Origin of the sequence: Grimontia indica, assembly GCF_000333895.2 — a bacterium.
GTDB lineage: Bacteria > Pseudomonadota > Gammaproteobacteria > Enterobacterales > Vibrionaceae > Enterovibrio > Enterovibrio indicus.
Genome location: NZ_ANFM02000042.1, coordinates 1 through 57671, shown reverse-complemented (window position 1 = coordinate 57671; position 57671 = coordinate 1). Strand labels below are relative to the sequence as shown.

Sequence of the window (57671 nt, the reverse complement as noted above, 5' to 3'; positions counted from 1 at the left end):
TTGTTATGAGCTGAAATGACTGCTACCAAAGTCATGTGCAAGACTCATTCACTGGCCAATGGCTTTCCCATACAGATCGATCTCTCCAAACCCACATACTTACCATAAGACTCGATTTCTTCGAAGCCGTTACGTCGATAAAACTCTACAGCCTTTTGATTCACCCTGCGCGTGGAAAGAACTGCATACTGATAACCTTTGTTTGCAGCAAGCTTTTCGAGCTCTCGCAGTAGAAAAACACCAGCACCTGAACAGTTTGAATACATGCGCTTTAGCTCGCAGGTTTGGTCTGAATGAAATCGAAACACACCACATGCGACAGCCTCGTTACCGAAGTACACCACGATACAACCATCACAGCTCAAATCGAAATCATCGGCAACGAACGAGCTTTCGCCGGAATCACCCGTGACATTGCCCAGCGAAACATTGAGTTCGTCGATAAGCGAAGTGAAATCTTTATGGTTAGGTGTCAAAGATTGGCTTTTGAATTTCATAGATCTGGTCATATTGATATCGAGGGTGAGCAGCGGTCGGTCAAAGGTTCAACCCATAAAGTAAAGGGACGCGATGTCCCTTGCTCTATCTGTTCTTGTTTTTTAAGACCGACTTAATCATTTTTCCGAAGTTCTTGTCTTTCGTTCTCTTTTCAGAGTAAGACATTTGATTAAATTCGGATTCTCTTTTCATCTTGAGGTAGTTCTTATACCGCTGTTCAGATAACTCACCCGTTTCGATGGCTTTCAGAATGGCACAGCCTTTTTCATTCGTATGCGAGCAGTTTTTGAATTTACAGTTAAGCGATAGCGCTAAGATTTCTGAAAAGGTTTCATCTAATCCCTCATCCAGCGACATGCTGCCGAGCTCGCGCATCCCGGGGGTATCAATGATCAACGCGCCACTCTCTAACTGGACTAACTGACGACTGGTTGTGGTGTGGCGGCCTTTGCTTTGTATTTTGCTCACCTCTTGGGTTTCGAACTCTTCACTGCCTAAGAGTTTGTTGAGCAGTGTTGTCTTCCCAACCCCTGATGAGCCCAACAAGCAATAAGTGCGTCCGAACTTCAACAGCTCAAGAATCGAATCCATGTTTTCCTGATTAAGACTACTAAATTCAATCACCGTTGCATGAGGAGCAATACTCAGCACCTGCGACTTAATGTCCTCAATCTCTTCTGTTGATAGAAGGTCACTTTTACTGAGCAGAACCACAGGCTCAATATTGCTCTCATTCACCATCACCAAATATCGCTCCAACCTTCGCAAATTGAAGTTTTCATTCAATGACTGGACAATAAAAGCAGTGTCAATGTTTGCAGCGATAAGCTGAACGTCGATTTGTTTTCCCGGAGCTTTTCGTTTCAGGAGTGTTTTTCGTGGAAAGACGCCATAAATAATGGCGTGTGAATCCTCGTCGTAAAAATCTGCATAGACCCAATCGCCCGTGGTCGGCAAATCGTTTGAGGACTCTGCACCGTAAAGCAGGTTTCCCGACAGTTCAGAAAAGACCTCCTCCCCGCCTTTTGTCACTGTGTAGCTGTTTTTATGCACGGAGACGACACGAGCAATACCATGGTTGGCTGCTTTGCTCTCGTCAATCCGGCTCTCGAACCAATGGCTAAATCCGATGCTTTCCAGCTTATTCGTCATTCTATTTCTCAGTTTTTATTGTACCTAACCGCACTATATTCAACGAATACGCTTTGTATTTCCATGACCAGATGTAAGAGGTGGCTACGTTTTTTGCACGATCAAATAGGTGTGTAACTCTGGGTATTGGTCATACTCCAAGTGTCTGATAATACAACCGAGTTCTATGAACAGATTTAAGAAACCATTGGTGCCAAGTGATGAGTAGTAGACTTCAGGCCCCATAAAATCATCTTTGTGGGCTCCTGGCTCTTCTGTACCACCGAACGAAAAAATGAATACCCCACCCTCATTGAGACGCTCGACGATCTTGGTCATAACCTGCTTTTGTTCAGACAAAGGAATATGCCAAATGCTGTCCCACGCGGTGATAAAGTCATACTTCTCGGAGGTTACGTATTCACAGATATCACCTTGAATGAAGTGAATCTCCGGATGTTTCTCTCTCGCAATCTTGAGCATCTCACTAGAAACATCCAAACCAGAAGGCGTAAACCCTTCGCTCACCAGCAGATCCATAAACCGGCCTGTGCAGCCACAACCAATATCCAACGCATTGCCCCGATGCTTTGCAAAGCTCATCGCTTTCTTATGCTGGGCAATACCATTGGTCATGTTGAAGCCCTCATCTGTCCAGAGATGAGTGATTTGATCGTAGGCTTTTCCTATCTGTTCAGGGTTCATGTTTATCTCTCGTTATGCATTGGGCTTCTCTTAAGCGCCTATCCTTTTAGCGCTTAATGCTTTGATGCGACAAACGCCCTGTACCAACTGCCCGTCACCACAAATTTAGGAAAGGTATAAAGTTGCTCAAGCAAGATTCTCGACATCGCATTTTTAAAGCTTGTAAATGGCTCTGCCGGGTTTGCCTCTTTGCTGTGTCCTAACCCCTGCAAACCGAATGAAACTGCCATCAAGAACACTGACATCAGCACAGCTATCAAATCAAGACTAAGTAGTGAAAACACAAAAGACGCAAACCCAGCGATAAAGCAGGGAACAAAGATGATATGGATAAGAAGGTTTTTCTTCGATTGATGAAATGTTGAATAGCCTTTCCATTGCCATTCAATGAGTTCTTTAAGGGGCATGTGTCCTCCGCGATTGATGCGTTTGCCTATCTAAAGGTGAAACTATAAACACGCAAATTTAATTGATGTTAGCGCTTCCTACCTGACAGATATTGCGCCCTTATGAGGTTTAAAATGCTATGGTCCCGCAAAAGACACGCGAGACAATTCACAACGCTTTATTGTGCTCGGATATGAAAGACGTGTTGAGCTTTGCTGCAACGAAACCCAATCGCTTCGTAGAACCCATGGGACTCACTTCTCTGCGCATTGCAGCGGACACGGATTTCACCGTCATTTTTATCCAAAGCATATTCGACAAGCGCACGACCTATACCTTGTCCGCGATACAGTGACGATACCACCAAACCGCCAATTTCATGGAAGCCCTCCGATGCCAACCTTTGAGCATAGAAAAGATGCAACCACCCAACAATGGAGCCATCGCATTCGGCAACATAAATATGATCATTAGGCGAAGAGAGAATTGCCAGAAGGTTGAGGAAAGATTGTTCGGGAGAAAGCTCAGCGTAGCCTAAGTGTTTTGATACCTCGCGAATACCATCAGCATCCGATTCCGAAGCAGCTCGAATCATGGTTTCAACCTGACAAAAAACCCGCTGATTTCGGCAGCGGGTTATTGGGATTACTTGAAGCTTTTAATGAGGTCGAGATACCGCACTTCATCGTCAGCGATTTCGCCATCGGCATCAGAAATTTCTTTCGCCAACGTTTTCGCTTTTTCTGCTGCGCCCAACTCAGAGAGCTCTTGCATCAGTTGCGACAGGTAGGCAGAAGCTTCCTCATCTGAACCATCGAGCACGCTGTTAATCTTACCAATGCAGTTACGTTGGAATGATTCCACACTGACAGTCGATTTCCACTCAATGGTTTGCAGAAGCTCATCCATGTATTTTTGCTCGGCCAACGCTACGCGGTTATCAATTTTGTAGAAAAACGTCGCGAGCTCAATGAGTTTTTCACTTGCACTTTGTTCGCTCTCAGCCAGCAATGAAGCCGCTTTACCCTGAAAAACAGCGATAATGTTCATCTTAGTTCTCCTTAACTCATTCTCAGAATCCGATGCGCAGTGGCAATTAAATTAAGTGTCGTTCTGGTTCTATTTCCACCCGCTAACTGGCGTTTACCATAACAAATCTAGTCAACGTGCGGATAGGGAAAGATGCGTGTTCTCCGACACATTATTGAGCAATGAATTTCATTGGGTTAGGTGCTGGTAGTATCGATTTGGCATTCGACAGGGATCGCCCTTTATAAGGCCACACCGACAATCATCCGCACCGCCAGCAGCGACAGTAGAACCTTAATCACTTTTACCACAAGCTCGTTCTTTGCCTTGAGGCGGAGCTTTGTACCCAAATAAGAGCCAATCACCGCACCCGCAACCATAAAACCAATCACAGAAAGTTCGGAAAGTAGTGATGTGGTGATAACAAGATACACGGGTATCTTTGCTAAATGGCTGATGGTCATAAACAGCGAGCTTGTCGCAATGATTTCATCTTTGCAGGCTAATTTTTTGGTTAGGACACTGAGTCCAAGCGGCCCCGTAGCACCAACGACAAGCCCTAAACCGGTCTGGAGAAACCCGATAAGATAAAAACTCTCATATTTACTGATTGCAGATGAAAAGTGCTTACTCCAAAGGTTGAGCAAGATATAAAGCCCAATAGCCAAAGGCACATATTCCATGGAGATATGCGACAAGCCATAGCCAATCACGACCGCGCCAAGAACAGAACCGATGACGAAACCCGGTAGCAAATCCCACCTAACCTTGCTGAGTGAAAACAGCATTCTGGAAGAGTTGCTCGCCAACTGCACAAGCCCATGTATTGGGATAATAAGGCTGGGTGCCAAGAATGAGGGAAGAATGGAAATCAGCAGCATACCACCGCCGAAGCCCACGACCGCAGCAACCATTGAAGTCGCTAAAGCGAGTATTCCTAATAGGATTTCGATACTTGAGCCTCCTGCGCTATGACGTCAGCATAACAGGGGATTATAAGGCGATATGTCTAAGACATGATGGCTTGGATCCCAAACAACGTCATGAAGACATTACGGAAAATCAGGATACCTCATTACGTGTTTTGTATTTCTTTTTCCCCTAAGTACTGCGAAAACCTTAACAGGTAACCATCAGGATCCTGCACCAAAAATTCTCTTTGCCCCGACAAAGACTCGTCCACCTCGTACCATGTCTCTTTTTGCTCTCTAAAGAGCTTGATGTTTGCAGCCTGAATACGTTCATAAACTGGGGAAATATCTGAGAGCTCAATTTGGAAGTTCACTCCCCTGCCTAGTGGAGCACTAAGTTCACCGGTCACCCACGCTTTGTCATGGATTTGCTCCAACATGATTTGAACCAGTTCAAGTTCAAGGTAGACAAAGTCAGGATTTTTCCTTTGGCTTCTAACTTTGAAGCCGAGGATTTCGCAATAGAAATGTAGGGATTTAGCAAAGTCCGATACTGATAGCTCCGGTACCATCGGGTTCCAATATTCTTTCATTTGATTTCTGTATAGGTGATGAGTTTATAAGTGATGACGCTGCGCCCGCCAAGAAACCGGGAGCGCAGCAAGGCATTTACCGATGCACAGTACTTTGTTCAAGCTAATTTCGTGTTTGCTCGAATAACTAAATTTCGTCACAGAACCGCTTAACGACTAACTCCGAACCAACACCCCCCATAACTATGCTATGCGATAAGTTGGTAGCGAATGGCCCTTCCCATATCTCATCCAAGGGCTTCGACTGTAAACTCGTAAGCAATGTTTTAATCAATGCCGCGTGTGACACGACCAGTATCTTTTTACCTTTATGCTCTTGCGAAATTCTCTTAATACAGGCGGTAGACCGAGCTTTTAAGTCATGAAAAGACTCTGCACCTGTCATTCGAAAGCAACCAGGTCGATTCCAGAAATCATAATAGTCCGTTGCAAATTGTTCTTTAACATCACTATGTTTCATGCCTTCCCAAGAGCCCATATTGATCTCTCTTAGCTCATCGGTCTCATAGATTGGGATATCTACGTCATTGACTAAGATCTTTGCTGTGTCAGAAGCCCTCGAACTTGTTGAGCAAAAGACAGCATCAAAGTTTAGGTGCTCTATCTTTTTTCGGGCAGCTACAGCTTGAGCCTTTCCAAGTTCCGTAAGCGGCGAATCTTTGAAGCCCTGCATGCGGCCTTCAATGTTCCATTCAGTTTCACCATGTCTAAAAATATGAATCTCTGTCACGTAAAGTATTCCTTACTTACAGCGCCGGATAACTAGAGGCGAGCAACCGATCAAGTGGCGAGTGACGCCTCACCGAACCAAAATTGATCATCTTAAACACGTAATCCCAATTTGACGCTAAAATTGCCGAGCGTTACGAATCCGCCTGAAGAGTCTATTGTGCAATTTTTTCGCGTAGAAGGTTTAAATTCTGCCAACTTTGTTTAAAGAGCGTTTTGAAATTCGAGGTTGGCTCAAACTCGACGACTACCCACTTAAGCCGATTAAGTTCACTAAGTTGTTCATATACTTCGGGCAACGGAACACTTCCCTGGCCTAGAGCAACAGACTCTGCATTGGCAAAGTCTCTTAAATGTAGGTGTGATACTTTGTCTCTGTGTTCATGAAGAAAGTCATTAATATTTACGTTAGCTAAATGAAGCCAACCAACATCAATACAAAGATCTATATGTTCAAAATAAAGCTCATTTTCAAGTATTAAAAAAGGAGTAGATGTTTCGCCACGGTTTATTAAAAATTCAAAGTCATGATTGTGATATTGAACTTTAATACCTTCTTTGGCATACAGTTCGGCCACACGATTTAATAAACCACATGTAGCCTTGAAATTGCCCAGACTTCTATCGTGCCATCCTAACGGACCAGAAACATACAGGTTTCGGCATTCATGCCGGCTTAAATAGCTTATTAGCTCATCATGTTTTACCAGTTGTTCTGGCGCAACATGCACCCCAACGCAATCTAACCCAAACTGATTAAGCTCTCTCTCGGCTTCTAGAAGGAAAGGTAATTCAACGCCATCATAACCAGTTTCACTTATAAACTTAAGAACGTGTGCCAAGTCACTTTTCAAGACTTTTTCGGGAATGCCGAATAACTGAGCGCCAATGTTCATCTACCCTCCAGTTGCTAGCTGTCTGTTATAAATGGCGAGTGTGGGTTTTGCGTGTCCACTAAATCGGGGGAGGTCCAGAATCACTCTTAAACAGATTGTTATATTTATGTTGCTTGCACTTCAATATCAAAATTAGCTAGTAAGAACTTTGTCTTCACAAAACTTCTATAGCGAGTAAGAACATAGAATCGATAGCAAACAACCGGCTTTTCCCAATCGCCATCTTCGTGAATTTCGTGGCAGTTAAATATACTTGAATGGTGCTTACAATAGTTTTTCAAAGAGTCATAGTCTTCTGATGACAATTCAGATGGAGGATTTTTAAACACTTCAAACAACATATTTTTAGTCGATGACGAGCATTCATCTAAAGCATTTTGGCTAGACGCCAGTTCATCTTGGAGGTGTTGTTCTAAAAATCCCTTGAGGTAAGGATTAAGCCTGTATACAGATTCATATTCGTTAACATCAATACTCTTTCTAATATATCCTGAATCTAAGAGACCATTCAAAATAGCAATTCCTTCTGGATCGTGAGAAAAAGATTGCTGACCTTTTGATAGTTCCTGCAACATAAAAACGGATCTTGGCTCAAAGTGTTGGAAAACTTCAGTAAAGTTACTAAGAAATTTTTCCTTTTTTTCTTGTTCTATTTTTTCCTTATGTGCATTTTCAATTTTTTCTTTAACTATATCAAACGAATACTTCTTCATTATTTTTGCAATAAAGTAAAAAGTTTCCCCGAGAATAGAACCTAGGCCAAAAACAACTATCGAAGTTGAAACACTATTTTCCAATGGCAAAGTTAACCCCATCTTTTCCAACAATCGAGTTAACTCAGGAAATGACATCCAAAGGACACCCATAATCACAAATTTTATTGATGTTTTCACCGATGTTAAAGATGATATCACCTTCAAAAATGCACTTGTTGTTTCCACCACTTTCTCCATCTAAATATAACGTCGCAATAACGGGCGCTTACCAAACCGCCCAAAACTGCTTTAATCCTTTGTATTCACAACACGTTGAAAAGCTACCGCATTGACAAAGCGTCCCTGTTTATAGCCTTGTTAGCCCGACTAGCCCCAACCAACACTTCCCCCAAAGCACGTATGGCTGAATTCTTTTTTAAACTTCTTACCCTCGACATTTATGTAGCTAATTTCAAGGCTGCAATCTACTTTAGCAACTGAAACCCTATACTCTTGGTTAGGATTGTGTACCAAAGTGTCTGGAGCTACGTACTCTAGCAATACTGAGGATGCAAGGTTTGACTCTTTAGAACGTTTCACAATTGTTTCGCCTGACTTAATCAAAGTTCCCACTTCGCCTAAGTTGATTTCATTGTGTATTTCATAAGAAGGGACTACCATGAATGCGGATTTTATAACAATGTCTTTCCCACCAGTATTACTTAAAAACAGAGTTACTTCCTTGTTTGAACCATGGACAATAGTTGCCTCAATATCAGACTTTCTAGATTCAATAAAGTCAAAGGCAAACAATGAAGCAGCTGCAATTATGGAGAGAGATGCTAGAAAGTCAGAAAATGGTCCTAAACCCGCAATTAACTTTTTCTTCAATATTTTATTCCTTTGATTGATATTGGGCTAACGAATGACATGGATTCCCCCTCACGAGGATTTGCCACACTTAGGTGTCGCGTTAAATACCGGAGGTAACCATGTTTTCTATATTCTTTTGTGGCGTTGACCTCGTCAAACACCACTTCTCATTGCACGCGGTTGATGACCGGGGAAAGGTCATCCTTCATAAATCTGTATTACGCGCTAAATTACTGACTAAATTAGCAAATATTCCAGCTATGCGTATAGGCATTAAATCGTGTAGCGATGCGCATTATTGGGCCAGAGCGTTCACCCAATTAGGCCATGATACCCGCATCATGGCGGCTAAGTATGACAGCCCCTACCGCACAAAAGGCAAGAATGACCTTAACGATGCCATTGCTATCTGTGAAGCCGTCCAAAGACCCAATACGCGGTTTGTTCCTGTTAAATCACCTGAACGCCAAGCCATTCTTGCTATTCACCGAATGCGTGAGCATTGGGTTCAGGAGCGGACTGCCCTCATTAATCGTATCCGTGCTTTGCTCGCCGAGTTTGGCATCGTCATTCCAACCGGACGTGCCGCTCTCCATCGCGAGATTCCTCTTATTCTCGAAGCCGCTGAAAACGGCTTACCCGATATCGCCCGTGCTGTCCTGGCGGATTGCTATGAGCACTTACAGACACTGAATCAACGTGTCGAAGACACCGACCAGTGCTTTGAGATGGTAACCAAAGCCAGCCCTAATGCGCAGCGTATCCTCAACGTCCGAGGCGTCGGACCTCAAACCGCCACAGCCAATATTGCTGCCATCGGTAAAGGTGAGCAGTTCCACTCAAGGAGAGACGTCACCGCCTGGCTAGGACTGATCCCGAAACAGTATTCAACAGGCGGTAAACCTCGCCTTGGGCGCATTAGTAAACGGGGCGACAAGTATCTACGAACCTTGTTAGTTCACGGCGCGAGAGCCGTCATAACCAACCTAGGGGAAAAACAGGACAGGCTCAGTGTCTGGGGGAGAAACGTCCTCGAACGACGAGGGATGAACCGAGCCATTGTCGCACTGGCAGCTAAGAACACCCGCATTATCTGGGCGTTGTTACACAACCAAACCGAATATCAAGACTACGCCGCCTGAGTAAGAGGCGGCGCAGGGAAACACACCAACCTGGTCATTGCAGACGCAGCTGATGAGGATAGGTTAAGACCATTTGCAGAGAGCCTGTTAATGCGGCGGGCACGTTGATGCCTTCTAACGCCAATCTGTTTAATAGAAAGGGGCACTGCAACCGCGTAATGTCATCAGGGCAATGACGTAAGTCAGTGAAAGGCCGAATGCAGAGCGGTAGTCCAAAACCCATCTTCAAAAGTCTAGCGGATGTTTGACGAACGGGGGAATCCATGTAGCCGCGTTAAGTAGTGAGCAACGCTTACCACCTAACCTATACCTTTAAACCGTATACACTTAACCCAATTTGGACTCAGAGCGCCAAGCGTTGGGAATCTGCCTTAAACGCTTTGTTAACTAGCTTTTCGTTGGATCCTTTAGGAGGGAAATACGCAATTTCTTCCTCACGTGCCATTATTCTATACCGCTCTGCCAATTCGGGAATTGGGCGATCTTCTGGTACATACTTAGGGTCCAGCGAAGAAGCAAATAGACCTATATCTTTATCGTTTAAATTTCTACAGATGTTACGAACTGAAGTCTTGATTTTACTTAACTCTGTTGCTGTTTCAGAGCCAGACAAATTTGGTTTCGACTCTAGCCTTTCAATTGCAAGTAAGACCCTACGGATTTTATCTGGATCACAATGCTCTTTGGTCTTAGACACAATGTCATGTTCAGAGACTCCATTCTTGACTAACTCGCTAACCACAAGCTCTTTGAACATTTTCGCATCTTTAATTAAATAGTCACAACCTGAACGAAATGAACCATACTGACCAATAGCTAAATAAATTGAACCTATGATGCCCAAATAGACCTTTATACTACCCTCATAAATTCTCACTTTGAGCTTTAGATCATTTCCAAACAGAAGGTCTGCATAGTTTTCAGCAACACGCTTAATATAGAGTTCTGCTTCCCCAACTTCTATCTCATGAAATGGGATATCTAAGTGCAGAGAAATTCCTGCTAGTTTTGCCATAACTTTCCTTGCTAGTTAACGCTGTGATAACGGGCACTTTCCCGCACTTAACCTGACTAAACCTATTATTCACGCTACTTTCTAAACGCTTCGAGATTGGCAAGGTGTCCCGTTCATGACCTTGTTAGCCGCTGATTATTCATACTATCGCGGCTTTGCCGCCAACACCCAACGAACGCGCCATTTTGTGAGTTCAACTGCGGCAGTAAAGACAAAATCACTCGATAAAACCATGCGTATTCAATTCAACTTAGCAAAGATAGTCACATGGTTTTGCATCGAGTTTGGGATTGGGTTTGATGAGATTTTTAGATTTAAACAACCTATTTTCTTAGAGTGTCTGTCCCTGTCTTGACTCAACTTGTAGATCATATATCAATTTATCCATGACGGTTCTTAGATCCATTGCCTCTGCTCTAGTGATGAAATCTGCTTTAAACTTACCTGCATGTATCAAGTTTCTTTTATTTCTAGCGTTATGAATACATTCTGACTCAAAGCTATTTATATATCCTTTATTTTTAGCCATCTCTATTAAATTATAAAAACCACAATCTTTGCCAATTACTGAAATCAACATACCTTCAAATATAGCTGCATTCATTAGTGAATAACAAAGCCATGACTGAGATTCAAACGATGCTTCAGATTCTTGATAGAATTTAGCCAGTCTTGATTTCAGCTCCAAGTTCGTGACTTTTGGAAACAATAACTCATACTCTCGTATACCATGATAATTCACTATCAATTGGATATATGTAACATGCACCGGGTGAAAATAATCGATAAATATACTATCACCATTAATAAAGTAATCTATATCTTGTGTTAATGTTTTATGAGTTCCTTCTTCAAAAAAGCCAAAGATTCTTAGCTCCGAAAACTCAATCGCATATGCTGATAACGTAGGAACGAGTAACTCAGACTTCTTTTTCTCAGAATTTCGCGGAAGTTTCCATGAGCTACCACAATATTTAATATTAAACAATTTTGTTTTCATGCACTGTTCCCAATAATATATCCTTTGCCAAAAGTAACTAATGAACTACTTCTAGGTGCCTAACGTCGGCTTAAGGGGCTAAAAACACACGATTTGAGCAATACAGCCACCTTAAGCATCAAAATTCAAAAAGACTAAAAAATGATCCAGCGTTTTTAGTCCCCTTTAAGCCTTTGTTAGCTTTCACGATTAATGCGATACAAACATGACTCATGTGAACCCAATATTTTGACATTTTGAAGTAGAGCTTCCACGAGCCACTGAACGGCATTTTCCTTACTCGTTAGCTTCCACTGGCCATTCGAACCGTGCATACCTTGGAAAATGTAATAATCATTATTTAGTGTTACGCGAACCTCTCTAGTGCAGTCTCCAACGGCTAGTTCGCTGTATGGCAAGTGAGTAAATGAAACCACAAAAGGGGGATTTTGATTCAAGAACAAGTCTTGGACAAATTGTTCTTCAGTTCCTTTATTTATATCTAACTGCATCTTGTCCTCATTTGAAGCTAACGCCCAATTAAGTTGTGAGCAACGCTACCACTTAACCTGACCTTTTTAACCGTAAACACTAAAATTGACTCAAGCTGAAATTGCCAAGCGTTGCGAATCAGCTTAAATTGTTTGTTATGTTTATAAGTTCCGTTTGTCCCCAAAACCCTTTGCTCGCACATTTTACAGTCCAGCCACGTCGCCTCAACTCTTTGGCAATAAGCCGATTCGATATACCATGCCCAAAAATAGCAACGTCTTTATGCTCTAAGGCTTTAACAATAATAAGGTCTACCGCTGTAATAATACGCTTACGACCGACTTTGTAAGATTCACTATTAGCCGATATTCCTACAAGCCAACACAACCTTGCGATTACTAACCAACTGTTAACTTTCATCGAAAAAGGTAACTTTAACCTAGGAATGTCCATCTCTCTCAAGTCACCTAATATTATATCTGCTCCTTTCCCCAAACAGATTTCAGCAGAGTGGATAGAACGATTCAGGTTACTGGAAAATGAATAGCTACTGTGGAGTTTTTCTTTTAGCTCTTGAGGTGGAAGACTCTCTGGGCAAACAAGTGAACGGTTATAAGCGCGAACCCATTTTGCAAAACCAACAGCAGTTACCCTAGGGTTTGAGCTAGCTATCGGCTTACCATGCCTAACTAATGTAATTCTCACCGAACCTCCTTTTTTGTCCGTAAACATAACGCCAAATTAAGTAGTGAGCAACGCTGCCACCTAACTAAAGCATTGTGCCGTAAACACTAAAGCTGATTCAAACCGAAAATGCCAAGCGTTACGAATCTGCTTAAATTTATTGTTATGTAGTTTTGCAGAAATGTGCCTTCGCCTCTTCTTTTGCACTTCCGTTCAAGTTTTTATAAAACTCTCCACTTTTAAACACCTTACACTGCCGCTCAAAATTGACCATTTTATCGCTACTGCCTATTACTATTACTTTGATTGGCTGAAAACTTACGAAGCAAAGGCACGCTGTTATGAACCACGCTGTTTTTTTGAAGTGTTGAAAACCCATCAATTTGAAGATTGGATTAACTAGCAGCCTAAATGGCCACCAAACCAATACGATCAATATATAGATTAACCAACCGAGGTGTGAGAATGACTGCTCAGGGAACAGCCCCTTAAGCAAAAGATCTCCGTAGCTCTTTACAAATAGCAACCCTAAAAGCAATCCATATAAAGCATAGATACGCAATCCGTGAGCAAATATTTTATAGGAAATATCTTTGTAGTATTTAACATTACCTACCCGTAAACAATACCAAACGGTAAAAACAGAAGATAATGTGGCTGCATATACAATACCATTAGCAATATAGATGCCGACTGTGTGAACTGGGTTAAATACTGAAATTGTCTTGAATACAGCCCAGGACTCTTCAACTAAAGCAAAAAATACACACGCGACTGACAAGAATCCTAATGCATTAAATATATCAACACCAGAATGTTGAAGCTGAGTTGAGCAAGCATAACTATTGTCTAAGATTGGATTTTTGATAAATCCAATCATTCGTTGTCTAAATTCTAGAAAAGGTATTTTATCCAACACTCTTACCAAAATTTGTCGATAATTGTTCATACTCTCCCTGCTACATAACGCCCAATTAAGGGGTGAACAACGCCTCCACCCAAACCTAAAGCATTGTGCCATAAACACTAAATTTGAAGTAAAAGCAAAAATGCCGAGCGTTGTGAATCCCTCTTAAATTGCTTGTTAGGGCTCTTTGTTCAACGCTTGTATCTGCTCCAATTGAATTTTTTCGGACAGTGGTCCTTTCACCAAAGAAGCGCTAATGATCGCCTCTATAATTGCGGCTCTTTTACTTGCGGTCACCAACTGGCTTTGAACTTTTGAAACAACTATTTCGCTTGTATCGTCTCCATTGGAAATGTATTCACGAAGTAAAGATATAGTTTGCCGCAACGCATCAACCGAAGCATAAAAGCGAACTATCTGCTCTGAGTATACTGGTCCAAGAGAGCCTATTGAGTTGGTATAAGCATCATACACTTTTGATTGAGCAAAATTTGTTTGAGACAAAACCTTTCCGATTAGGTTTGGCTTGGCTTCATATTTTGAAAAAACACTCAGATTAGAATCTAGCTGACGTTGGTATACTCGAACCTCTGCTCGAAATGCAGAAAGTATACCCATTATCTCAAGGTTCTTCTGGGCTCGATCCTTCTTCTTATTAATCGAATAAGTAATAAGCTGAACAAGAATGGCACTTAGTAGACCTAAAAATGAACCTAATACAGTAAAAAAAATCTTATTATCAACAACTTCCAATGCATGTTTTCTCAAGTTATATAATCATTGCAATTATCTTCCAAAACTTTTTGGAAGGATAGAGCCCTAACGCCCTGTTAAGGTGTGAGCAACGCAATACTGATGTAACCGCATACTACCTTAAACACTAAACGCAACGCATAGTAAAAATGCCACGCGTTGCGAATCACTCTTAAACAGTTTGTTAGGCGATGCGTCGGAATAGTAATTACAGTACTGACTCTTCGCTAAATTTGAGCCCTAAGCTTTTCTCAACCGATACTCTTAGTTCACTGAAGGACTTATATGCACTCGTAGCCTCACAATTGATTTGACGACCCGTATCTTGTGCATCACATACTAATTTCGTGATAGCTGTGTCATCAGATACCGGTCCATGCACTGAAAATATACCCTTATCTAAATCTTTAACAACGACAAAGAATGTTGTCATATCTCTTTCCTCAATATTGATTATTACTCATATCGCCTAACGCCCTGCTAAGGGGTGAGCAACGCAATACAAAAGCCGCCGCAAACCGCCTTAATCACTAAAATCAACGCATAGTAAAAATGCCACGCGTTGCGAATCCCTCTTGAGCAGTTTGTTAGTTTGCAAACCCAAAACGTTGATTTTACGATATTTTAAACTTTGCAAACAACAAGCATTATGTGCTTTGATGCACTTAAGTCAGGCTTAGTCTCAAAGCAGCTAGTCAATGAAACCACTTGGAACAAACAACGCCACAGAAAACGAACTCACAACACCAAAAAGCGCTTTTGGAAAACCAATTTCACAATGCGGACTTTCAACAAAGTCACTGAAACCACGTGGAACTTGCCACACCAAAGAAAGCGTCATTTCAGCGAGTAGATCGGCTTTTATACCAACAAACTCAACGAGCAGAGTTTCAGCAAAAAAGTTCAACTCAGTTAACCCAAAAGTCTCCGCACCAAAGAACAAATCAACCGTTGAAACAATACCAATTTTGAGTTTACACCACGCTAGTTAACACTGAAATTGAATGCCGACAAGACAATTTCGACTTTAAGCTTTTACCACTAGATCTTGCGATATAGGCGCGTTTTTCCTCTTGCAAACTAACATTGTATTAGATGACAAAATGTCCTGTTTAATCACGACATTTTGTCTTTTAACAACAAGCGCACTGATTCTACCATTGACTAAAATGTTGTTTTCATAAAATTTCTTCCGCCCACACAAAAACAAAATGTAGGAAAAGGACAAAATGTCTTTTTAGTTGCATTCAAGAACTAACAGCCATAACTGTATGTAAAAACAGTATAGGTTGAACAAGAATGAAATCTCCCTTCCTCAGTGCAGTTCAAGAAATGATGTACACAAAGCACTATTCACAAAAAACGGTAAAGGCATATATCTATTGGATTACCGACTTCATACGCCATAACAACATGACACACCCTTCAAAAATGGGAGATCTGGAAGTCGAAAATTATTTGAGCTTCCTTGCGAACCAGAAAAATGTCGCTGCTAATACACAATCCCTCGCTTTAAACGCGTTAGTGTTCCTCTATAGGGATTTTATCAAGACCCCACTTTCGATTTCATTAGACTTTGCATCCAGCAAAAGAAAACAGAAGTTGCCTGTTGTTTTGACACAAAGTGAGGTAAAAACCCTACTTTCTCACTGTCCCGCCAATCATTATCTGCCAGTTGCTCTTATGTATGGGAGTGGGTTGCGTTTAATGGAATGCATGAGGCTGCGTATCAAAGATATCGATTTCGATTATCGATGCATTAGGGTGTTTGACGGTAAAGGTTCAAAGAACCGTATTGTAACCTTAGCGCCAGAATTGATTGCACCACTAAAAGAACAGATAAACATCGTTGAACGTCTGCTGAAACTCGATATTGATAATCCATATTACGAAGGTGTCTGGATGCCAAACCGACTCAGAATCAAATATGCGTCTGAACGTAAAAAGCAACCTTGGCAGTTTTTGTTCCCTTCTTCCAAATTGAGCGTGGATCCAGAAACAGGCGCTATAAGGCGGCACCACTTACACGAAAAGCAACTCCAGCGCTCACTTAGAGATTGCGCAAGAAAAGCAAACATCCAAAAGCACGTAACCCCTCATACTCTTAGACACTCTTTCGCCACTCATCTTTTGCAATCAGGCGCAGATATAAGAACTGTACAATCTCAACTAGGGCATAGTGATGTTCGAACCACACAGATTTATACACATATTCTTCAGAATGGCGCTAACGGAGTGAAAAGTCCCCTATCTTCCATTTAGTCACGCTACCGCCGCTGCGCATTTAGCCCAGTAATCAAACTGAGCGAAATACTAATAAACTGGGCACCCCAATAGAAATTGTGGCAATACTTCTACGATCAACCTCAAGCAATCGGCAAACAAAAACCGCGGCCTAGGCCGCGGTTTTATTGGTTTTCAAGCAGATGCCGTTTGGGCTTAGCCTTCCATTTCGGCGATTTTCACCTTCCAGGTGTCTGGGCCGATTTGGTGGGCATTGTCACCGCGCGAATCGACGGCAACGGTCACTGGCATATCAACGACGTCAAATTCGTAAATCGCTTCCATACCCAAATCTTCAAACGCTACAACACGTGCTTTCTTGATGGCTTTAGCAACAAGGTAAGCAGCGCCGCCAACAGCCATCAGGTATACCGCTTTGTGTTCTTTGATAGATTCAACCGTTGCAGGGCCACGCTCTGCTTTACCAATCATGCCGATAAGACCGGTTTCGCTCAGCATCATGTCAGTGAACTTGTCCATACGGGTTGAAGTGGTTGGGCCTGCAGGGCCAACAGCTTCATCGCCCACTGCATCTACAGGGCCTACGTAGTAGATGAAGCGTCCGTTGAAGTCCACGCCGTCTGGCAGACCTTGACCGCTGTTCAGCATTTCCTGAATACGTTTGTGTGCTGCGTCACGACCGGTCAGGATCTTGCCTGAAAGCAGAACCGTTTCACCTGTCTTCCACTCTTGGATGTCTTCTTTGGTGACTTCATCCAGGTTTGCACGGCGAACGTTTTCGCCGACTTCCCAGGTGACTTCTGGCCACTCTTCCAGTTTTGGCGGCTGAAGGTCAGCTGGGCCTGAACCATCAAGGGTGAAATGAACGTGGCGAGTCGCGGCACAGTTAGGGATCAAGCAAACAGGTTTAGACGCTGCGTGCGTTGGCGCGGTTTTGATTTTCACATCAACTACTGTGGTTAAGCCACCAAGGCCTTGAGCGCCGATACCCAGTTTGTTCACGCGGTTGAAGATATCAAGACGAAGCTCTTCTTCTGCGTTTTCTGGACCACGGTCAATCAGCTCTTGAATGTCGATGTGTTCCATCAGGGATTCTTTTGCCAGCACGGCCGCTTTCTCTGCCGTACCGCCGATACCAATACCCAGCATGCCCGGTGGACACCAGCCTGCGCCCATGGTTGGCAGGGTTTTCTCTACCCATGCCGCTACATCGTCAGATGGGTTGAGCATTACCATCTTGGTTTTGTTTTCAGAACCGCCGCCTTTCGCCGCGATTTGAATTTCTACTTTGTCGCCCGGCACCATGTTGATGTGAACTACCGCTGGAGTGTTGTCTTTGGTGTTCTTACGGGTACCCGCAGGGTCTGCAACCACAGAGGCACGCAGTGGGTTGTCAGGGTTGTTGTATGCGCGGCGTACGCCTTCATCGACCATTTGTTGTACAGTGAGGTCGCTTTCCCACTGAACATCCATGCCGATATTCACGAAGCAGGTCACAATGCCAGTGTCCTGACAGATTGGGCGTTTGCCTTCTGCCGACATGCGGGAGTTGATCAGAATTTGGGCGATGGCGTCTTTAGCCGCTTGGCTTTGCTCTTTTTCGTACGCCTTTTCGAGGGCCTGAACAAAATCGATAGGGTGATAGTAGGAGATGTACTGTAGGGCGTCAGCGACACTGTCGATGACATCTTCCTTACGAATGACAGTCATAGTTGCCTCTTTAATTTTTATGATTCCTTGGCGCTGTTCGCTCACTTATCAATGCGGGCTAAACAGTGCTTCCAGTCGAGCTTTGTATTACGAATAGGTATTACAAAATAGTAGGCCGCTTTCTCTTATTCGGCAGCTTTGCCAGAGAAGCGACCCTCTCGCGTCCTTGATTGGGCGAATGACTTTTCGCCGCTTGATTTTTCACTTTCCAAACTTAGCTTTAAAAGCCACGATTATGATACTCTTACGGCCGATTTAGCGCCAACAGACGCTTCAATGCCGATCACAAAAACACGAAAATGACCGAATCGAGACGAATGCCTATCACTCTGCAGTTTCTTGAGTACTCGCCATCAGCACTCACGTCGCTTTTTTCCCGTATTGAATCCCAATCTTGGGCAATGCTGCTGCAGTCTGCAGCGGAAAAACATCCGGATAACCGCTTTGATATTCTAGTGGCGGACCCCATCGCGACGCTTTGCAGTGAAAACGGCATCAACCGCATTTGGTATCGTGACGGTCGCACCGCATCCAGCGAGACGGATCCGTTCGAAGAGTTGCACGCACTTCAGCTTTCCCTTTTACCCCGCACTGAGCCTATCGCACCTTGGCCATTCCTTGGCGGGGCTTTGGGTTATTTCGCTTATGACCTTGGCCGTCAGGTAGAAACTCTGCCTGAGCTGGCGACCCGCGATATCGACATTCCAGATATGGCTGTGGGTATTTATGACTGGGCAGTGATTGCAGACCATAAAGAGAAAAAGCTTGTGCTGATCCAGCCTGAAGGTGAAAACAGACTGGCATGGCTGGAAGACCATCAGGAAGCAGAAGCCTTAGCATTCTCTTTGAAAGGTGAATGGCAGGCAAACATGACGCCAGAAACCTATGAAGAGAAGTTCGACCGTGTGCAGGCGTATCTCAAGTCGGGTGATTGTTACCAAATCAATCTTGCCCAACGCTTTGAAGCGCCTTATCAGGGTAGCGAGTGGGAAGCCTATCAAAAGCTGGCCAAAACCAATGGTGCGCCCTTCTCCGGTTTTATTCGTTTGGAAGACTCTGCCATTCTTTCTGTCTCTCCAGAGCGTTTCTTGCAGCTTCACGGCAGAGAGATTGAAACCAAGCCAATTAAAGGCACCCGCCCTCGTCACAACGACGCTGCAGTGGATGCGGCAAACATTCATTGCCTGAAGAACGCACAGAAAGATCGCGCCGAAAACCTGATGATTGTTGACCTTCTTCGCAACGATATTGGCCGAGTCGCCTCGCCAGGTTCGGTAAATGTACCTAAACTTTTTGATATTGAGACATTTCCAGCCGTCCATCATATGGTCAGTACCGTAACGGGAACACTTTCTGATAATAAGCACGGTGAAGATTTGCTCCGTGCCTGTTTCCCCGGAGGCTCGATAACCGGCGCTCCTAAAGTACGCGCGATGGAGATCATCGAGGAACTGGAGCCGCATCGACGCAGCATTTACTGTGGCAGCATTGGCTACTTGAGTCGTTGCGGCACCATGGACACCAGCATTACGATTCGTACGCTGGTCTGCCATCAGCAGTACATTTATGCTTGGGCTGGCGGCGGCGTGGTCGCAGACAGTGAGGCGGCTTCGGAGTATCAGGAAACGCTCGACAAGCTCAGTCGGATTCTTCCTGTGCTGTCTTCATAAGAGGCGGTACAGCGCATTCAGAAGTAGGTAAGACGCATGTTAAAAACACCATGGATGGAAAACACCTCGCTACAGCAACCGGCCATTCTGGCGCATCAGACGCGCCAAAGCCCGATGCGTCCCCTATCCCGCCATTGGTTAGTACAACGTTTTAGCCTGAGCCCCAGTTACCATTACGACAAACGCGTGATTCAACGTGCGACCGATGCCATGCGTCGGGAAGGATCACCAGATCTTCGTCCTGCAGCTGTGATGATCGCCCTTGCAGAACGTGATGGCGAACTGCATGTCCTGTTGACCAAACGTGCAACGCACTTGAAACATCACCCAGGCCAAATTAGCTTCCCCGGCGGTAAAGTCGAAGAATCGGACACGGATATCGTCGAAACGGCGATTCGTGAAATGGAAGAAGAGATTGGCGTCACCACTGACAGAGCGCATCTTCTTGGCTGTTTAACGCCACTTCCAACCGTCAGCGGCTACCTTGTTACGCCTGTTATCGCTTTTGTGGATGCCGATTACACACCCGTACTGGATGCCAATGAGGTTCACAGCCTTTTTGAGGTGCCACTCGCTCAATTTTTGAGACGCGATGCCATCACCAAGCAACCTTTCCATGTTCGTGGTAACACCTACCACATCTACGCCATGAGCTATGAAAACCACCTGATCTGGGGTGTTACGGCTCAGATACTTCATGCCCTCAGCCAGCAACTTTCCCTAAACTAATTTTTAATACCTCAACTATTTTTAAGGTCTTTAAACAACGTTTTTAAACCATAAAAAATGTGAATGTAGTGAGATCAAATAAATTCGTCGCACGAAATATTGTTGCCACAAAAATGATCTCCATCACAGTTTACAGTGAAAAAATGTAAACAATACGCATCAGTTCCCGATCTGTTCCGTATTATTTTTGGTGATTAAACGATGCAAACTCAGTCAAGCACGACTTCGAGCGCAGACAAAATGAAGTGGTCTGCTCAAGACACCACCTGGATGCTATCTCTGTTTGGTACAGCGGTAGGTGCAGGTATTCTGTTCCTTCCTATTAACGCTGGTCTGAACGGTTTCTGGCCTCTGGTTGCCCTGGCAATCTTGGTTGGTCCTATGACTTATCTGGCTCACCGTGGCCTTGCACGTTTCGTTCTGTCTTCTAAGAAGCCAGGCAGCGACATCACTGAAGTGGTTGAAGAGCACTTCGGCGCGACTGCGGGTAAACTCATCACTCTGCTTTACTTTTTCGCGATTTACCCGATCGTTCTGATTTACGGCGTTGGTATCACCAACACTGTTGACTCTTTCATGGTTAACCAGCTTGGCATGGAATCTCTGCCACGCGCTGTTCTGTCTATCATCCTTATCATGGGTATGATGTCAGTGATGCTGGCGGGTGAGAAACTGATGCTGAAAGTGACTCAGTTCCTGGTTTACCCTCTGGTTGCCATCCTGCTGTTCATGTCTATCTACCTGATCCCTGATTGGAACATGTCTGCACTGCAGCAAATTCCTACAGCGGGTGATTTCATGACAACCCTGTGGATCTCTATCCCAGTTCTGGTTTTCGCATTCAACCACAGCCCTGCGATCTCTGCGTTCTCTATGGCACAAACTCGCGACTACGGCGACAACGCTGAGCGTAAATCAAACCAAATCCTGTTCCGCACCTCGGGCATGCTGCTTGGTTTCGTCATGCTGTTCGTGTTCTCTTGTGTTCTGAGCCTGACACCTGCTGATCTGGCGGAAGCGAAAGCACAAAACCTGGCGGTTCTGTCTTACCTGGCGAACAAACACGAAAGCCCATTCATCTCTTACCTGGGTCCAGTTGTTGCCTTCGTTGCTATCGTGTCTTCTTTCTTCGGTCACTACATGGGTGCACGTGAAGGTCTGAACGGTATCATCATCAAGCAACTGCGCTCTCGCGGTAAGCAAGTGAACATGAAGAAAATCGATATGTTCACCGTGGCATTCGTTATCATCACCAGCTGGATTGTTGCAACCATCAACCCAAGCATTCTGGGTATGATTGAATCACTGGGTGGCCCTATCATCGCGACCATTCTGTTCATCATGCCGATGTACGCTATCAAGAAAGTACCGTCTATGCAGAAGTACGGCGGTAAGGCGAGCAACATCTTCGTCACTTTCATGGGTATGGTAGCGATTTCAGCGATTATGTACGGTTTCATCGCCTAATAAATCGTGTAGAATGCACAGCCCCAAAAGAGCAAGGATGCTTAAATTCCTTGCTCTTTTTTGCTTTTTTCACTGAGCCACGGAAAGGTAAATACCTAACATTTAAGGTCAGCAAAACCTAGGGTATATCGGCTCAGCAAAATGTCACCTCCACGGATGGATATAAACGAATTAATCCAAATGCCCGTCCACGTAAACCACGGGCATTGACTGAGGTATGACACATGATCAGCGTTTTTGATATCTACAAAATCGGCGTAGGTCCTTCCAGCTCGCACACTGTTGGCCCTATGAAAGCCGGTAAATCATTCATCGACGATCTGACCCGCATGGAGAAACTGCAGGACATCACCAAGATCACTGTGGATGTCTATGGCTCTCTGTCCCTGACCGGTAAAGGTCACCACACTGATGTGGCTATTATCATGGGTCTGGCGGGCAACTCTCCAGAGAACGTTGATATCGACAGCATTCCTGGCTTCATCGCGCGTGTTGAAGAAACCGAACGTCTGCCAGTAGGTATCCAACTTCACACTGTCGACTTCCCACGTGAAGGCGGCATGAACTTCCACACCACTAACCTGCCTCTGCACGAAAATGGCATGACCATCACTGCATGGTCTGGTGAAGAGAAAGCCTACGCCAAGACTTACTACTCTATCGGCGGTGGTTTTATTGTTGATGAAGAGAACTTCGGCAAAGAAGACGAAAATAAAGTCGCTGTTCCTTATGAATTCAACAGCGCGGAAGAACTGCTGAACCATTGTAAAGAGACTGGCCTGTCAATCAGTGCAGTTGTGATGGCAAACATGCGTGCAATGCACACTGAAGATGAAATCGAAACCTACTTCGGTAACGTATGGCGCACCATGCGTGAGTGTTTGGATCGCGGCATGAACAACGAAGGCGTATTGCCTGGTCCACTGCGTGTTCCACGCCGTGCGGCAGCGCTCCGCCAACAGCTTCTGTCTACTGAGAAGTTCTCAAACGACCCAATGGCAGTGGTTGACTGGGTAAACATGTTCGCGTTTGCAGTTAATGAAGAAAACGCAGCTGGCGGCCGTGTTGTAACCGCACCAACTAATGGCGCGTGTGGCATCATCCCAGCGGTTCTGGCGTACTATGACAAGTTCATCCAAACCGTGAGCCCACGTGAATACACCCGTTACTTCGCAGTATCTGGCGCGATTGGTGGCCTGTACAAGCAAAATGCGTCTATCTCTGGTGCTGAAGTAGGTTGTCAGGGTGAAGTTGGTGTTGCCTGTTCAATGGCGGCAGCAGGTCTGGCTGAGCTGATGGGCGGTAGCCCACAGCAGGTATGTATCGCTGCTGAAATCGGCATGGAGCACAACCTGGGTCTGACGTGCGACCCTGTTGCAGGTCAAGTACAGGTTCCTTGTATCGAGCGTAACGGTATTGCTGCCATGAAAGCGATCAACTCTACCCGTATGGCGCTGCGCCGCTCTTCTGAGCCACGCGTGTCTCTGGACAAGGTTATCGAAACCATGCTGGAAACCGGTAAAGACATGAACGCGAAGTACCGCGAAACCTCTCAGGGTGGTCTGGCAATCAAAGTGATTTGCTAATCCCGTTCTGGTGACTGGGGTCATTTGACCTTAAGGTACAAAAAAGAAAACCGCCCAAGTTGGCGGTTTTCTTTATTCACGATTTGCTATTCGAATTTCAAGCCGTTGCAAGCAGGCCCTCCTCGTTCTTCAGTACATGCTTCTCTGCCGCATCAATGGCGCGGTAAAGACGCATTTTCGTCGCACTCAGGCCAAGGCCGAGGACGTTACTGATTTCTTCGAGCGAGAGGTCATGTTCAAAACGCAGCACAAGGATTTCCTGTGCGGTTTTAGCCAATGATTGCACTGAATTTGAAATACCCTGTTCTGAGGTCACAGGACACTTCTCTTCAACGCCAACTTCCTCTTGCAACTCGTCTGAAACGAAACGTTGCGAGTGTGTCGCACGCTTCTTCAAATAGCTTCTGCACTGATTGTCTGCAATTGCATATAACCAGCTTCTGAATGCAGCTTCGCCGCGATAGGCGTGGATGTAGCGGAAACTCCGCACCAAGGTTTCTTGCAACACGTCATCCGCGTCATAAGGACAACCTAACCATGCCATGCATCGACGATGTAATGGTGAAAGGTAGCTCGCGACCAGTTGGTCGAAGTAGTTGCGGGCTAACGGGTGCCCCGCCTGAATCTTAGCTATCTGTTCACGCTCACTGTTTTTAATACAGGTTGAATCCACTGAATGCATGTTAATACCCTCCTGGTATTCGAGTGGTGAACACAACCTAGCCAATGCAAACTGAACAATCAAACAGTGTTTTCTATTCAAAAATGCCTGAATAAACCAACAAATCTGACCAGTTATTCATCACTGTTATTGAACGGCGTTTTATTATCAATCACTTATTGGCACTGATTTAGAACAGCGTTCAATTACCTTAAGAAAGTTGCGACTTTAGAATGTCTCATAAAGTCTCACCCGTGGAACACATTATCAGCTCTGGTCTAAGGTCAGACCTCGGATTTGCATCTCAATTGGGGGGCATTACTGATGCGATAAAGAGGGATAAAAATGATGAGTTCTGGAAGGTCAGGATACAAAAAAGCCCGCATAAAGCGGGCTTCCAAATAGTTGGTAGCTAGCGATTACGCTGCAACTTTCTGCGCGTTTGCTGCTTCTGCTTTCACTGGTTTAGTAATGAAAGATAGAACAACTGCTACAGCCAGCATTGCTGCACAGATGGTGTATGCCATCACGTAATTGCCGGTCATGTCTACTGCGGTTGCAGCAACAACAGGGCCAATGAAACCACTCACACCCCATGCGGTGTAAAGCACGCCGTAGTTACCGCCGTAGTTTTTCAGGCCATAGTAGTCAGCAGTGATAGATGGGAATACTGCCAGCAGTGTGCCGTAACCTACGCCTGCAACAGCCGCACCTACCATCAGAGTGAACTCAGTGTTGTAGGTAGCGAACATCATCATGTTGATGCCTTGCATGATGAACGCCAACATCAGAGTTTTCAGACCACCAATCTTGTCAGATAGGATACCTGCTGCAACACGGCCGCCTGAGTTGAAGATAGACAGAACAACAACCAGGAACGCAACTTGAGTCAGATCAGACTGGTTAATCGCGATAGAAGTGATGTTACCGATCACCATCAGACCCGCAGAAGATGCAAGAGCATACATCAGCCACAGTGAGTAGAACTGTGGAGTCTTAACCATTTCGCGCCAACCCATGTTGTTGTCGCCAGCGCCTGCTTTAGCTACGTAGCCAGCAGGTGCTTCTGGTGTGTAGTCCGCAGGTGGGTTGTTGATGGTGCACGCCAGTGGAACAGCGATAGCCAGAATACCTACACCCAAGATCATGAAGCTTTGCTGAACGCCGTAACCTTCAATCAGCATAGAAGTCAGTGGCGCCAGGTATACCGCTGCCAGACCGAAGCCTGCTGCGATCAGACCGTTAACCATGCCCTTCTTAGATGGGTGGAACCACTTCATTGCCGCTGGAGACAGACACGCGTAGCCGAAGCCGATGCCACAACCGGTGATCACACCGAAGCTCAGCAGTAGAGTCATAGGAGATGAAGCAAAGCTAGATACGATCATGCCAATGCCAACCATGATAGTACCCAGGATCAGAACTTTACGAGGACCCATACGGTCTTGCAGGTTACCCGCCACCAGCAGAGAAAGTGCAAAACAGATGGTTGCAACGGTGTAAGGCATAGATGCATCTGCGTTCGACCAACCCTGCTCTACCAGTGACTGCTTGAATACAGACCACGCGTACAGGATGCCGATACACATATTGATAAAGAAACCGGCTGCTAGTACGCCCGTAGCTTTGTTCAGTTTGTTCATGTTACGACTCAATAAATTCACTAATAAAAGGTGTCGCCGGCATAAGCCCCCTACTGCGCCACCCAACCCAACATCCCCGCGTAACTCATTCACTAAATTGATGAATTAATAGTCAAAACTGCGAAGATATAAATTATTTTTGGCATTCTTCAAATTTGATGAGAATGACAGAAGCGCGCGGAGTCTATCAGGGAATGAGAGCGTGATCACCATCTACTTTTGTTTATCGCGAAAAAAGTTTTTTCTGCGGTGAATTATTACTCAACGGTTGTAACAAAACGTGTGGAAAAATAGAAAGGTACTCACCCCGAGTCCCTTTGCAATCAAGGCTCGGAGCGATAGACATGTATACAATGAAACTTCGATATTCTGATGCCTTGATGACCAAATTAAGGTCACTGACATCTTCTTAGAAAATACTACTTGGTGCTGAACCCTTTGCTTTCGAGAAAGGCTTTCATAAACGGACGCGCTTCTTTGCTGAGAGTCCCGGAAATTTGCTCACTCCAGCTCATCTCTTTGTTGCCGCCAGTGCGGGTTCGGTAATACTCCCGCACCTCGGCGTCATAAGATTCCAAAATTGTCTTATTCATCTCTGAATACTCATCGGTGTGAACGACCAACTCTGATGGCAAGCGAGGTTTCACTTCAGGATCTTGCGCAGGATAGCCAAGACAAAGCCCAAACAATGGAATCACCTGCTCTGGCAGTTTCAGAAGGTTGGCCACTTTATCAGGGTTGTTTCTAAGCCCACCGATATACACGCCACCCAAGCCCAAAGATTCAGCCGCTATCAATGCATTTTGTGCCATCAACGCGCCGTCTACCGCACCAATCAAGGTTTGTTCGGCAAAGCCTACTTGCGCATCCGGCTTGATTTGTAAATGTCGGTTGAAGTCAGCACAGAAAACGAAGAACTCTGCAGCATCTGCAACATAAGCCTGATTGCCAGCGTATTCAGCCAGAAGTTGCCTTTTCTCTTTGTCGATGACTCTAATAATGCTGGTGCATTGAATAAAGCTGGAAGTTGATGCAGCACGTGCACTATCAATGATGGCAATGCGTTGCTCATCCGTGATTGCTTGGTCGGTAAATTTTCTTATCGAGCGGTGAGAGAGAATGGTTTCAATAGCCGGCGTCATTGCTGCTTCCTGTTTGTGCCTTCCTGAATAACACCATTATCAAACTGCCAAGAACCAATTGCAAAGCGGACGCCCTAAAGTGTCCACTGCGTTATGTCTTTTGCTTTTTAGGTTAGGCCGGATCTGAGCTCTCCTCGAGATTCGCAGATTGGCAGACTTGTTGAAGAATATGAATGAGGCGGCTTTCACTTAGCGGCAACGGGTTACCTTTAATCGAACTTGAGCGCAGAGCTGATACTGCTACCTCTTCAAACATGGTGTCGCAAAGACCAAGCTGGGGAAGCGTTTCAAGATCTAACCTTCGCAGGATCCGCTGTACCCACACGATGCCATCACTTGGCTCAGCATTCATTCGCCCAGTCAGAATACAAGCCAACTGGCGGTAGCGGTTTAGCAGGCTGATACGCCCTGCTTCACGTGCTGCAAGAATATTCTCTGCCATGACATAAGGGGCAAGTTGTGCCGTGATTGCTCCATGTGGGGCATCCAACACCGCACCCAGTGCAGCAGCCAAACCATGCGCTGCGCCTAATTTGGCGTTTGACTGCGCCATACCACCTAGCATGGAAGCAAATGCCATATCCGCGCGGGCTTTCGGGTCGTCATCTTCGCAGGCATGAATAATCGCCGGGGCCAGACGGCGTAAACCTTCCTCGCATATCATATCGGTCAACGGGTTCGGCTCACCGCAGACATAGGCTTCCATTAGATGAGTGAATGCATCCATACCGCATCTTGCCGAAAGCGATTTTTCTGTGCCGTAGGTTAACGTCGGGTCGATGATCGCGACATCAGGAATCAGATCGGGACTTCGAATTGCTGCTTTGACGTTCTCTTGGGCAGAAATCATCACTGCATTGCGGGTCACTTCCGAACCCGTCCCGGCTGTGGTTGGTATTGCAATACAAGGCAGTGGCTTGGCAGTGAGTGGCAATGCACGCCCAACGACTTCCACGTAGTCGTAGACACTACCTTGGTTGGGAATGAGTGCTGACAACGCCTTGCCCACATCCATGACGCTGCCACCGCCTATCGCTATCACCATATCAGGTTTGAACAAACGCCCAGCAGCGGCCATTTCTTCCACCATGGCAATGAGGGGTTCGTCGTGCACAGCGAGCCGTTGATAACGAATATTTTGCTGGGAAAGATAAGCGAGTAATGGATCGGCACGTTGGTCATCACGCCCTGTCACAATAAGCGCGCTGTATCCGTAGTTATTGAAGATAGAGAAGGAATTGTTGAGCGCGCCTTCACCAAAAATAATCCGCGTAGCGGTCATAAACTGAAACATGGCACCTCCCTGGATCTGGTCAGAAACGAAAAGCAGATCCTCAAACCGAAAAAATTCAACACTCAATTTACGCACTTAAGTGAATATAAAATTGATACAAAGCAGAGACTCTGAGGTTAAAACCGCTTCGTTTTAAACATGTGCAGCCCCCATCACACCCTTTCAAAAATGCGCGCTCTGTTCATTTTCCGATTGATAGATAATTTCGATTGAATTAAGAGACAAAACCTTCTTTTATCTGCCAAGTGCTTGAGGCATAGTTATTGCCAATCGGATGATAAAGCCACGGGCACCTTCCCTATATGGCACCATCCAATCAATTTGAATAAGAAAGGAAATGAATATGTTCGTGGTTATTTTTGGTCGCCCAGGTTGCCCATTCTGTGTTCGTGCAAAGGATCTTGCTGACAAACTGAAAGAAGAGCGTGACGATTTCAACTACCGTTATGTAGACATCCACGCGGAAGGCATCAGCAAAGCTGACCTTGAAAAAACCGTAGGTAAGCCAGTTGAAACTGTGCCACAAATCTTCGTTGACCAAGAGCACGTAGGTGGTTTCACAGACTTCGAAGCTTACGCAAAAGAAAATCTGGGTCTGTACCAGTAATTTCTCTTAGATTTCTCTGAAAAAGCCGGCAAGCAAGCCGGCTTTTTTATTGTTCAAAAACAGAAAGTTGGCACCAATGCAGGCTTTCATACTTTCCATTAGGAAAGTCAGCAAAATTTAATACTATTTTTCATGCGAGTTTCCATTACATTTCATTGCAAATGAGTATAATGGCGCCCCAGAATTTCCCTTGACCCGTGCGCGGATTACTGTTCAGTGAACATAGACGTCTACAACCTGCTTGTTAATAACGACATCCTCCTCCTTTTCGTTGTTTTGGCCATTGGCCTCACCATCGGCAAAATCAGAATCGGCAGCTTCCAGTTTGGTAACTCTATTGGTGTGCTGGTGACCGCCTTATCTTTCGGGCATGCAGGCTTTTCGTTCAGCCCAGAAGCACTGAACATCGGCTTTATGCTGTTCATTTTCTGTGTAGGCATTGAAGCTGGCCCAAACTTTTTTGGCATCTTCTTCCGCGACGGTAAATCTTATCTCGTCCTTGCATTTACAGTGCTGAGTACCTCCGTGGGTATCACTCTGTTGATGAAGTACCAGTTTGGCGTAGACGGCAGTATTGCAACCGGCATGATGGCGGGAGCGATGACAGCAACACCGGTATTGGTAGGTGCGAAAGATGCTTTAAACGCAGGCTTGGGGGGCTCTTTTACCCCAGACCAACTGGCAGGCATGATTGATAACCTGAGCGTCGGTTATGCACTGGCATACCTTGTCGGTCTTATCAGCCTTATTGTGTTGGCGAACTTTATGCCGAAGCTGCAAAAGGAGAATCTTGAGCATTCTGCGCAAAAGATTGCGATGGAACGCGGGCTGGGTAACTCTTCACAGCGCAAAGTTTACCTGCCGATAATCCGAGCGTATCGCGTCGGACCTGAGCTGATCAACTGGGTCGATGGCCGTAACCTTCGTGAGCTGGGTATTTACCGTCAAACCGGTTGCTATATAGAACGTATCCGCCGTAACGGTATTCTCGCCAACCCCGATGGTGACGCCATTTTGCAGGAAGGTGATGAAATCGCACTGGTAGGTTACCCGGATAGCCACGCCCGACTCGACCCTTCTTTTCGAAACGGGAAAGAGGTATTCGACCGTGACCTGCTGGACCTTCGTGTGGTTGAAGAAGAAATCGTGGTTAAGAACGACGCCATCATTGGAAAGCGCCTATCAGATTTGAATTTGTCTGAGTATGGCTGTTTCTTAAACCGCGTTGTCCGTGCGCAAATCGAAATGCCAATGGACCACAACATCTTGCTGTCTAAAGGGGATGTACTGCAGGTCAGTGGTGAGAAGCGCCGCGTTATGGGACTTGCTGAACGAATCGGCTTTATTTCGATTCACAGTCAGGTTTCAGACATGTTGGCGTTCTGTTCTTTCTTCATCTTCGGCCTGATTTTTGGTTTGATCACCATGACCTTCGGCCAGATGACCCTGGGCTTAGGTAATGCGTCGGGTCTGCTGATTGCCGGTATTTTGCTGGGCTTCCTGCGTGCTAACCACCCAACTTTCGGTTACGTGCCGCAAGGTGCCATCAACATGCTGAAAGAGCTGGGCCTGATGACCTTTATGGTCGGCGTGGGTTTGAGCGCAGGTGGCAACTTGATTGAATACCTGCAGCAAATGGGTTTCACCATCATGTTTGGTGCACTGGCTGTGAGCGTGGTGCCGGTAATACTGGCGTATCTGGTCGGTGCATACATTCTCAACATGAACCGTGCGCTGCTATTTGGCGCGATCATTGGTGCGCGTACCTGTGCACCAGCCATGGACATGATTAACCAACATGCGCGAAGCACCATTCCTGCTCTCGGCTATGCAGGTACCTACGCCATCGCCAACGTTTTACTGACGTTTGCAGGCACCCTTCTCGTTATTCTGACTTAGGAGTTGTTGGTATTAGGGTCTGATAGCCCTAATCCTCATAGTCTCCTCGCATATCCGGCAAAGCAGTCAGCAATGATTCAGCGAACAGAAGTTACACTGTTTGCTGAATCTTCCTGCACGTCAGTAACAAACCCGCAGGTTGTTTGCATCAGCGCAACGTTTTGCGCGTTATCATCGTTAAGCTGGTATTCGGAAAACAAAGTAAAGGTAACGGTTTATGCGCATTCTTATCGTCGAAGACGATCCTCTATTGAGTCATCATCTAAAAACTGAACTGTCTGAACTGGGCAATCAGGTTCACTGCGCCAAAACCGCATCTGAAGGCCTTTTCGTCGCCAAAGATTACCCCAACGACATTGCCATTGTTGACCTCGGCCTGCCTGACCGAGACGGCCTGAGCCTTATCCGAGATATTCGACGCGCCGAAATCCGTATGCCCATTCTCATTCTGACTGGCCGCGCGAACTGGCAAGACAAGGTATCTGGGTTAGATGCTGGAGCGGATGACTATCTGGTCAAGCCATTTCAGAAAGAAGAACTGGTCGCTCGTCTTAATGCATTAGTTCGTCGCAGCGCCGGGTTTGTGAAGCCAGAAATCAAAGCCGATAAAATCACCATGGATTTACTGGCGAAGAAAGTCACCGTTGATGATGCCCCTGTTGATCTCACCGCCTTTGAGTACGATTTACTGGAATACATGGTGCGCCACAATCGTCAGGTCGTTTCCAAGCAGCGCCTGCTGGATGTGCTTTATCAAGATCAGGAAGGTGACCCAAACACCATTGAGGTCATGATGAGCCGCCTTCGCAAAAAGCTCACTCAGGCCGGACAAGATAATCCGATTTCTACCGTACGTGGTCAGGGCTACATTTTTGAACTTCAGGTGACCTGATATGACGCGCAACATGATGCCCGAAATCCACAAGCGGGTGATGGTCACGTCCATTGCCATCATCCTTGCCTTCTCGTTAGGGCTTGGTGTGGTGATTAACCAAATTTATGTCAAAAGCTACATTGCGATGTACTCCGCCGATTTGGTGACAGAAGTCCCGCATATCATTGGCGAGCTTAGACAAGACAACATGTTACAACTCGGTGAGAACGCACCACATCGCGATCAACCCATTCCCACTCCTACCACCAAGCAAACCAACTATCTGGCGTTTATCTGTGAACGTGACGGCAATGCTTCCTGGATGTCTTACGGCGCGCGCGATAACGGCATGAACAATGTCTGCCACCACATTCCCTACTCTCTTTCTGGCCCAGACCTCATCTACTACAACGAACTGCCATATGTCGTCCACGTTATCTCAGAAGCGACTTACTCGACAGAAGAAGCATTCTTTGTACTTCGTGAAGTCAGCGCCCAACTGGAAAGTTTGTCTCAGATAAGACGTAAGACTTGGTTATACATGGGGCTACTGTTTTCGATTGCCACAGGTTTACTTTATGCCGCGTCATACTGGAGCTTCAGTCCGCTAAGAAAACTCGCAGGTGAGCTGAATGAAATCGCGGAATCCCGCCGCGAAAAACTGGATTCGGATTACCCCAAAGAATTAGGAGATGTCACGGACGCGCTGAACCGGATGATCACCCTAAGAAAAGAGCAAACCCAACGCTATCGTCATGCGATGGATGATCTCGCCCATAGTCTGAAAAGCCGCCTTGCCGCTACCAATGCGCTATTGGACGACAACACCTTAAGCCGCGAAGCCATGAGCAAACGCATCATTGAGCAAGTCAGCCAAATGGATGACATGGTGCAGTATCAACTGAAACGCGCATTGGTGGGGCAACGAGGTCTGGTTCGCGAAAAAACCGAGCTCAAACCTGTGTTAGACAGTCTCACTGGCATGTTCGCCAAGGTCTACAGTGATAAGCCAGTAAATATCACTACCCGTTTGGAAGCATTGCCTTCTCTGCCGCTCAACAAAGCGGATTTAACCGAGCTACTCGGCAACCTTCTGGAAAACGCATTCCGTTTTTGTATCAGCGAGGTGCGAATCTCAAGCAGCGAGGCCTCAGATCACTATGTGCTGACCATCGAAGACGATGGATTGGGCGTAGAAGAATCTTTGCGTGAGTCTATTTTCCAACGCGGGGTGCGGGCAGACCAACTTAACCCGGGCACGGGCATCGGATTGGCGGTATGTGACGAAATCGTCGAAAGTTATGGCGGCTCAATCCGTGTGATTGATTCCGAACTGGAAGGTGCTGCCTTTGTGATGATTTTCCCGAAAGTCAGCTAGTCGGCATTGAGTGCCAGTTGTCCCCTAAAGTCTGTTGACACTGGAAACAACAGAAACAAAAAAGGCCGCGATTGCGGCCTTTTCATTGGATTCGGGTTTAGTTATCGGCGTTCAGCAAATCATCTTTTGCAGCCAGTAGATACTGGTACATCGACCAGTAAGTCAGCGCTGTCGCGATGTAAAGCGCCGCATAACCTACGTAAATCACCCACTCACTGTCGCGCCAAAGAAGCATAGTCAGAGCAAACATCTGCGCCGCTGTTTTGAATTTCCCCACCCAGGAAACCGCCACACTGGCGCGTTTACCCAATTCTGCCATCCACTCACGCAACGCGGAAATAATCACTTCACGGGCAATCATCGTCGCCGCCGGAATCGTCACCCAAATAGAATTGTAATGTTCAGCAATCAGCACCAGGGCAATTGCCACCATGACTTTGTCGGCCACGGGGTCAAGGAAGGCACCAAAACGGGTAGTTTGTCCAAGGGTACGGGCCAGATAACCGTCCAGCCAGTCAGTCGCACCGGCGATGACAAAGATGAGAGCAGCAGCGAAAGCTGACCATTCATAAGGCAGATAGAACGCGATAACAAAAACGGGGATTAATGCGATGCGTATAAGGGTCAGGATAATGGGGATATTCAGTCGCATACTTATAATACTTTGTGAGTGACGGCCTATGGTGCTTGAAAGTCATTGCTGTTGCAATGACGAATGAATCTTCTCGGCCAAAACACGACTTATACCCGGCACTTTGGCGATTTCTTCAACAGAAGCCCGCTTAAGTTCCTGAATTCCACCCATGTATTTGAGCAACGCCTGACGGCGTTTCGGCCCTACGCCTTCAATTTCCTGCAACACACTGCTCTTGCGAGCTTTTGCGCGTTTCGCTCTGTGGCCGGAAATGGCATGGTTGTGGCTCTCATCGCGGATATGTTGGATGAGGTGCAACGCGGGTGAATCAGAAGGCATAGAAAACTCTTCACCCGTCACCTTAATCAAGGTTTCAAGACCCGGGCGTCGAGTTGTCCCTTTTGCCACACCCAGTAACAACGGATGTTTCGGCCAGTCGGCAAGCAGCGGCTTCACCACTTCCCAAGCACGGTTGAGCTGCCCTTTACCACCATCAATCAAAATGATGTCGGGGATCTTTTCAGGGTCGACCTGCTTGCTATAGCGGCGCTCTAGCACTTGCGCCATTGCCGCATAGTCATCGCCACCGGTAATGCCGGTAATGTTGTAGCGTCGATATTCCTGCTTCACCGGCCCATCCTGATTAAACACCACGCATGAGGCGACAGTCTGCTCACCCATGGTGTGGCTGATGTCGAAACATTCCATGCGTTTCACTGACTCCAGTTCCAGCGCTTCTGACAGCACGCTGAACCGGTTATGAATGGTCATCTTATGGTTGATTTTGCTGGTGAGTGCAGTCGCAGCATTGGTCTGGGCAAGCTTTAGGAAACGGGCGCGTGCACCGCGAGGTTTGCATTGCAGGTTCACTTTGCGGCCTGCGATGTCAGACAACGCGGTTGCCAGATCGGCCAACTCGTCACCCAAGTCTTGGCCAATCAAAATGCTGGTTGGAATCGTGTTTCCTTCAGCCTGTTTCACATAGAACTGGCCGATAAAGCTCGAAACCAACTCATTCACATCGGTATCAGCTGGCATTTTCGGGAAGTAGCTGCGGCTACCAAGCACTTTACCCTGACGCAGGAAAAGTACGTGGATACAGGCCACACCGTTTTCGATGGAAACGCCGATAGCATCCAGATCGTCATCGCTGTCTTGCGAAACAAATTGTTGCTCCTGGACGCGGCGCAGGGCCTGAATCTGGTCACGATATTCAGCCGCTTTTTCAAACTGCAACGCCTGGCTTGCGCCTTCCATCTTCTCCACCAGCGAAGCAATCACCTGCCTGTCTTTGCCTTGCAGGAACAGGCGAGTGAAATTCACCAGCTCATCGTAATCTTCATCGGGAATAATGCCTTTCACACAAGGGCCAGCACAGCGTTTGATTTGATACATCAAACATGGGCGGGTGCGGTTGGCATAAACGGAATCTTCGCACTGGCGGATGGGGAAAATTTTCTGCAGTAAATACAGGCTTTGGCGTACCGCGCCCGCATCAGGAAACGGACCAAAGTACTCACCTTTACGCTTTTTCGCGCCACGATGTACAGCAATTCGCGGATGCTTGCTCGCAGAAAGGAAGATGTACGGATAAGACTTGTCATCACGAAGCAGTACGTTATAACGCGGCAAGTGCTGCTTGATGAGGTTGTGCTCGAGGATCAGTGCTTCTGTTTCGCTGTGAGTGATCGTGACTTCGACGTTGGCGATGTTTTTCACCAAGGCACGAGTCTTCTCTCCAGCGACATTAGTACGGAAATAGCTGGAAAGCCGCTTCTTGAGAGATTTGGCTTTACCGACGTAAATGATCTCACCCGAAGCGTCCATCATTCGATAGACGCCAGGTTTGTCTGAGACTGTTTTTAGGAAATTTTTGGCATCAAACACAGCGAACAGAAATGGTTAAAGTGTTTCTGTGTCTAGCATACCATGACGAATCGCAAGATGGGTCAGTTCAACGTCACCATTGATACCTAACTTACTGAACAGACGGTAGCGATAGCTGTTGACTGTCTTTGGGCTCAGGTTCAGTTGATCTGAAATGTCAGTCACTTTCTGCCCTTTCGTAATCATCATCATGATTTGAAGCTCGCGCTCTGAAAGGTTTTTGAAAGGATTCTCCTGAGCAGGAGAAAACTGACTTAACGCCATTTGCTGTGCAATTTCCGGCGAAATGTAGCGCTGACCACTGTTCACCGCGCGAATGGCATTCACCATTTCGCTCGCACCTGCACCTTTAGTGAGATAGCCAGCGGCACCGGCTTGCATCACTTTGGTTGGAAATGGATTTTCTGTATGAATTGTCAGAACAATAATCTTGGCATCTGGGTTATAGCGTAGGAGCTTTCGCGTCGCTTCCAAACCGCCAATACCAGGCATGTTCATGTCCATCAAGATAATGTCTGCATGATTCGCACGACACCACTTGACTGCTTCCTCACCGCTTTCGGCTTCCCCTACCACTTTAACACCACGCTCGTCTTCAAGAAGACGGCGTATCCCTGTGCGAACCAGCTCGTGATCATCTACAAGGAAAACACTAATCAAGCTTGTTTCTCCACTATGATTTTGGCTCGCCATGCGCCGGGATGGCGCTCGACTTTGGATGCATCTTACTTGAGTTTAACCCAACAATAAAAGACCGAACACTTTGATTCTGTGTAAGAGAGCATGTTTTTATAGTGATTCAGTCATAATTTAAACAGCAAAGTGAGTAAATCCGATACAGGCAGATGATTCACCAGAAATTTTTCCATTGAGTACATAAAGTTACGCACTGCAACCATTTTGCAGATTTATGAATGAATATCTAAAAAGCGCGACATACAGATATTCTTAATCAGCATATTTTATGCTTTTTTATGTACGTCATTAGCGTTTACTTACACATTAGGTTGGTGAAATCTTTCTTTTAGGTTCACTTTTCCAGTAAGCCTTCACAGTCACACAAACCATGCAAGGAGTGCAATATCGACATGAAGCTGGGCATTTTACTCTGTGACGACCACTACCCTGACTCCATCCCGACGTACGGACATTACGATGATGCCTTCAAGCGCATGTTTGAAGACAGTTGCATCTCTACATTCCATAGCTATCGTTGCCACGAAGAAGACTATCCGGCGTCCCCCAACGAATGTGATATCTGGCTGGTCACTGGCAGTAAATGGGGCGTTTATGATACCGATCCCTGGATTGAAGTTGTTGCCCAGTTTGTGCGCGAATGTGATGAGTTTAATCGCCCTATAATTGGCATCTGCTTTGGACACCAAATTATTCACTATGCGCTAGGGGGACGGGTTGAGAAGTCCGCTAAGGGCTGGGGAATGGGCGTGTATCCCATTAATGTTCAAAACCCAGCAAACAAGCTAGATACCCCGCTTTCTGATCAACTCAATTTGATTGCCTGTCATCAGGATCAAGTTCTCTCCCCTGCTTCTGGATTTGAAGTGATTGCCGGCTCAGACTTTTGTCCCGTGGCGATGGCTCAAAAATCTCATACCGCCCTCACGATGCAGTGTCACCCGGAGTTCACACCTGACTTTCTCGCCCAACTCATTGAGCGTCTGAGGGAAAAAGCCGGTGACGAAGTTGTCGACAGCGCACTTGAGTCTCTAAAACGCTTTGGCGAGGGAGATCGAAAGCAGGCCATTTCGTTGATTTTCGATTTTTGCCTCGCCCAAGGAAAAAGTGACAACACCTTAAAGTGATAACGTGCGGCGATTCGTGTCGAATCGCCATTTCGCATTTTCATTTTGCAACCCAAGTTGGCTTCCCGCATTGCATACCGTTTTATCTCTATGAATTAATAACTTAATCACTCTGGCACTCTACTTGCTGTTTCTTGTTTACAAACAAGAAGGAGTGTTGATATGAACAGAGCCTCTACCCTGAAGCAGCCGTTGATCTTTGTCGGACCACCACGTTCCGGCGTCACGCTGATCTCAGATTTAGTCATGCATCACGAAGCCCTGTGTTGGCTTGACGAGAGCTTTGAAAAACACCCTAGATCAGACTTCCAGCACCGACTTTTCAAACGTAAATGTGCATTCAGGAATAAAGCGCTGCAGGATAAATCCTTCTTTGGCTCTCTGGCACGGGAATTTTCTCCCACGCCTTCGGAAGCCATGAACTTCTGGGATGAACACACCCGCGAAGAAATCGACTTTTACCGTGGCTTTTCCCGTGGAAAACATGCCACCCCGGTAGAGATATCATCTATCAGAGAAATTTTGAGTCGACGCGTTACCCTTTCAGATAAAAGCCGTTTGGCGTTGAGGTTCACTGGCCCCTCACGCCTTTGCTATCTGCACAGCATTTTCCCTGATGCCAAGTTCATCAATATAAACCGAGACCCCGCTTCAACGGTGCATTCAATGATTTCTACCGACGATTGGGAATACCAAGGCAAGAACCTACTTTGGTGGCGGGGAGCCTATTCGTTACAGGAGTTGGCTCAGTACGATCGCCTGCGTGGTCATGCGGTAGCGGGCACAGCTTTCCAGCTTAACAAGCTTATTCAAACCACCAAGTTGGAGGCTTCTGAGTTAGACCTGAATATACTGACGCTGAACTACGAAGATTTTGTCGCATCCCCCGAGCATGTTATGGGACAAATACTGGACTTCGCTGAGCTCTCTTCAAGCAAAACGGTGGATGCTGCGCTCAAGCAAAACGAAATACGCTGCAGCAACAAGGTTCTCAAAATGCCCGCAACCGACGTAAATACCGTGTATACATGGTGCCCGGCAACTTAATGAGCTCTCAGTTTTTTTAAGTTTGTATATACCCAGACGACCTGAATCCTGCATCTTCAGGTTGTTTGGGTATAAGCCATGCGTTTTGCGCATGGCTTATTTGCATCTAATTCATTTGCTTCATATTCACAATATCCCTACCCTACGCGCTTCTTTAACCCATTGGCCATTTCCGCGCAGAGTCAACATGTATTCACAATCACTTTTTGCCCAGCTTGTCAGGTGGTTGCTGGTGCTGACAATCACTCTGGTTAGCGTTCAGCATTGCACTCCTCTACAACGCGCTTTTGCCGACTATGCGGTGGATGGTGGTTGCCATCAACATCATCAAATGGATGACCAACACCAAGCCCACGGGTCTCACGCAACACAATAAACAAAGGTAACTTAATGAGTATCTTCCGCTTCCCGCTGCTAGTGTGGCTGGGGATAGGGATTTTGATTATCAGCCTAGGGATCAGGCAATCTTTCGGTATCTTCATGATGCCTATCACAGACACCTTTCAGTCAGGCCGGGAATTTTTCAGCCTTGCTATCGCCCTTCAAAACCTTTTGTTTGGACTTTTCCAACCTTTCGTGGGCATAGCAGCAGACAAATACGGTGCCAAGCGCATCATTACCCTGGGTGGTTTAGCTTATGCCCTAGGTCTTTACCTCACTTCGATGGCCACAGGCACTGGTGTACTTTACATATCAATGGGTGTTCTGATCGGCTTGGGACTGAGTGCGACCAGCTACGTGATTGTGCTGGGAGCTGTTGCCAAAGTAGTACCGGCAGAACACACCGCAAAAGCGTTTGGACTGACAACGGCTATGGGGTCGTTCGGTATGTTTGCCGTTATCCCTGGCGCTCAGTCTCTGCTTGCGAACTATGACTGGCAAACCGCCATGCAAGTGTTTGCGATGTTCTGTACGCTGATGATCGCCTTTGCCGTGTTTATGAAAACGGCAGCGCCTTCATCTGCCTCAGCCGGCCAAACAGAACCAGAACAAACGCTGAAAGAAGCCATGGCCGAAGCGTTCAGACACCCAGGTTATTGGCTGATCCACGCTGGATTTTTCGTCTGTGGTTTTCAGGTCATGTTTATTGCGACTCACCTGCCGAGCTATATCGCAGACAAAGGTTTGCCGGGTAACACAGCGGCGATGGCACTGGCCTATGTCGGTATCTTCAATATCTTTGGCTCTTATTTCTGGGGCTTAATGGGCGACAGGTTTAATAAACGTTACGTCATGACCACGCTGTACATGATGCGTGCTGTGGTATTGACCTTGTTTATCACCGTGCCACTAACAACCCACACCGCTACTTTGTTTGGCGCGGCGATTGGTTTCTGTTGGCTGGGAACCGTGCCGCTGACTTCTGGTTTGGTCCGTCAGATCTTTGGAGCGCGTTACATGTCGACGCTTTATGGTCTGGTGTTCTTTACTCACCAGATCGGCAGTTTCATAGGTGCCTGGGTTGGGGGTCGCGTATTCGACTATTACGGCTCTTATGAACCTATCTGGTGGACAACAGTGGTGCTGGCAATAGCTGCTGCGCTTATCCACCTGCCGATTAACGACAAGCCTGTTGTGCGTCCCGTGTTGCAGAACACGTAATGATATGAATCCGGGTCATCATGGCCCGGCCTTCCTTTTTTGCCCATTCTCCATCGGGTCTTCTACCTGCTGAAAAATGCTAAAAGTTCAACTGAATTAGGCGCTTGCTCAAAGTTTTATCATTTTGTGTTGGGGTGCCAACGCAGCAAATGCTAATTTTTTGTTAAGACAAGAGCTTTTGAAATTGGGGTGGTGAAATGGGAAAACTGACCACGCATGTTCTCGACACCGCTAGGGGAAAGCCAGCACAAGGTGTCAAAATCTCACTGTACCGCATCGATGACGAAGGTTTACATCCAGTGACCACAAGCATCACCAATGATGATGGTAGAACAGATACACCTCTCATCGAAGAAGGTTACCTTATTTCTGGTCAATACCAGCTGGTGTTTGCCACGGCCTCTTACTTCCAACACTCCAACGCCCAGCTCGACGCTATCCCTTTTCTTGATGAGATTGTCATTCGTTTCGGCGTATCCGACCACAATCAGCACTATCACGTCCCATTGCTGGTCTCGCCCTATGGGTATTCGACATACCGGGGAAGTTAGATAAAAACTCTAGGACTAAAAAAGCCAGCACTTTAGCTGGCTTTGTTTTACGAGGGATAGTGATTAACCTGTTCTGTTACTTGCCAAGAATCGGATAGGCTTCGGTGTAGATCCAATCATTGGCTTTGGCAGGAACATGGCAACCAAGACAATCAGTCTTGTAATCTGCTGAGGCGTTCTTGGTCATGTCATCAGTTTTGAACAATGCCCAACCCCAACCGTCACCCCAAGAGCCATTATCGGAAAAGCGGCCTTCACCGTCTTTCACCATCACAAACCACTGTTTGAGATCGCCGGTCTCATGGCTGACGCCACTGCCCGTCGTATAATTGCCGGTGTTGTGCGCACGCAACTCTTTAACCAGCGTTGCACCGTCTGGGAATTTGCCATTTTTTCGAAACGCTTCCACCGTTTCTTTTTCGGTGTACACACCATGGAAACCGCTAGCGCCGCCCTCTGGTACAAACCAAGAACCTAAATGGACCATATTGGTTCGGAAATCGTTAGGGAAGCTGATGTTTCCTTTTTCATCCACGTAAGGTGAAAACGCATCGTTCGCAGCAAGCGCACTAAACGCTGTACCAGTGGCAAGCAAGCCGATAAGAAATGCCTTTTTCATAAATGACTCCATTACTTTCTTATTATTTCAGGCTAGAGCTGTGTCCGCCGCTTGCTGCCTCACCTTTCGCTTTGCCCGCACGCAGCACTGGGTAGTACTGAGTGAATACAAAGTCATCAGCCGCTGCTGCTTGGTGACAAGCGTTACAAGCTGCTGCAGGAAAAGCTTTCGCAGTATCAGTCAGCGCACTATGGTCAGGCGTTGAAAAGCTGTAGTAAGACCAGTTACCCGGCTCATCTGGGTTCAGGCTTTTGCTTTTAATGGTGGCTTCCAAGCCAATGTAGTCACCCTGAAAATAACCATTACCACTGACTGCAGCCTTGCTTCCCACACTGACGAGCTCTTTGATGATGATGGTGCCATCTCTGAACTCACCCTTCTCTTTCCACACCGCCCAACTTTCTGGATCAATGTAAACGTTGTGATGCTCTGGGAAAGCCGCTTTGCCGTTGTTCATATCATTCGGTGTCACAGGCGTACCGACATACACCCACTCGCGGTAGCCGGTTGGTCTCTGAAGTTCACCGTCTTTGACAGTGAAATACTCTTTGGCAAATGCCGAAGTAGAAACGAAACCGCCAGCTATAATCATTGAAGCCACAGTTAGTAGTGCTGCCTTGGTGTTTTTTACATCCATTTTCTCACCTCTAGTACAGTTGAGGTGCACCATCTTGGCACACCTTGCGTTAGTCTAAGCTAAATTACATAGCCATGATGTTACTAAGGGAATCAGAACGGTGCCTCAACGAATCAAAAGCGAAGAAACCTTTAATTATCTGTCCGATGTCTTTGAAACTCTTAGATTTAAAGGCAGCATTTTCTTCAGTTCCGATCTCAGTGCACCTTGGGGCATAGCACTGGAGAAACGCGAGTTTCCACGCTTTCATATCGCACTCAAAGGAAACTGTTTTGTAGGGTTGGATAGCAATAAGCCTTTTCTCGCAAATGAGATGGATGTGTTTCTGTTACCGGGAGGTGATGCGCACTGGTTAGCGGACTCTCCCGACAATAAAAAGACCCTGAGTGACATCGCCATCGACGCTTGCGAGCTGGGAAAACCTCTGTTTCAGGAAGGGCCTACCACCCACAAACTCATGTGTGGACTCATCATGTTTGATGCCGGACTCAGCCACCCGGTTGTTGACGCTTTGCCCCCCGTTATCCATATCAAGGATATTGGACACGACACAACAATTTGGCGCCTCGTAATATCCATCGATAAAGAAATTTCGGAGCATGGATACAGGGAAAATCCTATTGTCGATAAACTTTCAGAAGCGTTATTTTTAAAGTTTTTGTCTCACTATTTAAACGAAACCACAGAAAGCTTTAGTTTTATCAAAGCAGTAAAAGATAAACGCATTCATGAAGCTTTGATGCTGATGCATCGCGAGCCTGGTAAAGACTGGACACTCGAAGAGATTGGAAGACACGTCGGTATGTCGAAAGCGACACTGGTTCGCCATTTTCAGGATGCGTTGGGTATGGCCCCCATCGCTTACCTTAGCCACTGGCGTCGCTTAAAGGCCTACAACGCTTTGAAATACACCAATGACCCTATTGACAAAATCGCGCTCTCTCTCGGCTTTACTTCTGGACGGACATTAAGTCGCGCCCTAGTAAGAGAACTCGGGGTGACGCCAGCGGAGATTAGGGCACACAATGAATAGCATGCCCACATGCAAGATTAGATTAGAAATTGAAGCTCCAACCAGCTGGAACCCCTTTTGCTTTCAGAGCTTTGATGGCCTTTTCTTTGTCCTGCTCAGTGACATACTCAAAATGGGCACTAAAAGAAGATGATCCTGTTGCATCGTATTCACTTTCGCCCACGAAAGTCTGACTTGAAACAGTTACCGTGTTCGGCTCAACCTCAAAGTAAACACTAGCGCGTTTTCTAATATATGACTGCCCATCATTAAACACTCTACGGTAGTTTGCATGACACTTGAACTCGTCAAACATATACTCACCGGGTTCAAGATCTGTAATAAGCCCAAAATCAGGCTTGTCGAAAAGATAAATCTCTCTCGCTTCTGATTTATCTAACTCTTCAGGAGCGCGAAATACCTTCTTAACTTCAAAAGATATTGACCGACAAGGATACTTTTTCGCTTCGTTTGTATTTTCCATCGAAATAGGAATTACAACAGCTCCATTTCCGTTTGCAGTTGGAAGACTTTCGGCCGTTTTAGGCGTCCCTGCGCAACCAATCACACTCATAGCCACTGACGATAAGAGCATCACCCTTAATACTTTAACTTTTTTCATTTGTTTGCTCCTTGCTTTAACAAAGCAAGGATAGCTGAAAACTTGACACCTTAATGTATTCAAATGAAGACAAAAAAGGGAGCCAAACGGCTCCCTTTTGTATAAGTCATTGTGTTACTTACGGTCTTGGTCGAAGTCACCATGGAAGTGTCCGTGGTCTGCCACTTCACGTGAGGCTGACTTGATCTTCTCCCCGATACGATGTTCGTGCTCATGGTCATCATGAACTGCCAGTGTCCTCAGCGTACGAGTTTCTGGTGCTGCATCCTGTTGGTTCTTGTCATCAGCATACAAATCTTCACTCATCGCATAGAAGGTTGCCACGTAAGCCAGTGCACGGGAGTTCATTTCCATTGCAACATTGTTCACGTTGTTGATGTCATCACACGCTTGGTGATAACACTTGTCGTAGGCAACATCCACTTCACCGCCAAACTGCTCAACTTCTTCGGCTGATTTGGTTTTCTCTGCACCGGTGAACAAGCCACCAAATGCGATGCCCCAATCAGCAAAGCCTGAGTAGTCTGAACGCTTTGACAAGGCTTGAGGTACTGTGGTCTCGTCATTGTCATTGAAGAATTCGTTGAACAAACCTTCAATATGGCCTGTGCCTTCTGGTGGCTCAAAGTCGCCTGGGTAAGCGTTATCAGGGCTGTCTTTGGTGTCTGACAAATCGCCATCCATGACGCCATAGATGTAGTTAGGTGACGCAATCATGTCGAAGTTGAGGTACATCTTAATCGGGTTGATTTCGAGGTAACGGGCTTCGACCATCTCACGCTGTTCATCCGTCAGCTCACTCGGGTCAGAAATACCCAACTCTTCCATGATTTGCGCTTGCGCATCCGCGTAGTAAGCGCCAAACACCTCGCCTGTGTAGTATTCAGAACCCACAAGGCCTGCTTCTTCGGCAGCCCACCAAGCAAAACGCACTTTGTTTTTCTGGGTGACTGGCAGTCGCTTCATTTTTTTCTTGAGGCGGATAGCATATTCAAGAATCGCCGCCGAGCCAGACCCGTTATCCTGAATACCCGGGCCTTCAGGTACAGAATCCAAGTGCGCCCCAACCATGACAATCTGATCTGGGTCGCCTGCTTTGGTTTCAGCCAGTAAGTTTTCCGTCACCACAATTTCGTCTTCGGTTTGAACAGAAAGTGCTGCGGTAATGGCACCTGACTCCAACGCGTCATACCATTCTTTACCGAGGTCATAACGTGCTCCAAACGCTGGAATGGTGGCTTCTGAGTCGCTACCCAAAGTACCATTCACCACGCTCTTACGACCATCGTTGTTACCCTGGTTAAATACGATAACACCGACCGCACCAGCATTTTCGGCGTTGACCACTTTTGAATCAAACGTACAGCCACCGCGTTGAATAACAGCAACTTTGCCTGTCACATCAACACCGTCAAAATCCGATGCTTCACAGCCATCGGTGTCGTCATAATCTGGTGATTCAAAATCAAAATCGGGAGTAACAAAAGCGATGTCTGCACTAATTGCGCCTTCTGAACTACCTGAATAAGACATGGCCGCATAGTCGGCTGGAATATCATCAGTCGCATCACGAACATGCACCAGTTGCTGTCCGTTAACGCTCAAAGTTGTGCCATCAAGTTCAACCCAACTACGGAAATCAAATTCCTGCAGGGTGACTTCATAGCCATGCTTCTCAAGCGTTTTCATGATGTAGTCTGCGGAATTCTCATAACCGTCAGTCCCTGCTGCACGGGTGATGGAATTACCATCCGGCGTTGGAACAGAAGCCGCTTCCAGCGCCTCCAGATGGTCAAACAGGTTTTTCTCTTTCATCGCTTTACTGACTTTGTTTGCAACCCATCTTGGATCTTCACAGCCTGCAAAGCCTGTTAGTAGTGCTGCACTCATTGCAATCACTACAAATTTTTTACCACTAACGTTGAATGTTTTCATTTGTGTCGTCCTTTTTAATTGACGCCATCAGTCAAACATTCACATCAATAATCTTCCAGAAAATCGCTTTATTAAACTTTTGTTAACGGAAAGGGTGTCACAATTTCTCACTGAAAAGAGAAAAAGCTTTGACTAGAAATATATGAACAGTTCAAGAGGCAGGTTTTAATTAATAAGATAACACTGTAAGAAAAATAAATCAGTGCGGCATTTTAGTTATTTATTTAAACAGACATCTCCATATATGGATATAACATGACAATTTCAACAAATTTAATAAACATCATAAAGCATTAAAATTCAAATTTCCAATTGGTATATTCACTTTCTGACGTTTATCAATTCTGACTTACACAATTATCATGCAAGATAAACTAGCTCTCTTTATGCAACTTCGCCCGCATGATGTGTTGCGGACCAACGGGACCACCGAGGTAGAGCTCTCCGGTATCCTCGAATCCACCTTTCATGTAAGTCTGATAGGCGACTTCATTCTTACAATTCACAGTGAGATAAGCCCACGTAAAAGTCTTAAATTCTTCACTAATTGAACTTGCTAATATAGAGACCGCCTTTTTTCCAATTCCCTTTCCTTGATATCGCCGATCAATAGCAAAACTTCTGAGTCCTACCCCGGCATTGTCTTCGCCTAATATGTCCGAGTGAAAATCATTATCTATTTTGAAATATCCAACTAGAGTGTCATCCTTGGCAATAACAAACCTGACAATGTTCGCTTCGATATCAGAGACGAAATTTTCTGGTGACGCCGTAAACTTCACTTGTTCTTCTTCCAACAATATAGCGAGCACATCTATCTCATCTTCTTGTTTGAATTTCCTAATCGTTATCATTTTAAACCCTTTAATTTCATACGCTGTATGAATATTAGAAGTCTGTGTTTACGTTTTATTTTACACCCAAACAACCTGAAGATGCAGGATTCAACTTACTTGGGTATAGATATCAGGCTGCCAAATTTGCATTAATGATTGCGGATTTTCAATCGGCGTAAAACCATACTTCTCATATAACCCATGTGCATCACGGGTTGCCAGCATGGTTCGACGAAGACCTTGTAGGTCAGGATGTGCCACAATGCTATCCATCAATACTCTGGCAATCCCCTCTCCTTGACGCTCTTCCACCACAAAAACATCTCCCAGATAGGCAAACGTCGCCCGGTCAGTGATCATCCTGGCAAACGCTACCTGCGTGTCGTTTTCATCAAACACACCAAAACAGAGAGAATGTGCCAGCGCCTTTTCTAACGTCGCTTTTGGAATGCCTTTTGCCCAGTAGGACTCTGATATCACCTGATGAATGAGGTCGATATTCATGTGCTCTAATTGGTTGGATACGCGAAATCTTTCCATGATTCATTCCCTCAGATTTAGCAAAACTAGACCATACTCATTCATGAATAAGAAACATGTCGGATTTACGAGAGCCAGCAGTGAAAGCCTTTGAGTTCTCTCATTTCCACTTTCTCTCAGTGGTAACATTTTCGGGCTAACACGCATTTTTGAAGCTCAGAGTCGGTTTGATAGAAAACCCTCATAAAAACTTCATTCTTTTGCTCTTTAAACCACACATAACAAAGCTCCAATTCATTCTTTTTTGGAGCTGGTACTACTCGGCATATACGGACATGAAAGCAAATATATTCATACGGATACGACCCATACTCTTCACGATATTTGGGTTTGCTATCAGCCACAACCTCTTTTTCGTCATGCTACCTATCCGCATGAAGGAAAACGGCTACCCGACAGCCGATATTGGTCTGGCAATGAGTATGTTTGCTGTAGGAGCAATTTGTGCAGGGTTGTTTGGTTCCCGGGCAGTGCTCCGTGCCGGACACATTCGCGCGTTTGCCTCAATGGCGGCAACCCTGTCTATTGTGTCTGTTGTTCATAGCTACACTACCGATATTGTTGTTACCGCCGCACTGCGCGCGATTGCAGGCTTCTGCTATGTCACGTCATTTATCACGCTCGAAAGTTGGCTCAATGTACTGAGTGATCGAAGTAACCGAGGCCGAGTTTACGGCACCTACCAGATCTGTTTTGCGATTGGATTCGGTACCGCTCCCTTTCTTTTCAGCGCATTTAACGAAAACGACCCACGGCTGTTTGGGGTGATTTCGGTATTCCTTTGTGTTTCCCTCATCATCATGTCAATGAGCCGTTTACCGGCACCGGAATTGCCCAAACGCGCGACACCGATTTCTCTTAAAAAGCTCTGGCAATACTCCCCTTCAGGCACGCTCGCTTGTTTCTGTGCCGGGTTGATTAATGCAGCCAGCGTTTCACTTATCTCTCTTTACGCTTACAGCAAAGGAATCTCAGGAATCTGGCTATCACTGATCCTGGGTTCTTACCAAATGGGCGGTTTGCTCACTCAGTTTCCAACCGGTTGGCTGGCCGATCGCTACGACAAACGTGTCGTAGCATCAGGTCTCATGTTTATGGGGATCATCAGCAACAGCTTGATAGTGCTTGATAACTTTTACCCTTATCCGATCGAATTGTTGGCCGTGCTGTTTTGGGTATCAGGTGGTTCAGGCGTGGCACTTTTCCCACTTGCTGTTACTCAAGTGTTTGACCACATTGAACAAAAAGAAGCCATGCCCGCTACCAGTACGATGCAAATTTTACTGGGCGTCGGTGGTGTCATTGGCCCGATTGTGGCGAGTTTCCTGATGAATGAGTTCGACGTCGTCTGGCTCTACTACTACATCATTACGGTTCATATTTTCGTCTTTGTCTTCCTGATGGCACGTAAGCTGTTTGTTCGCACAGAAACATTGCCAGCGGCCTCTTCCTTCAAAGTCAACGTGCAACCTATGGGGAGTTCGAGTGATTATGACCCAATGATGGATTTCAAGGACATCGACAAAGCCAACCCAGAGCTAAAACTTCTCATCGCTGCGTTGGGCCAGAATCCATCCGATCCGGGGATTTTGATCCGACTCGCTCTACAAGGTTCTTCGCTGAACGCACATGACGTGGCGAAGAACATCGTGCTCGCCTATCCGAAAAAAGGTGGTGACATGCTGCGCCACTTGATTGAGCAGTTCCCTAAACGGCGCTTGGAAGTCGCTTATTCACTGCATGACCTGTTTATTTTGAGGAAAGAGCGGATTAACAACCTATTGCAGGAAGCGTTGTTAGACGGAGCCTCGATTGAAGAAGCAGAGAAGATTAATGAGTTGCTCGACGACATCGCTATAGCTAACAACAAAGCCGACGATAGCGATGCCGCCGAAAAGCCCGTTTAGCGTTTTCTCGGGCAAGACATGAGGTTGAAGCTTTTGTCGAAACAGATACCAAACTCATGACGGCTTTGATGCAGCCAAGTATTCTTCAGTTCAGGATTATTATCGCGCATCCAACGAATTGCTTTCTTGGCATTCAAGTCAGCAGGCGGAAGCTTAAATTGACGGGCAAGTTCGAGCGTCTTGTCGAAATACGCCTCTGCTGTTTCAAAGTCGCACGAACCGTGTTTTTCCCACTGCCCTTGCAGCAGGCGCGTGCCCGGGCTCATACACAGATATGGCTTGATAGTTTCCAACGGCAATGGTGCTAAGTCGCCCTTACAGAATCGAGGATGTCCCTTGTTGTTGCCTGACTTATAAGCCTTTTCTGACTCTCCCCAAAGGCCATGGACAACCCAGCCAAAGTCATTCCCAGAGTCACACTGAAACTGTACAGACGCCTCACGGCCTTTTCGTTCCATGGCTTTACAAAAGCCCGGCGAATTGGAGTAAACCAATAGGAAGAAATCGGTAGGGACGTTTTTGTTTTGGTAGTCGAGACGATTGTCATAGCGCAGGTTGAGGTCAGAGACATCAATATCACAGCTTTCAGGAGTTAAAGCGTGAGAGCTTGTTACTGAGCCGAAGAAAAGCGCTAAAGCAGCAACGAGCGAGAAGTGTTTTAGTGAAGGAAGGAATCGAAGCACAACGCATACCCTGATAACCAATAGATGGCTTGAAAGATATTATGCTTCGTATCAATTGTCACATCATAGCTTCTTGAGTGTCGCTGGCACGATAATTTTGTGTACGGGCCCAACGAAGAACATGTATACCTTACCGAAGGTATTTTTAACGTGAACAACAGAACTTGCCGTCACCAAGGCTTTATCACCGTGAGGTTCAACAAAGAATGACAACTTCACATCCAGATGTTTATCTCTGTCTTCCATGATCACTTCCGAGTGAGACTTGTAGATCATTTCGAAAATGCCGACTTTATCGCCCACTTGATAGTCATCAGCCGTTTTCTTCGGGTAAAAATCATCGAGATTACCAAGGTGTTTTAAGCCCATTCTAGAAACCACTTCGTTGCGGATTTTCATCAGCTTGTTCACCCAACCTGGTGTGCTGTTCATCACCCGGAGATAAACCTCCATGGCAGATTCGCCCTGATAATCTATTTCTTTGGTGTAGTTATCTGCAAAGTAGGCATTATCCGAATAACGATAAAGCTCAGTGAAACTGGGTATTCCATCCATGATTTATCCTCCTTCATGGTTTTTGACGATTCGTCATTTTTCATTAAGGTACCATATGCATAAAGAATTAGGTATGCCGGAATCCATTTCTGGTCACAAAAGTCACCATCGAAAACCAAGATGAAAAAACCTCAAACTATTTGCGGTTTAATGATTGACTTGAAAGTAGGTTGCCATTAACATCCGCGCCCAGCAAAAAGAGAGCTTACCAAGGCTTTTCTTTTCAATAGCTTAACAGCTCTCTATCAGCTGATCCCGGTCAGTTGTTTTTCTTTTTTTATTAAATAGGAAGACAACAAAATCGGAACCCGGCATGACCGCAAAAGCACACACCCAACTCAACGCCAACTGGCAATCCAAAGCCATTTTCAGCGTCGCATTCTTAATGGCTACCACTTCAGTTGGCCCCGGCTTTCTGACACAAACCGCTGTTTTCACCAACATCTATAAAATCGACATGGCTTTCCCTGTATTTGCCTCCATGTTTATCACCTTCGGTATCGTTATGAACCTGTGGCGAATCGTGGGTGTTTCAGGCCTTCGTATCCAAGATATCGCGAACAAAATCGCGCCAGGTGCAGGCTACTTCATCGGTATTCTGCTGGCATTAGGTGCGGTGGCATTCAACTTCGGTAACGTCAGTGGTGCTGCGCTTGGCATCAACGTGCTGACTGGCGTGGATACCACTTGGGGTGCGCTGTTTACCGGTGTTGTCGGTTGCCTGTTGTTTGTCGTTCATAACGCATCAAAGCGTATGGATCAGATGGCGCGCTACCTCGGCCTGTTTATGATTGTTTTAATCGCCTATGTCGCCATGACCAGCCTTCCACCTATGGGGGAAACCTTATCCGCAGCAGTGATGCCAACAGACATGGGCAGCCTTTTGCTTCCGACCCTGACCATTGTTGGTGGCGCTGTGGGAGGTTACTACACTGGCGCACAACGTTTGGTTGATATCGGCCTGCAAGGAAAAGAGAACGTTGAGCACATCAACAAAGCTGCCTGGGCAGGTATCTCTATCGCTGTTGTTATCCGCATTCTGCTTTTCATGGCCGTGTTTGGTGTGATTGCTGCTGGTGCAGTGCTGGACACTGCAAACCCAGCCGCAGACGCGTTTCGTCAAGGCGCGGGCGAAGTAGGTTACTTTATCTTTGGTCTGGTGCTGTTCGTTGCGTCTATCACGTCGGTGGTGGGTAACTCCTACATGGCTATCTCACTGATCAAAACACTGTTCCCTGTGGTTGCCCGTAACGAAAAAGCCTGGTGCTGTGGCTTCATCATCATTACCAGCGTTGGTACCGTGCTGATGAACATGCCAATCCTGCTACTGATGCTTGCTGGCTTGGTAAACAGCATCATCCTGCCTGTGGTACTGGGGTTTGTGTTGGCTGCGACGCGTCGTAAAGACATTGTGGGTGATTACAAACACCCTATATATTTAACCCTTACAGGTGCGGCGATTGTTGTCATCATGGCAATTTCGAGCCTGAGTAATGTGCAGAACTTTATGACTAAGTTCATCGGTTAAGCTTCCTTTCAAAGCAAAAATGCCGTCTGACGTTGGCGGCATTTTTGTGAACTTATGACAAGCTGCCGTATTGCGAATTCCAAAATTTGACCGATGAGTCAACACCAACTAGTTTAGATCCATACAGCATTCCATTCTCAAAAATTTGCCCTACCGATATATACCTTTCAATAAGTTACGAACAGGGAGAAGACGATGGAAAAGTTTATCCGATGCTTGCCGAAGGTGGAGTTGCATCTGCATATTGAAGGCTCACTTGAACCCGAGTTGATGTTTGAACTCGCAGAAAGAAATGGTATTTCCACGCCCTATTCAAGCGTTGAGGAAGCCCGCAACGCCTACCAATTCCATAACCTGCAGTCCTTCCTCGATATTTACTATCAAGGGGCCAATGTCCTTATTACTGAACGTGATTTCTTCGACCTGACCTGGGCGTATCTGCTGCGTTGTAAAGCCGACAATGTCATGCATACAGAAATCTTCTTTGACCCTCAAACCCACACCGACCGGGGGATTTCATTCGATACGGCTATCAATGGCATCTACCACGCTCTTCGCCAAGGGGAAAAAGAGCTTGGCATTACAAGCCAGCTGATCATGTGTTTTCTTCGCCATTTATCGGAAGAAGCGGCCTTTGAAACTTTGGAAAAGGCGAAGCCTCACTTAAATCGGTTAGTTGGTGTTGGGCTGGACTCTTCCGAAGTAGGCCATCCACCAGAGAAATTCCAACGTGTATTTGCTGAAGCGCGAGCACTGGGGTTGAAAACTGTCGCGCATGCAGGGGAAGAAGGCCCTCCGAGTAACATCAGAGATGCGATTAATCTTTTGCATGTCAGCCGCATTGATCATGGCGTGAAAAGCAGCGAGGACCCCGAACTGGTAAAAGAGTTGGCGATATCTAGAATGCCTCTCACCGTCTGCCCACTGTCTAACATCAAGCTTCGCGTGTTTGACAAGATGGCAGACCACAACATCCTCAACCTACTGGCTCAGGGACTCTGCGTGACCGTCAATTCCGATGACCCCGCCTTTTTCGGTGGATATATGACGGACAATTTTATTGCCCTTAATAATGCTTTATCTCCCAGCCCTCAGCAGCTGGCACAATTTACCCGAAATGCCATTGAAGCTTCTTTCGTCTCCGAAGAACGCAAGAAGGAAATGATGCAAAATCTGGACGACTTTTGGGATAAACACGGCATACACTGATTCCAATCAGGTTCATAACGCACTGAATCACAGACGGGCTAGGCCCGTCTTGTTTTTCCAGAGGAGTCTCCATGAAAGCTTCAATCGCCGCCCTTTCAGCGCTGTTTGTTTCTGCTCCAATCTTCGCTACCAGCCCACCAAAACCTTTTGCTGACACCATTTACCACAACGCTCAGGTCATAACGGTCAATGATAAACAACCCGAGGCGGAAGCTGTTGCCATCCTAAACGGAAAAATACTCGCCGTAGGGGAAGCAGAAGAAATTCTCAGGCTAAAGGGTGACAAAACCAAAGTGGTGGATTTAAAAGGTTTGACCATGATCCCCGGCTTTATTGATGCTCACGGCCACGTAATGAACACAGGCTTACAGGCTGTATCAGCCAATTTGTTGTCACCACCTGATGGCCCTGTGACTGATATCGCAAGCCTTCAACAAGCCCTGAGAAAATGGGCTGAAGTCCCAGTAAACAAAGCGCAGGACTTTATCATCGGCTTTGGCTACGACGACTCCCAGCTCAAAGAGCAAATTCACCCAACCCGCTTTGACCTTGATAAAGTATCAACCGACGTTCCCATCCTGATCATTCACCAATCTGGTCATATCGGAGTCATGAACAGCAAAGCGCTGGAGATGATGAAACTGACGGCGACCAGCAAAAACCCACCAGGTGGCGTGATTCGACGTGTGAAAGACAGTGATGAACCCAATGGTGTGCTGGAAGAGTCCGCTTTCTTTGGCGCGCTGATACCACTGTTCACGCAAATCAGCCCAGACGAAAATGAGATGCTATTCCGCGCAGGGATGGATCTGTACGCCAAGTATGGGTACACCACCGCGCAGGAAGGCCGTTCCATGTCTGACAGTGTCAAAACCATGTACGAGATTGCCCAGCAAGAGCCGCTTCCTATTGATGTAGTGGCCTACACCGACATTCAACTCGGCACTGACACTCTCACAGCACCTTACCTCAGCAATAGCTACACCAACGGTTTTCGCCTCGGTGGCGTGAAACTGACACTGGATGGCTCACCACAAGGGAAGACCGCATGGCTCACCAAACCATACCTAATCCCCCCTGAAGGCCAAAATGCTGAATATCGGGGTTATCCCATCATGTCTGACGAAGAAGCGGAGAAATATGTCGGCATGGCGATGGAAAATGGCTGGCAACTGCTAACCCACGCGAATGGTGATGCATCGATTGACCAATACATCCGCGCAGTAAAAAATGCGACAGCGAAATACGGCGCAAAAGAACGCCGATTTGTGGCGATTCACGCCCAAACTGCCCGTGAGGATCAAGTTCAGGCATTCAAAGACCTGAACGTGATTCCCTCGTTTTTCCCTATGCACACCTTCTATTGGGGAGACTGGCATGCACAATCCGTGTTGGGTGATGAACGTGCTGAGAACATTTCCCCAACGGGTTGGGCACTGGATAGAGGCATGATTTTCACTTCGCACCATGATGCGCCCGTCGCTTTCCCAGACTCGATGCGGGTTTACTCTGCAACAGTTAACCGCATTACACGAAGTGGCCGTATTTTAGGTAAAGATCAGCGCGTATCCGCCATGACAGCGCTTAAAGCACAAACCATCTGGTCTGCGTATCAGCATTTCGAAGAAGACACTAAGGGATCGATTGAAGTTGGCAAGGTCGCCGACCTCGTTTTCCTCTCAGATAATCCGCTAACTATCGATCCAATGAAACTGGCGAACATCTCTGTGATGACGACGATTAAAAACGGCAAAATTATCTACACCAAAGCCAGTGACAAAACAGCCTTAGAAAGCTGCGCCAGCTCGACCAAATGCCAAAAGCTCGCCTCTCATACCATGATGATTGCAGGCCTTATTCCTCATAAACATTAATTGACTCAAGACGTTATTAAGCCGGGCTCAAATTTCAACATCGCCCGGCTTTTTCTGACAACGTCAACATGGCGTAGCGACACGTTCTCATCGCTTGTGGAGGGATGTGAATATTTTCTCGGATAGACTTGTCATTCTATTCAACAATATGAGATAACGTCGCCCTGTTTTAAGCTGGCTAGCGCTTGCGGTTATGGATACCGCCACCAGATTTAGTCAAATACTCTCTCCAAAGCGCGCTAGAACGAAGACTCTCACTCATTACGGACGATGATGAGAACACAGAGGCTTTATGAATCAACTCATTTCCGTGGGCGCACTCGAATCCTTCCTGATTGCGATTTTCGTGCTCTTCCTTGGACACTTTATTAACGCCCGCGTATCCGCATTTAAGAAGTTCAACATCCCTGAACCCATTGTCGGTGGCTTGGTGGTGGCTGGCGCAATTACTGCGCTGCACTTCAATGGCATTGAGCTGGAATTTCACCTTCCGCTACAACACACCTTTATGCTGATGTTCTTTGCAACTGTTGGACTGGCAGCGAACTATACCCAGCTTCTAAAAGGCGGGGCGAAAGTCTTTATTTTCCTCGGTGTTGCATCGCTGTATATCGTGCTGCAAAACGGCATTGGTATCTCTATGGCGACTGCGCTGGGGCTCGACCCACTGATGGGCTTGATTGCCGGCTCCATTACCCTTTCAGGCGGTCATGGCACGGGTGCAGCTTGGTCTCAAACCTTCCAGGATGTTTATGGCTTGGAAAATGTGCTTGAGATAGCCATGGCATCAGCCACTTTTGGCTTGGTGATGGGCGGCATTATTGGCAGTCCGGTAGCTCAACGTCTGGTTGAAAAGAACAAACTCAAATCCCAGTACGGCAACACCAACAATACGCATGAGCAATTCCCGGAGCTGGTCACGTATAACGAGAATGAGCAGGACAAAGTCACTGCAAAAAAAGTCATCGAAACCCTGTTTGTGTTGTTGATCTGTGTGACAGGCGCAAAGTATCTCGAGCAGTGGGTTAGCAGCTTTGAAATCAGCTGGCTGATGATCCCTGACTTTGTTTACGCCCTGTTTATCGGCGTGGTCATTACCAACGTTCTCGAAGTGACTAAAGTAGAAAAGCTGGATGTGGAAACCGTCGATATTTTGGGTACGGTTTCACTGGCACTGTTCCTTGCCATGGCGCTAATGAGCCTGAAGCTTTGGAACATTCTCGATCTGGCGTTACCATTCCTGGCGATTCTGATGGTGCAGTCATTGATGCTGGCGCTGTTTTCTTACTTTGTCACGTATCGTGTGATGGGTAGAAACTATGATGCCGCGGTGATTTCCAGTGGACATTGCGGTTTTGGTCTTGGTGCGACACCGACGGCGGTGATGAATATGGGTTCGGTGGTAAACCGCTTCGGTCCATCTCCACAAGCCTTTATGGTGGTGCCGATTGTTGGTGCGTTCTTTATTGATATCGTCAACCTGATCATTCTACAAACCACACTGACGTTCATCGGTTAACACAATCCCCGCTTCCTGCGGGGATTTTTCTATTCCTGACTGTCGCACTATTAGAAAAGCAAATTTTCACGTCTGTAAATAAGCTTTCTGCATCATTCTTCCAGCGCCTTTCGCTATGTCCCATTACCGCAGTTTTGCTATTCGACATTCACGGCTGCTTTATATGCTGAGAGTCGCCTTGGTAATGGGATTAATCCTCGTGATTGTCAGACAGTTCAACCTTCCTTATGGTTACTGGGCGCTGATCACCGCCGTCACCATACTCGGCGCAATTCCCTTTGTCGGTGGTGTGATATCCAAAGCAAACCAAAGGATTTGGGGCACGGTCGCTGGAGCCACAGTAGGGTTGGCCCTTTTCCTCATTCCTCCGCAATATCATTGGACACATCACCTCGCTTTTTTTGGCCTACTCATCGGCACTATGTACTTCACGCAAGAGAGATACGCTTATGCGGCTCTCATGGCAGCGATAACCATAGTGATCGTGGCCGGTGGTGGCCCAGCCGATTTTGAAGCGGCAGGCTGGCGTATTCTCAACGTTGTTTGGTCAGCAGTATTGTCGATTCTCGCCAGTCTTTATGTTTTTCCAGCAAGAGCTACCGATCAATTCATCTATCTACTTGAATCCTTTTGCCATCAATGCGGTCAGTTTTACCATCAACACAATGAAACCATGTCAGACAACACATTTGTCCCACAAAATGCCATTTCGCTGTCTGACCTGATTGAGAAACAACAAGGCTTACTGCCACATGCTGCGAGAGAATCGGGTCCCTTAAAGCCTGTCTTGGCCTCTATTCTATCCATAGAAAAACGCATTTATACCGACTTGGAAACCTTGATCAGCACACACTGGGATAGCCAACAAGGGAAAGAGAAGATTGGCGATCTTCATGGATTAAAAGCTGCTAAAGAAGAGTTAGCATCAAAATTTGATGCGTTGAGAGATGGCTTGGTGAACCGTGAAGTCGATATCTTGGATACGGATTCCTTGCTCCTGATGAGCCTCAAGCCCAAACACCAATTGTCTGAAGATGATGATGCCAGTGACATCAGTTATTACGGTTACCTTTGGTTGAATCGCGAACTTGCTAGACAGTTAGTACAACTTACCATCGCGAGCAAGAAGCTGTTTCTTTATCGATAAGTGAAGAGGTCGAAAACAATACAGAATACAGATAGAAACGAAAAAGGCCGCTGATAGTTCAGCGGCCTTTTCTAATGTGGCGGAGAGATAGGGATTTATGCGGTCGCTTCGCGCCCTTCCCTGCGGGCCGTTGCCTATTCGGCTTCGCCGGGCAACGTTGTCTCGCTTCGCTCGGCTGAAC

The 57671-nt window shown here is 46.3% G+C and carries 58 protein-coding genes; 22 read left to right on the top strand and 36 right to left on the bottom strand.

Annotated elements, in window-relative coordinates:
* Nucleotides 1-44: 44 nt before the first annotated feature.
* The 12 genes from D515_RS21095 to D515_RS21040 form a co-directional block, all read right to left on the bottom strand.
* Nucleotides 45-497, bottom strand: a complete 453-nt coding sequence (locus tag D515_RS21095) for a GNAT family N-acetyltransferase (RefSeq protein WP_002541383.1) — start codon at nt 495-497, stop codon at nt 45-47.
* 85 nt (nt 498-582) lie between these two features.
* A complete protein-coding gene (rsgA, locus tag D515_RS21090) occupies nt 583-1650 on the bottom strand; it encodes a ribosome small subunit-dependent GTPase A (RefSeq protein ID WP_002541382.1) in 1068 nt (355 codons plus the stop codon).
* An 84-nt stretch (nt 1651-1734) separates the two neighbouring features.
* Nucleotides 1735-2334 carry a class I SAM-dependent DNA methyltransferase gene (locus tag D515_RS21085; RefSeq protein ID WP_002541380.1) on the bottom strand — a complete coding sequence of 200 codons (600 nt, stop codon included), beginning with the start codon at nt 2332-2334 and terminating at the stop codon, nt 1735-1737.
* A 53-nt stretch (nt 2335-2387) separates the two neighbouring features.
* Complete coding sequence (locus tag D515_RS21080; protein WP_002541379.1) at nt 2388-2741, bottom strand: hypothetical protein; 354 nt, start codon at nt 2739-2741, stop codon at nt 2388-2390.
* A gap of 158 nt (nt 2742-2899) precedes the next feature.
* The gene (locus tag D515_RS21075) at nt 2900-3316 is read right to left on the bottom strand and encodes a GNAT family N-acetyltransferase (RefSeq protein ID WP_039850441.1); all 417 of its coding nucleotides are present in this window, start codon (nt 3314-3316) and stop codon (nt 2900-2902) included.
* Nucleotides 3317-3366: 50 nt separating this feature from the next.
* Nucleotides 3367-3771, bottom strand: a complete 405-nt coding sequence (locus D515_RS21070; RefSeq protein WP_002541377.1) for a hypothetical protein — start codon at nt 3769-3771, stop codon at nt 3367-3369.
* A 221-nt stretch (nt 3772-3992) separates the two neighbouring features.
* Complete coding sequence (locus D515_RS21065; protein ID WP_275041003.1) at nt 3993-4685, bottom strand: sulfite exporter TauE/SafE family protein; 693 nt, start codon at nt 4683-4685, stop codon at nt 3993-3995.
* Nucleotides 4686-4825: 140 nt separating this feature from the next.
* Nucleotides 4826-5254 carry a bleomycin resistance protein gene (locus D515_RS21060; RefSeq protein WP_039850439.1) on the bottom strand — a complete coding sequence of 143 codons (429 nt, stop codon included), beginning with the start codon at nt 5252-5254 and terminating at the stop codon, nt 4826-4828.
* Between the two features lie 127 nt (nt 5255-5381).
* Nucleotides 5382-5984, bottom strand: coding sequence for a histidine phosphatase family protein (locus D515_RS21055; RefSeq protein ID WP_039850437.1), 603 nt, complete (start codon nt 5982-5984; stop codon nt 5382-5384).
* 154 nt (nt 5985-6138) lie between these two features.
* Nucleotides 6139-6879 carry a sugar phosphate isomerase/epimerase family protein gene (locus tag D515_RS21050; protein ID WP_002541374.1) on the bottom strand — a complete coding sequence of 247 codons (741 nt, stop codon included), beginning with the start codon at nt 6877-6879 and terminating at the stop codon, nt 6139-6141.
* A 104-nt stretch (nt 6880-6983) separates the two neighbouring features.
* Entirely contained in the window at nt 6984-7820 is an 837-nt protein-coding gene (locus D515_RS21045; protein ID WP_002541372.1) for a hypothetical protein, read from the bottom strand.
* 141 nt (nt 7821-7961) lie between these two features.
* Nucleotides 7962-8465 (bottom strand): hypothetical protein, encoded by a 504-nt coding sequence (locus tag D515_RS21040; protein ID WP_039850435.1) that lies wholly within the window; start codon nt 8463-8465, stop codon nt 7962-7964.
* Nucleotides 8466-8566: 101 nt separating this feature from the next.
* Between D515_RS21040 and D515_RS21035 the strand changes: the two genes are divergently transcribed.
* Entirely contained in the window at nt 8567-9589 is a 1023-nt protein-coding gene (locus D515_RS21035; RefSeq protein WP_039850432.1) for an IS110 family RNA-guided transposase, read from the top strand.
* A 343-nt stretch (nt 9590-9932) separates the two neighbouring features.
* On the opposite strand, the gene D515_RS21030 is transcribed toward D515_RS21035, so the two are convergent.
* Entirely contained in the window at nt 9933-10604 is a 672-nt protein-coding gene (locus tag D515_RS21030; protein ID WP_002541370.1) for a hypothetical protein, read from the bottom strand.
* 115 nt (nt 10605-10719) lie between these two features.
* Between D515_RS21030 and D515_RS25460 the strand changes: the two genes are divergently transcribed.
* On the top strand, nt 10720-10959 hold the full coding sequence (locus tag D515_RS25460; protein ID WP_083939956.1) for a hypothetical protein: 240 nt from the start codon (nt 10720-10722) through the stop codon (nt 10957-10959).
* Here D515_RS25460 and D515_RS21025 read toward each other — a convergent pair.
* From D515_RS21025 to D515_RS20995, 7 genes are all read right to left on the bottom strand, one after another.
* Nucleotides 10936-11604 carry a hypothetical protein gene (locus D515_RS21025; protein WP_002541369.1) on the bottom strand — a complete coding sequence of 223 codons (669 nt, stop codon included), beginning with the start codon at nt 11602-11604 and terminating at the stop codon, nt 10936-10938. The two genes, D515_RS25460 and D515_RS21025, sit on opposite strands and share 24 nt — an antisense overlap.
* Before the next feature lie 176 nt (nt 11605-11780).
* Nucleotides 11781-12095 carry a hypothetical protein gene (locus tag D515_RS21020; protein WP_039850431.1) on the bottom strand — a complete coding sequence of 105 codons (315 nt, stop codon included), beginning with the start codon at nt 12093-12095 and terminating at the stop codon, nt 11781-11783.
* Between the two features lie 118 nt (nt 12096-12213).
* Nucleotides 12214-12780 carry a histidine phosphatase family protein gene (locus tag D515_RS21015; protein WP_039850430.1) on the bottom strand — a complete coding sequence of 189 codons (567 nt, stop codon included), beginning with the start codon at nt 12778-12780 and terminating at the stop codon, nt 12214-12216.
* 142 nt (nt 12781-12922) lie between these two features.
* Nucleotides 12923-13708 (bottom strand): hypothetical protein, encoded by a 786-nt coding sequence (locus D515_RS21010; RefSeq protein WP_002541367.1) that lies wholly within the window; start codon nt 13706-13708, stop codon nt 12923-12925.
* 135 nt (nt 13709-13843) lie between these two features.
* On the bottom strand, nt 13844-14434 hold the full coding sequence (locus D515_RS21005) for a hypothetical protein (protein WP_039850427.1): 591 nt from the start codon (nt 14432-14434) through the stop codon (nt 13844-13846).
* 193 nt (nt 14435-14627) lie between these two features.
* Complete coding sequence (locus D515_RS21000; protein WP_039850426.1) at nt 14628-14852, bottom strand: hypothetical protein; 225 nt, start codon at nt 14850-14852, stop codon at nt 14628-14630.
* A 258-nt stretch (nt 14853-15110) separates the two neighbouring features.
* On the bottom strand, nt 15111-15362 hold the full coding sequence (locus D515_RS20995; RefSeq protein WP_002541366.1) for a hypothetical protein: 252 nt from the start codon (nt 15360-15362) through the stop codon (nt 15111-15113).
* A gap of 356 nt (nt 15363-15718) precedes the next feature.
* Between D515_RS20995 and D515_RS20990 the strand changes: the two genes are divergently transcribed.
* The gene (locus D515_RS20990) at nt 15719-16681 is read left to right on the top strand and encodes an integron integrase (protein WP_002541365.1); all 963 of its coding nucleotides are present in this window, start codon (nt 15719-15721) and stop codon (nt 16679-16681) included.
* A 177-nt stretch (nt 16682-16858) separates the two neighbouring features.
* On the opposite strand, the gene D515_RS20985 is transcribed toward D515_RS20990, so the two are convergent.
* On the bottom strand, nt 16859-18373 hold the full coding sequence (locus tag D515_RS20985) for a fumarate hydratase (protein WP_002541364.1): 1515 nt from the start codon (nt 18371-18373) through the stop codon (nt 16859-16861).
* Between the two features lie 317 nt (nt 18374-18690).
* Between D515_RS20985 and pabB the strand changes: the two genes are divergently transcribed.
* The 4 genes from pabB (at nt 18691) to D515_RS20965 (ending at nt 23825) form a co-directional block, all read left to right on the top strand.
* Nucleotides 18691-20043, top strand: coding sequence for an aminodeoxychorismate synthase component I (gene pabB, locus D515_RS20980; RefSeq protein ID WP_002541363.1), 1353 nt, complete (start codon nt 18691-18693; stop codon nt 20041-20043).
* Between the two features lie 36 nt (nt 20044-20079).
* Nucleotides 20080-20772, top strand: a complete 693-nt coding sequence (locus tag D515_RS20975; RefSeq protein WP_002541362.1) for a CoA pyrophosphatase — start codon at nt 20080-20082, stop codon at nt 20770-20772.
* 201 nt (nt 20773-20973) lie between these two features.
* Complete coding sequence (locus D515_RS20970; protein WP_002541361.1) at nt 20974-22239, top strand: serine/threonine transporter; 1266 nt, start codon at nt 20974-20976, stop codon at nt 22237-22239.
* Between the two features lie 224 nt (nt 22240-22463).
* Entirely contained in the window at nt 22464-23825 is a 1362-nt protein-coding gene (locus D515_RS20965; protein WP_002541359.1) for an L-serine ammonia-lyase, read from the top strand.
* Nucleotides 23826-23922: 97 nt separating this feature from the next.
* Here the strand turns inward: D515_RS20965 and D515_RS20960 are convergent, their stop codons facing one another.
* The 4 genes from D515_RS20960 to D515_RS20940 form a co-directional block, all read right to left on the bottom strand.
* Entirely contained in the window at nt 23923-24507 is a 585-nt protein-coding gene (locus D515_RS20960; RefSeq protein ID WP_002541358.1) for an RNA polymerase sigma factor, read from the bottom strand.
* 398 nt (nt 24508-24905) lie between these two features.
* Nucleotides 24906-26129, bottom strand: coding sequence for an L-lactate MFS transporter (locus D515_RS20950; RefSeq protein ID WP_002541357.1), 1224 nt, complete (start codon nt 26127-26129; stop codon nt 24906-24908).
* Nucleotides 26130-26548: 419 nt separating this feature from the next.
* Nucleotides 26549-27271 carry an oxygen-insensitive NADPH nitroreductase gene (gene nfsA, locus D515_RS20945; protein ID WP_002541356.1) on the bottom strand — a complete coding sequence of 241 codons (723 nt, stop codon included), beginning with the start codon at nt 27269-27271 and terminating at the stop codon, nt 26549-26551.
* Nucleotides 27272-27383: 112 nt separating this feature from the next.
* On the bottom strand, nt 27384-28565 hold the full coding sequence (locus D515_RS20940; RefSeq protein ID WP_002541355.1) for an iron-containing alcohol dehydrogenase: 1182 nt from the start codon (nt 28563-28565) through the stop codon (nt 27384-27386).
* A 343-nt stretch (nt 28566-28908) separates the two neighbouring features.
* On the opposite strand from D515_RS20940, the gene D515_RS20935 reads away from it, so the two are divergent.
* The 4 genes from D515_RS20935 (at nt 28909) to D515_RS20920 (ending at nt 33323) form a co-directional block, all read left to right on the top strand.
* Nucleotides 28909-29172, top strand: a complete 264-nt coding sequence (locus tag D515_RS20935) for a GrxA family glutaredoxin (RefSeq protein WP_002541354.1) — start codon at nt 28909-28911, stop codon at nt 29170-29172.
* A gap of 216 nt (nt 29173-29388) precedes the next feature.
* Complete coding sequence (locus tag D515_RS20930) at nt 29389-31071, top strand: aspartate:alanine antiporter (RefSeq protein WP_002541353.1); 1683 nt, start codon at nt 29389-29391, stop codon at nt 31069-31071.
* A 217-nt stretch (nt 31072-31288) separates the two neighbouring features.
* Nucleotides 31289-31963, top strand: coding sequence for a response regulator (locus D515_RS20925; RefSeq protein WP_002541351.1), 675 nt, complete (start codon nt 31289-31291; stop codon nt 31961-31963).
* 1 nt (nt 31964) lies between these two features.
* Nucleotides 31965-33323: an ATP-binding protein gene (locus D515_RS20920; protein WP_002541350.1), complete on the top strand. Its 1359-nt coding sequence runs from the start codon at nt 31965-31967 to the stop codon at nt 33321-33323.
* Nucleotides 33324-33420: 97 nt separating this feature from the next.
* On the opposite strand, the gene pgsA is transcribed toward D515_RS20920, so the two are convergent.
* The 3 genes from pgsA to uvrY are packed head-to-tail and all read right to left on the bottom strand — an operon-like array spanning nt 33421 to nt 36504.
* The gene (gene pgsA / locus D515_RS20915) at nt 33421-33975 is read right to left on the bottom strand and encodes a CDP-diacylglycerol--glycerol-3-phosphate 3-phosphatidyltransferase (protein WP_002541349.1); all 555 of its coding nucleotides are present in this window, start codon (nt 33973-33975) and stop codon (nt 33421-33423) included.
* A 42-nt stretch (nt 33976-34017) separates the two neighbouring features.
* The gene (gene uvrC, locus D515_RS20910; protein ID WP_083939952.1) at nt 34018-35844 is read right to left on the bottom strand and encodes an excinuclease ABC subunit UvrC; all 1827 of its coding nucleotides are present in this window, start codon (nt 35842-35844) and stop codon (nt 34018-34020) included.
* A 15-nt stretch (nt 35845-35859) separates the two neighbouring features.
* On the bottom strand, nt 35860-36504 hold the full coding sequence (gene uvrY, locus D515_RS20905; RefSeq protein WP_002541347.1) for a UvrY/SirA/GacA family response regulator transcription factor: 645 nt from the start codon (nt 36502-36504) through the stop codon (nt 35860-35862).
* A gap of 428 nt (nt 36505-36932) precedes the next feature.
* Here uvrY and D515_RS20900 point away from each other — a divergent pair, with 428 nt between their 5' ends.
* The 4 genes from D515_RS20900 to uraH all read left to right on the top strand — a co-directional run bounded on the left by D515_RS20900 (nt 36933) and on the right by uraH (nt 40867).
* Nucleotides 36933-37667 carry a type 1 glutamine amidotransferase gene (locus D515_RS20900; RefSeq protein ID WP_002541345.1) on the top strand — a complete coding sequence of 245 codons (735 nt, stop codon included), beginning with the start codon at nt 36933-36935 and terminating at the stop codon, nt 37665-37667.
* Between the two features lie 162 nt (nt 37668-37829).
* Complete coding sequence (locus tag D515_RS20895) at nt 37830-38714, top strand: sulfotransferase family protein (RefSeq protein ID WP_002541344.1); 885 nt, start codon at nt 37830-37832, stop codon at nt 38712-38714.
* Between the two features lie 390 nt (nt 38715-39104).
* Nucleotides 39105-40316 carry an MFS transporter gene (locus D515_RS20890; RefSeq protein ID WP_002541340.1) on the top strand — a complete coding sequence of 404 codons (1212 nt, stop codon included), beginning with the start codon at nt 39105-39107 and terminating at the stop codon, nt 40314-40316.
* A gap of 197 nt (nt 40317-40513) precedes the next feature.
* Nucleotides 40514-40867, top strand: a complete 354-nt coding sequence (gene uraH / locus D515_RS20885; RefSeq protein ID WP_002541339.1) for a hydroxyisourate hydrolase — start codon at nt 40514-40516, stop codon at nt 40865-40867.
* 76 nt (nt 40868-40943) lie between these two features.
* Here uraH and D515_RS20880 read toward each other — a convergent pair whose 3' ends face one another.
* Together D515_RS20880 and D515_RS20875 are read right to left on the bottom strand one after the other, a co-directional pair.
* Complete coding sequence (locus D515_RS20880; protein ID WP_002541338.1) at nt 40944-41486, bottom strand: cytochrome P460 family protein; 543 nt, start codon at nt 41484-41486, stop codon at nt 40944-40946.
* 22 nt (nt 41487-41508) lie between these two features.
* On the bottom strand, nt 41509-42123 hold the full coding sequence (locus D515_RS20875; protein ID WP_002541337.1) for a cytochrome P460 family protein: 615 nt from the start codon (nt 42121-42123) through the stop codon (nt 41509-41511).
* A gap of 100 nt (nt 42124-42223) precedes the next feature.
* On the opposite strand from D515_RS20875, the gene D515_RS20870 reads away from it, so the two are divergent.
* The gene (locus tag D515_RS20870) at nt 42224-43156 is read left to right on the top strand and encodes an AraC family transcriptional regulator (protein ID WP_002541336.1); all 933 of its coding nucleotides are present in this window, start codon (nt 42224-42226) and stop codon (nt 43154-43156) included.
* Between the two features lie 22 nt (nt 43157-43178).
* On the opposite strand, the gene D515_RS20865 is transcribed toward D515_RS20870, so the two are convergent.
* From D515_RS20865 to D515_RS20850, 4 genes are all read right to left on the bottom strand, one after another.
* Nucleotides 43179-43757 carry a hypothetical protein gene (locus tag D515_RS20865; protein WP_039850421.1) on the bottom strand — a complete coding sequence of 193 codons (579 nt, stop codon included), beginning with the start codon at nt 43755-43757 and terminating at the stop codon, nt 43179-43181.
* A 114-nt stretch (nt 43758-43871) separates the two neighbouring features.
* On the bottom strand, nt 43872-45692 hold the full coding sequence (locus tag D515_RS20860) for a M28 family metallopeptidase (protein WP_002541334.1): 1821 nt from the start codon (nt 45690-45692) through the stop codon (nt 43872-43874).
* Nucleotides 45693-46066: 374 nt separating this feature from the next.
* Complete coding sequence (locus D515_RS20855) at nt 46067-46546, bottom strand: GNAT family N-acetyltransferase (RefSeq protein WP_002541333.1); 480 nt, start codon at nt 46544-46546, stop codon at nt 46067-46069.
* A gap of 90 nt (nt 46547-46636) precedes the next feature.
* Nucleotides 46637-47068 (bottom strand): GNAT family N-acetyltransferase, encoded by a 432-nt coding sequence (locus D515_RS20850; RefSeq protein ID WP_002541332.1) that lies wholly within the window; start codon nt 47066-47068, stop codon nt 46637-46639.
* Between the two features lie 275 nt (nt 47069-47343).
* Between D515_RS20850 and D515_RS20845 the strand changes: the two genes are divergently transcribed.
* A complete protein-coding gene (locus tag D515_RS20845; protein ID WP_039850418.1) occupies nt 47344-48975 on the top strand; it encodes an MFS transporter in 1632 nt (543 codons plus the stop codon).
* On the opposite strand, the gene D515_RS20840 is transcribed toward D515_RS20845, so the two are convergent.
* On the bottom strand, nt 48972-49658 hold the full coding sequence (locus D515_RS20840) for a ribonuclease T2 family protein (protein ID WP_002541330.1): 687 nt from the start codon (nt 49656-49658) through the stop codon (nt 48972-48974). The two genes, D515_RS20845 and D515_RS20840, sit on opposite strands and share 4 nt — an antisense overlap.
* Nucleotides 49659-49721: 63 nt before the next feature.
* Entirely contained in the window at nt 49722-50213 is a 492-nt protein-coding gene (locus tag D515_RS20835; protein ID WP_002541329.1) for a DUF2867 domain-containing protein, read from the bottom strand.
* A 313-nt stretch (nt 50214-50526) separates the two neighbouring features.
* Here D515_RS20835 and D515_RS20830 point away from each other — a divergent pair, with 313 nt between their 5' ends.
* The 5 genes from D515_RS20830 to D515_RS20810 all read left to right on the top strand — a co-directional run bounded on the left by D515_RS20830 (nt 50527) and on the right by D515_RS20810 (nt 57490).
* Nucleotides 50527-51741, top strand: coding sequence for an NRAMP family divalent metal transporter (locus tag D515_RS20830; RefSeq protein WP_002541328.1), 1215 nt, complete (start codon nt 50527-50529; stop codon nt 51739-51741).
* Between the two features lie 195 nt (nt 51742-51936).
* Nucleotides 51937-52950, top strand: coding sequence for an adenosine deaminase (locus tag D515_RS20825; RefSeq protein ID WP_002541327.1), 1014 nt, complete (start codon nt 51937-51939; stop codon nt 52948-52950).
* Between the two features lie 71 nt (nt 52951-53021).
* Nucleotides 53022-54824, top strand: a complete 1803-nt coding sequence (locus D515_RS20820; protein ID WP_002541326.1) for an amidohydrolase — start codon at nt 53022-53024, stop codon at nt 54822-54824.
* Between the two features lie 292 nt (nt 54825-55116).
* Entirely contained in the window at nt 55117-56343 is a 1227-nt protein-coding gene (gene gltS, locus D515_RS20815; RefSeq protein ID WP_002541324.1) for a sodium/glutamate symporter, read from the top strand.
* A gap of 115 nt (nt 56344-56458) precedes the next feature.
* Complete coding sequence (locus tag D515_RS20810; RefSeq protein ID WP_039850416.1) at nt 56459-57490, top strand: FUSC family protein; 1032 nt, start codon at nt 56459-56461, stop codon at nt 57488-57490.
* Nucleotides 57491-57671 lie beyond the last annotated feature (181 nt).

Bases quoted from the DNA above. Each gene is read 5' to 3' on its own strand.
- D515_RS20975 (WP_002541362.1), top strand. From the start codon at position 20,080: ATGTTAAAAACACCATGGATGGAAAACACCTCGCTACAGCAACCGGCC.
- pgsA (WP_002541349.1), bottom strand. From the start codon at position 33,975: ATGCGACTGAATATCCCCATTATCCTGACCCTTATACGCATCGCATTA.
- D515_RS20990 (WP_002541365.1), top strand. From the start codon at position 15,719: ATGAAATCTCCCTTCCTCAGTGCAGTTCAAGAAATGATGTACACAAAG.
- D515_RS20900 (WP_002541345.1), top strand. From the start codon at position 36,933: ATGAAGCTGGGCATTTTACTCTGTGACGACCACTACCCTGACTCCATC.
- D515_RS21085 (WP_002541380.1), bottom strand. From the start codon at position 2,334: ATGAACCCTGAACAGATAGGAAAAGCCTACGATCAAATCACTCATCTC.
- D515_RS20880 (WP_002541338.1), bottom strand. From the start codon at position 41,486: ATGAAAAAGGCATTTCTTATCGGCTTGCTTGCCACTGGTACAGCGTTT.
- D515_RS20940 (WP_002541355.1), bottom strand. From the start codon at position 28,565: ATGTTTCAGTTTATGACCGCTACGCGGATTATTTTTGGTGAAGGCGCG.
- D515_RS20865 (WP_039850421.1), bottom strand. From the start codon at position 43,757: ATGAAAAAAGTTAAAGTATTAAGGGTGATGCTCTTATCGTCAGTGGCT.
- D515_RS20845 (WP_039850418.1), top strand. From the start codon at position 47,344: ATGAAAGCAAATATATTCATACGGATACGACCCATACTCTTCACGATA.
- D515_RS20960 (WP_002541358.1), bottom strand. From the start codon at position 24,507: ATGCATTCAGTGGATTCAACCTGTATTAAAAACAGTGAGCGTGAACAG.
- D515_RS20810 (WP_039850416.1), top strand. From the start codon at position 56,459: ATGTCCCATTACCGCAGTTTTGCTATTCGACATTCACGGCTGCTTTAT.
- D515_RS20825 (WP_002541327.1), top strand. From the start codon at position 51,937: ATGGAAAAGTTTATCCGATGCTTGCCGAAGGTGGAGTTGCATCTGCAT.
- D515_RS21035 (WP_039850432.1), top strand. From the start codon at position 8,567: ATGTTTTCTATATTCTTTTGTGGCGTTGACCTCGTCAAACACCACTTC.
- D515_RS20875 (WP_002541337.1), bottom strand. From the start codon at position 42,123: ATGGATGTAAAAAACACCAAGGCAGCACTACTAACTGTGGCTTCAATG.
- D515_RS20860 (WP_002541334.1), bottom strand. From the start codon at position 45,692: ATGAAAACATTCAACGTTAGTGGTAAAAAATTTGTAGTGATTGCAATG.
- D515_RS21010 (WP_002541367.1), bottom strand. From the start codon at position 13,708: ATGAACAATTATCGACAAATTTTGGTAAGAGTGTTGGATAAAATACCT.
- D515_RS20835 (WP_002541329.1), bottom strand. From the start codon at position 50,213: ATGGATGGAATACCCAGTTTCACTGAGCTTTATCGTTATTCGGATAAT.
- pabB (WP_002541363.1), top strand. From the start codon at position 18,691: ATGCCTATCACTCTGCAGTTTCTTGAGTACTCGCCATCAGCACTCACG.
- D515_RS21070 (WP_002541377.1), bottom strand. From the start codon at position 3,771: ATGAACATTATCGCTGTTTTTCAGGGTAAAGCGGCTTCATTGCTGGCT.
- D515_RS21095 (WP_002541383.1), bottom strand. From the start codon at position 497: ATGAAATTCAAAAGCCAATCTTTGACACCTAACCATAAAGATTTCACT.
- D515_RS21075 (WP_039850441.1), bottom strand. From the start codon at position 3,316: ATGATTCGAGCTGCTTCGGAATCGGATGCTGATGGTATTCGCGAGGTA.
- rsgA (WP_002541382.1), bottom strand. From the start codon at position 1,650: ATGACGAATAAGCTGGAAAGCATCGGATTTAGCCATTGGTTCGAGAGC.
- D515_RS21050 (WP_002541374.1), bottom strand. From the start codon at position 6,879: ATGAACATTGGCGCTCAGTTATTCGGCATTCCCGAAAAAGTCTTGAAA.
- D515_RS25460 (WP_083939956.1), top strand. From the start codon at position 10,720: ATGACCTTGTTAGCCGCTGATTATTCATACTATCGCGGCTTTGCCGCC.
- D515_RS20925 (WP_002541351.1), top strand. From the start codon at position 31,289: ATGCGCATTCTTATCGTCGAAGACGATCCTCTATTGAGTCATCATCTA.
- D515_RS20820 (WP_002541326.1), top strand. From the start codon at position 53,022: ATGAAAGCTTCAATCGCCGCCCTTTCAGCGCTGTTTGTTTCTGCTCCA.
- D515_RS21030 (WP_002541370.1), bottom strand. From the start codon at position 10,604: ATGGCAAAACTAGCAGGAATTTCTCTGCACTTAGATATCCCATTTCAT.
- D515_RS21060 (WP_039850439.1), bottom strand. From the start codon at position 5,254: ATGAAAGAATATTGGAACCCGATGGTACCGGAGCTATCAGTATCGGAC.
- D515_RS20895 (WP_002541344.1), top strand. From the start codon at position 37,830: ATGAACAGAGCCTCTACCCTGAAGCAGCCGTTGATCTTTGTCGGACCA.
- D515_RS21025 (WP_002541369.1), bottom strand. From the start codon at position 11,604: ATGAAAACAAAATTGTTTAATATTAAATATTGTGGTAGCTCATGGAAA.
- D515_RS20935 (WP_002541354.1), top strand. From the start codon at position 28,909: ATGTTCGTGGTTATTTTTGGTCGCCCAGGTTGCCCATTCTGTGTTCGT.
- D515_RS20985 (WP_002541364.1), bottom strand. From the start codon at position 18,373: ATGACTGTCATTCGTAAGGAAGATGTCATCGACAGTGTCGCTGACGCC.
- D515_RS20855 (WP_002541333.1), bottom strand. From the start codon at position 46,546: ATGATAACGATTAGGAAATTCAAACAAGAAGATGAGATAGATGTGCTC.
- D515_RS20890 (WP_002541340.1), top strand. From the start codon at position 39,105: ATGAGTATCTTCCGCTTCCCGCTGCTAGTGTGGCTGGGGATAGGGATT.
- D515_RS21000 (WP_039850426.1), bottom strand. From the start codon at position 14,852: ATGACAACATTCTTTGTCGTTGTTAAAGATTTAGATAAGGGTATATTT.
- D515_RS20950 (WP_002541357.1), bottom strand. From the start codon at position 26,129: ATGAACAAACTGAACAAAGCTACGGGCGTACTAGCAGCCGGTTTCTTT.
- D515_RS20920 (WP_002541350.1), top strand. From the start codon at position 31,965: ATGACGCGCAACATGATGCCCGAAATCCACAAGCGGGTGATGGTCACG.
- D515_RS20850 (WP_002541332.1), bottom strand. From the start codon at position 47,068: ATGGAAAGATTTCGCGTATCCAACCAATTAGAGCACATGAATATCGAC.
- D515_RS20965 (WP_002541359.1), top strand. From the start codon at position 22,464: ATGATCAGCGTTTTTGATATCTACAAAATCGGCGTAGGTCCTTCCAGC.
- gltS (WP_002541324.1), top strand. From the start codon at position 55,117: ATGAATCAACTCATTTCCGTGGGCGCACTCGAATCCTTCCTGATTGCG.
- uraH (WP_002541339.1), top strand. From the start codon at position 40,514: ATGGGAAAACTGACCACGCATGTTCTCGACACCGCTAGGGGAAAGCCA.
- D515_RS21020 (WP_039850431.1), bottom strand. From the start codon at position 12,095: ATGCAGTTAGATATAAATAAAGGAACTGAAGAACAATTTGTCCAAGAC.
- nfsA (WP_002541356.1), bottom strand. From the start codon at position 27,271: ATGACGCCGGCTATTGAAACCATTCTCTCTCACCGCTCGATAAGAAAA.
- D515_RS20970 (WP_002541361.1), top strand. From the start codon at position 20,974: ATGCAAACTCAGTCAAGCACGACTTCGAGCGCAGACAAAATGAAGTGG.
- D515_RS20830 (WP_002541328.1), top strand. From the start codon at position 50,527: ATGACCGCAAAAGCACACACCCAACTCAACGCCAACTGGCAATCCAAA.
- D515_RS21080 (WP_002541379.1), bottom strand. From the start codon at position 2,741: ATGCCCCTTAAAGAACTCATTGAATGGCAATGGAAAGGCTATTCAACA.